Here is a 57,671-nt window from a genome sequence, read left to right as displayed (position 1 = left end):
CTTTTTGGCAATTGCATTTTCAATCTATACCATTCGATTTTACCATTCGGTTTTACCAATCGAATTAGCGCTAACGCTTGGCGGTGTAGTTTTATTTGCAATAGCATATTTTTCAATTAGAAAATTAAAGGAAAAAGAAAGCGGACTGACTTTTAAACCAGATAGAATAAACCATTCAGATAGTTTATTAAATGCAGAAGCTTTAGTTGTAGCTTCAACTTTCGGAATGAAACCAGAAGTTAAGACAGCTTCTCCAATGGAATTTGGAGGAGGAGGTTTCAGCGGTGGAGGGTCAGACGGAAGTTTTTAAATTATTTGGCCACAGATTAAAAGGATTAGAAAGATTTTTTTTCGCCACGACCAGAGCGATAGCGAACAGGCGAAGCAATTTCACGAATTTCCACTAATTAATTTTTATTTTAATTATTTGTACTCAAAGTGCATATATAAAGACTTTAAATCTTTTTAATCCTTTTAATCTGTGGCAAGAAAAAACTATACCTTACTCTTCAATGCTTCTGCATCAATATCGCTATGCGAAACATCGTAAACTGCTTTTCCGTTTTTGATCAATATCAATTGAGGAGATTCATGATAAACTCCAAATTTGCTAGCAATTTCATTTGAGATATCTCTGTGTGCTATTAAGTCTAAAAAATAAGCGTCAACAACACCTTCAAGATCATATTCTCTTTCAAATTGCTTTAAAGCCATTCGGCTGATGCTGCATCTTGTGCTATGCTTAAAAATGACAACTGGTTTTTCATTTGAGATCGCTTCTATTTCCATTAATTGAAGCATATCTATTAATTCAGTCCAGTTTACTTTACTTTTTGCTGCTTCTGAGTTCTCTGAACTTCCGAAGATTGAATTAAAAAAACTCATATTTGGCTTGTTTTATGACTTTTTGACGTGTTAAAAGCGTGAAAAATCGATTTTAACTGTCTTTTTGTCTGTTTTTTTACTGTGGAATATAATTTGTCTATTCGAATACAAAGTTAAATTATTTGAGCGAACTATTTACCTCAATAAATCGTAACTTTAATCCTATATATTTTAAACAGTTAAATCAATCAAATCAAAAGATATGAATATAAATAAATTTACAATCAAATCGCAGGAAGCCATTCAGTTGTCGCAGCAATTAGCGCAACGAAATGGTCAGCAACAAATTGAAAATGAGCATATTTTTAAAGCTATTTTTGAAGTTGACGAAAACGTAGCGCCATTTATTTTAAAAAAATTGAATGTAAATGTGCCGTTGTTTTTACAAATTTTAGATAGCACAATTCAAAGTTTTCCAAAAGTTTCTGGAGGAGATGTTATGCTTTCTAGAGACGCAAACAAAGCTTTGAATGAAGCAGAAATCATTGCACAAAAAATGAACGACGAATACGTTTCGATTGAGCATTTAATTTTAGCCATTTTTGACTCAAAAAGTAAAGTCTCTCAGATTTTAAAAGATCAGGGAGTTACAGGAAAAGGTCTGAAAGCGGCTATTGAAGAATTGCGTAAAGGTGAAAGAGTAACTTCGGCTTCGGCAGAAGAAACCTATAATTCGCTAAATAAATTTGCTAAAAACTTAAACGAATTAGCCCGTACAGGAAAATTAGATCCGGTTATTGGGCGTGATGAAGAAATTCGTCGTGTATTGCAGATTCTAACTCGTAGAACCAAAAATAACCCAATGCTTATTGGTGAGCCTGGAGTTGGTAAAACCGCTATTGCAGAAGGTTTAGCACATAGAATTGTGGACGGAGACGTTCCAGAAAACTTAAAAGATAAAATCGTTTTCTCTCTTGATATGGGAGCTTTGATTGCCGGAGCGAAGTATAAAGGAGAATTTGAAGAACGTTTAAAATCGGTTGTGAAAGAAGTTACAGCTGCAGACGGAGATATTGTTTTGTTTATTGATGAAATTCATACGCTTGTAGGAGCAGGTGGAGGTGAGGGCGCAATGGATGCGGCGAATATCTTGAAACCAGCTTTGGCTCGTGGAGAATTGAGAGCAATTGGTGCTACTACTTTAGATGAATATCAAAAATATTTTGAAAAAGATAAAGCACTTGAAAGACGTTTCCAAAAAGTTCTTATTGATGAACCAGATACAGAAAGTGCGGTTTCGATTCTTCGTGGAATTAAAGAAAAATATGAAACGCATCATAAAGTTCAAATTAAAGATGAGGCAATTATTGCAGCAGTTGAACTTTCACAACGTTACATTACCAATCGTTTCTTACCAGATAAAGCGATTGACTTAATGGACGAAGCGGCTTCTAAATTGCGTATGGAGATCAATTCAAAACCTGAAGAATTAGATGTTTTGGATCGTAAAATCATGCAGTTAGAAATTGAGATTGAAGCTATTAAACGTGAAAAAGAAGAAAGCAAGCTGAAAATTTTGGGTATGGAATTGGCCAACCTGAAAGAAGAACGAAACGAAATCTATGCGAAATGGAAACAGGAAAAAGATATCGTTGACGGAATTCAGGCTGTAAAACATGAAATAGAAGACTTTAAATACGAAGCAGAACGTGCAGAACGTGATGGTGATTACGGAAAAGTAGCTGAGATACGTTACGGAAAAATAAAAGAAGCGCAGGAACGTCAAGAAACACTGCAAAAACAATTGCAGGAATTCCAATCTGGAAATTCTTTAATTAAAGAAGAAGTTACCAGAGAAGACATTGCAGAAGTTGTAGCAAAATGGACTGGAATTCCAGTAACCAAAATGCTTCAGACAGAAAGGGAAAAACTATTGCATTTAGAAGACGAATTGCACAAACGTGTAGTAGGGCAGGAAGAAGCGATAGAAGCCGTGAGTGATGCTGTTCGTCGAAGCCGTGCCGGTTTACAGGATATGAAAAAACCTGTTGGATCATTCTTATTCTTAGGAACAACCGGAGTTGGTAAAACCGAATTGGCAAAAGCTCTGGCCGAATATCTTTTTGATGATGAAAATGCCATGACGCGTATTGATATGAGTGAGTATCAAGAACGTCACAGCGTGAGCCGTTTAGTTGGTGCGCCTCCAGGATATGTAGGTTATGATGAAGGAGGTCAATTGACAGAAGCTGTTCGTAGAAAACCGTATTCTGTTGTGTTGTTAGACGAGATTGAAAAAGCGCATCCTGATACGTTCAATATTTTGCTTCAGGTTCTAGACGAAGGGCGTTTGACAGACAACAAAGGACGTTTGGCCGATTTTAGAAATACGATTATTATTATGACCTCAAATATGGGAAGTAATATTATTCAGGAGAAATTTGAAAACCTAAAAGGAAGCGTTGAAGCAGCAACAGAAGCTGCTAAAAACGAAGTTTTAGGGTTGTTAAAACAAACAGTTCGCCCTGAGTTTATCAACCGTATCGACGAAATTGTAATGTTTACACCGCTTACAGTAGAGAACATCTCAAGAATCGTAAACTTACAGTTGAAGAGTGTTACAAAAATGCTGGCTCTGCAAGGTATTACAATGGATGCAACCCCAGAAGCTATTGCTTACTTGGCTGACAAAGGTTACGATCCTCACTTTGGGGCAAGACCTGTAAAACGTGTCGTGCAGCGAGAAGTTTTAAATCAACTGTCAAAAGAAATTCTGGCAGGAAACATAACAACAGACAGCATCATTTTGTTAGATGCTTTCGATGGACAATTGGTTTTTAGAAACCAGACCGCTAATTAATTTTTTTTATGTTAATCTTAAAAAAGCATCAGTTTTTTAGCTGATGCTTTTTTTTTGCCTGAAATTTTGAAACTTTTCATCTAATTCATATAACAATATATTTCTAAAAAAGGATGAATTTTAAATAAATAAAAATCAGCAAATTATTAATTAAAATTAGAAATTATGAACAATATATTTAGAGGATTATTGGCAGGTTACGGAGCTAAAAAGCTTGGTGGAGGATGTTTTGGAACAATTATCGTTTTTATTATTTTGTGGGTTCTTTTAGGACAATGTAACTAAAACCACAATACAGAAAATTACGAATAAAAACACAAATTTTAGTGTAAGATTATTGGGCAGATTAAGTCAAATTGTCTAGATTCGCATCACTAAAAATAAAAATAAATTTAAAAATGGCTTCAGGTTTTTTTGTTCTATTAGATGATATCGCAGCAATTATGGATGATGTTGCAGTAATGAGTAAAGTTGCTGCAAAAAAAACAGCTGGAATTCTAGGAGATGATTTAGCAGTAAATGCCGAAAAAGCTTCTGGATTTGCTTCATCAAGAGAATTACCGGTTTTATGGGCAATAAGTAAAGGTTCTTTATTGAATAAAATTATTATTCTTCCAATTGCATTTTTATTAAGTGCTTTTTTACCAATTGCAATTATAATAATTTTGGTACTTGGAGGATTGTTTTTAGCTTACGAAGGAGCCGAAAAAATTTACGAATTTGTCTTTCCTCACAAGCACGATGAATCAGAAGGAATTACCCATGAGGATTTAACAGAAGAACAAATTCTAGTAATTGAAAAAGGAAAAATAAAATCAGCAATCATTACCGATTTTATATTATCTGTAGAAATAGTAATTATAGCATTGGGAACTGTAATAGAAGAACCGCTGACACAGCAGATAATTGTAACTTCGATAATCGCGCTAGTGGCAACAATCGGAGTTTACGGAATTGTGGCGCTTATCGTTAGGATGGATGAAGCAGGCTTTAAGCTAATAAAACATAGCAAAAGCGAAAAAAGCCTTTCAAGATTTATTGGGAATTTATTGGTAAAAGCTCTTCCGTTAGTAATAAAAGGTTTAACGGTAATTGGTACAATTGCATTACTTTTAGTGGCTGGAGGAATCTTTGTTCACTATATTCCTTATTTCCATCATTTATCAGAAGAAATTAAAATCCCAGCTATTATCAAAGAATTTACAACCGGCTTAATTCTAGGATTTATAGTTTTACTTTTTGTAAATATCTTCAAAAAGATTTTTAAAAAGAAAGATGCTTAATTAGCAACTAAATATATATCAGAAACACCAGTTTAACACTGGTGTTTTTTTGTTTTATATATTAATCAAAAATTTTTTTTTGTTTGTGAAAATTACCAGGAGTACTGCAATAAATAATACGCTTTTAATCTGGGATAAATGAGAAAATTTTGTTCCAATCACAAAAAAGTATCATTAATTCGATAGTTTTTTTGTTTTAATAAGGATTTGATTTTTAGGTATTTAATGTTTTAGTGAAATTTTTAACATTTTATTTTAAGCAACCATTGCAACTAACTTACATCTTCATAGTAATTAACAATTAATTATTATTTTATATGAAAAGTTTTAGATTAAAATCAGTTTTAGTAGTATTATTTTTATCAATTGGATTTGTGTCATGCAGTAACGACGATGATAACAATACACCAGCTCCAACAACAAAAGCAGCTTTGGTAACCGAAATTAAGGGGCCAGCAACAGGAAAAGTAAACGACGAATTAAGCTATGATGTAACGTATGTAGTAGATAACGCTTGTGCTGAATTTGATAAGATCTCAGAAGTAACTATCGGATCTGAAAAAGGTCTTCAAGTAATTGCAAAATACCCATCAGAAGTTTGCACGCAGCAAGTTCCAGATCCTAAGAAAACAGTTTACAAATTTTCATCTAAAGTAAAAGGAACTTTCGAAATCAAATTTAAAAAATCAGAAACAGAATTCCTTACTCAAAAAGTAGTGATTGAATAACAACAAGCTTAGTTGAATTTTTGAGGTTGATAGACCATTTTGCAGAAGTTTATTTTAAATGGATGTGAAATGGTTTTTTTGTATTGATGAAATTGTAAGAATTATTAAAGGCTATAAGATTTTTAATTCCATTAAATTAGATGAATACAAGTTTTTTTCTTACATTTGCAATGCAATTCAAAAACACTTATGGAAAAAACGATAATCATAAAACCAAATGAGAAGACAGTTTCTGTTCTAAAAAAAATGGTTGATTTAAAAGAACAACATCGAAAAGAAGTTTTAGGAAGATTAAAGAAAAAATAATATTTCTTTATGTATCAATATATTTCAGAAGAGGGTTTGTACCCTCTTTTTTATTTTACAACAAAGCATGGTTTGCAATATTTTGTCAGTTTTCAGAAAATGAATTTTGAAAATGCCTTCTTTAATAAACTTTATAGCATCGACTTTTACGAAGCAAATAATCAAAAATTTTTTAATGATCCATCAATAGAAATTACAATCACCAGCATCATAAATCAATATTTTAAAGATAATCCAGATATTATTTTAAATTATGTTTGTGATAGTGTAGATTTTAAACAAGATTTTAGACAAAAATTATTTGACAGATGGTATCATAACATTAAAAGCGATGAATTTTCAAAAGTGAACTTTCAATATCATATTCCAAATGAAAAAATGATTTATCATTTAAGCTTTATATTTAAAACGGATTTTTATAAAATGGATAATATTATTGACGAGGTAAATTTGCAATTAGAAGCATTTACAAGTTACAAATAATCTTAAAGTAAGGATCAATTACCAACACTTTGCTATTCCTTTAAAAAGTATTATTTTTGCACTCTAAATTTTATGTCATGGCGAAAAGAAAGTATAAAATATCGGTTATTCAGTTAAATCTGAATGATGTTGCCGAAAACAATCTTAAAAAATGTATCAGCTGGGTAAGAGATGCTGCAAGTCAAGGTGCTGAGGTAATCTTACTTCCTGAATTATATAGCAGTCATTATTTCTGCCAAAGCGAAGATGTAGATAATTTTGCATTAGCAGAACCACTTTACAGCACTTCATTTATTGCATTCAGCGAATTGGCAAAAGAATTAGGAGTAGTAATTATTGTTCCTTTCTTTGAGAAAAGAATGGCAGGAATCTATCATAACAGTGCTTACATCATTGATGCTGATGGAACAGAAGCTGGTTTGTATCGTAAAATGCATATTCCAGACGATCCTCATTTTTATGAAAAATTCTATTTTACTCCAGGTGATTTAGGCTTCCAAGCAATCGAAACTAAAAAAGGAACTGTTGGAACTTTAATCTGTTGGGATCAATGGTATCCAGAAGCAGCTCGTATTACAGCGCTTAAAGGAGCTGAGGTTTTATTTTATCCAACAGCAATTGGGTGGCATCCTAAAGAAAAAGAACAATATGGAGAAAATCAATATGGTGCTTGGATGAACGTTATGAAAGGACATGCAGTAGCAAATGGTGTTTTCGTAGCAGCAGCTAACCGAATTGGTTTAGAAAAATATCTTGAAGGAACAGAAGGAATTCAGTTCTGGGGAGCTTCTTTCATTGCAGGACCACAAGGAGAAATTTTAGCTCAAGCGTCTCATGATAAAGAAGAAATTTTAATTGCTGAAGTTGATTTGGACTTGCAAGAAAACGTTCGTCAAAACTGGCCATTCTTTAGAGACAGAAGAATTGATGCTTTTGGAGATATTACAAAAAGAGCAATTGATAAATAATTAGATTAAAATTATATGAAAAAAGAGCTGTCTCAAAAAGACAGCTCTTTTTTGTAAGCTTCGGAGAAGCGAAATATTTATAGAACTTTAATAGTGCAAATGGAAAAAGCTCCAGCAGAGCGAAATCTTATGTTCTAAATATGTCGCTCTGCTGGAGCTTTATATTGTAAACATTTCTTATTTTCTATAAATATTTCGCTTCTCCGAAGCTCTATGTGTATTTTTATAATAAAAAGGAGCTATTTCGTATGAAATAGCTCCTTTTCTGTTTTTAGCTTTATATGTAAATTACTTCACTTGGAAAGTAACTCTTCTCACGATCTGACGTGCCTCTTTAGAATTTTTGTTAACAGAAGTATCTTCTCCGTTAGCAATTACATTCAATCTTGAAGCATCAATTCCTGCATTAACCGCTACTTTTTTCACAGCCTCAGCTCTTTTTCTAGATAATTCAGTGTTGTAGTTTGAATTTCCAATTTCATCAGCATAACCAATAATATCGGCTGATTTTCCTGGATTGTTTTTCAAGTATTTCACTAAGAAATCTACGCCTGATAAAGATGCATTTGTAGGTTTAGACGAATTGAAATCGAAGTAAACGTTTACATAACCACCGTTAATTAATTCTTCAACAGTATTGTTTGTAGCCGTTCCAGCGCCTTTCTTTTCGTAAGTTTTGTCTAAATAGCTTTCTAACTCATCTGGCACACCATTTTGATTCGTATCAATAGATTGTCCTTTTGTGTTAACAGCAACTCCTGCAATGCTATTTGGTTCTAAATCGTATAAATCAGCAACTCCATCTTTGTCTGAATCGATAAGACCAGTTTCGATTAAGTCCACTCTTTTTTCCAATTCACCAATTCTATCTTCTTCACCAATCCAGTCAGCATGTTTCTGATTTTTTCCTAAGTAGAACGTCAAACCAACAGAAGCATTCAATAAAACACCATCAAAAGAACCACTTGTTGTGTTGCCCATTCCGTCAAAGTTCCAATTTTGTCTTCCGTTTACAATTCCAGTAAGGTCTCCTGTTAAAGCTACACGATCACTTAATCTAATTTGTCCAGTTAAACCAGCAATTCCGTGAGCCATGTAATCTTGTCCTCCAAATCCTGTTTCGGTACTAATTTGAGAAACTCCAAAACCACCATGCGCCAAAAGACCGATTGTATTTGTCCAAGTTTCAAAATTTAAAGCACGTCCAACGTTAACAACCCCTTGTAAACTTGCTCTAACATAACGGCTTTCAAAGTCTGGTGTGTCTTTTTTCTCTTTAAATTGGTCGTAACCCACATCTAATTTTAAACCAAATTTTGGATTAAACATATATCTCACACCTAAATCTCCGTGAAAAAAGTTCAATGATTCAGTAGTATATCCTGGAGTCATTGTTCTGGTTGGTTTGTTAACACCACCATTTAGTTCGATCGACCATTTGTTGTATTCTTGATCTACGCTAGGTTTGGTAGAAGTGGTAGCCATATTTTGAGCGCCTGCAGCAAATGATAGTAATAATAAGGATGCTGATACTAATTTCTTTTTCATGATATCAAAAATTAAATTGTTTTTATTTTAAACTCATGAACAAAATTAGATGTCGAATCTTAGAATGCGTTGTATATGCCCTTACATAATTCCCATCTTTTGGCTTTTAATTATGTAAATACGTTAAAATAAGTACAATACAAAGCATGAAAAAAGGACAAAATTCACATTTTGTCCTTTTGCTCTCCTGAAAAAGTATTAATTATTTCAAATCTGGCTGATAAATTTTAACAGATCCATCTCCTTCACTGCTTACTATTAATAAGCTTCTTTTTGTAGGACTTTTTGAAGCCGGAATGAATAATAAACCTTCTGGTGCGTCACCTGTTTTTACTGTTTGTAAATATTGTGGAGAAGTTGGGTTTGTTGCATCATAAACCATAAAAGCATCAGATCTTTCTAAACCAACAAATAAAATATTTTGAGTTCCCATTTTTGCTACAACTACGGCTTCTGGCTCAGAGCCTTTGTCATCACTTCTTTTATCGTCGTATGTGCCAATTTCATTCGTCTTTTTGTCAACATCATTTTTACTGTCAAAAACGATTTTTCCAGTGTTTCCATTCCAAATAGAGAATGATCTTCCTCCAAAACTTACCATTTGATCCAGATCTCCATCTCCATCAGTATCTCCCATGTCTGTAACAAGGTTTAATCTGCCTAAATTAGTATCTAATTTTAAAGTAGCGGCATCTGGAAAAGCAGTTGCGTCAAGTGTCATGCTTTTCATACGCTTCACATCAGAGTAGGCAGCGTATTCTCTTGCATCACCTTCGTTAGCAGTAACAAAATATGGAATATTATTTACCGTATAATGGCTGATGGCATCTGGCATATATAGACCTTTTACTTTCCATGGGTTAAAAGCGATTTTATTATCACTATCGCTTACATCAATTGCATTCTCAGCAGTATTGTAATCTTTTAAGTCTAAAGGATAAATGGCTGTAATAGTTTTAGAAGTTAAATCTACTTTTGCAACACCATTATTTTCTTGTAGTGTCACCCAAGCAGTTTTAGAATCGTCCGAAATAGTAATATATTCTGGTTCGATATCTTGAGCGAAACTCTTAGCAAATTTCGAAACTCTGAATCCGTCTTTTTTTAATGCTTCTGCTTGACCCGCAAAAGAGCTAAAATCTAAAGTCGTGACATTGTAAGTGCTAGTTTCAATAATAGAAATTGTTCCGTTTGGGTCTTGAGAATAATCGGTATTTGGCTCGCCTTCGTTAGCTGTCATGATATATTTTCCATCTGGCGAAAAAGTAATCATATCTGGCAATGCACCAACTGTAACTTGTTTGATTAAACTATAATCAGAAGTATTAAAAACTACTACTTTTCCATTACCTTGCTTGTTAGCAGTAGATTCTAAAGCAACAGCTAATTTTCCGTCAAAAACAGAAACACTATTTGCAGCGCCTTCATAAGCAACTAAATCAATTTTTCCGACTTTAAGAGGTTTTGTTGGGTCAGCAATATCAATAACGTCAATTTGGTTTACACCGCTGTTGTTTACCGTAAAAAGTCTTTTTGTTTTCTCGCAGTAAGCAGAGATTTCTGCAGCAGCTTCTCCGCCAATTGTAATAGAGCCAATTTCTTTAAAAGTTCCAGGGTTTTCGTTTACAACAACTTCTGGTTCGTTGTTCGAATTTTCATCATTGTTACAGCTTGCTAATATAAAAAGAACAGCTAATAATGAGATTGATAAATTTTTCATGCGTTAGTTTTTAGTTTTTGCAAAAGTAATTCTGGCCTCTCTGTTAAATATTAAGGATGTATTATTTAATCTTTAACTTAATTTTTACAGGATATTTTTTGTGAAATAACATACGATTTTGGTTCAGATGTTTTAAAATCCTAACGAATGCTTATCTTTGCACTTTCTAAATTAGAACGTATTTATGTCAACAGATAATAGAAGATTTCCAGCAGAATGGGAAAAACAACAAGGAATTGTATTGTGTTTTCCGCACAATGGTAACGATTGGCCAGGAAAATACGAAGCTGTTCAATGGGCTTTTGTAGAGTTTATTAAAAAAGTAGCGACTTTTGAAACTGTTTTTTTAGTGGTTGCCGATGAAAAGCTAAAAGAAAAAGTAGCCGATATGCTTGAAAGAGCTCGTGTAAACCTTAACAACGTTTCTTATATTATTCATAAAACCAATAGAAGCTGGATGCGTGACTCAGGACCAATTATCGTGAAAAATGGTTCGAAAAGAGAAGCATTGAATTTTAATTTCAACGGCTGGGCAAAATATAAAAACTATCAGTTGGATAAATTTGTTCCGGGTAAAGTAGCAGATTTTATTGATGTTCCTTTAACTCAGGTGATGTACAAAGGAAAACCCGTAATTGTTGAAGGAGGAGCCATTGATGTAAACGGAAAAGGAACTTTACTAACTTCTGAAGAGTGTTTGATGCATCCAACAATTCAGGTGAGAAATCCTGGTTTTACCAAAGAAGATTATGAAGCCGTTTTTAAAGAATATCTTGGAGTTACCAATGTAATTTGGTTAGGAGATGGAATTGAAGGCGATGATACGCATGGTCATATTGACGATTTATGCCGATTTGTAAATGATGACACCATCGTTACAATTGTAGAAACAGATAAAAACGATTCAAACTACAAACCTTTGCAGGATAATTTGAAACGTTTGCAAAATGCAAAATTAGAAAACGGAAAAGCGCCAGTAATTGTAGCGTTACCAATGCCAAAACGTGTTGATTTTGAAGATTTACGTTTACCAGCAAGTTATGCAAACTTCTTGATTTTGAATAATTGTGTTTTAGTGCCTACATTCAATGACAGTAATGATCGCGTAGCTTTAAATATATTGTCAGAATGTTTCCCTGATCGCGAAGTAATCGGTATAAGTTGTATTGATTTTATTTGGGGATTCGGAACTTTGCATTGTTTAAGTCAGCAGATTCCTGCATAAAAATAGTAGTGTTAGATTAAAAAAAATCACTTTGATCTTTTTTAATCTGTGATAAAATTATCAGATATACAGAGACTTTCTTATATTATTTGAGCTGTCACCAAAAGTGGCAGCTTTTTTTTGTTGTATATTTAACAGACAGATTTGCCGTGTGTCCACGTATCCTTCTTATATTCGTATGTTCAATAATGCAGAAATGCAGATTTAATTTTATATGAAGAAAATATTTTTTATCCTTTCCGTGCTTTCTTCCGGAGTTCTTTTTTCGCAGTCTGAGTCGCAGGAAAAACCAGAATTTACATTTGCGACCTACAATGTAAGTATGGAATCTGATAATTATTCTCCGAAAGGCGCAATGGGAAAATCGGAGCAGATATTGATTTATCAGCTTAATTCAGGACATAATACTCAAATCAGAAATATCGCCAAAATTATTCAAACCGTTAGGCCAGACGTTATTCTGCTAAACGAATTTGATTATATTAAAGACCCTGAACTTGGTGTAAAGGCTTTTATTAAAAATTACTTGAATGTGAGCCAAGGCGGAGCAACAGCTATTGATTATCCTTATTACTATTATTCGACAGTGAATACGGGTCAGCCAAGTCCTTACGATTTAAACAATGATGGAAAGTTGGATAGTTTTGGAAATGATGCATGGGCATTTGGTATGTATCCCGGGCAATATGGGATGATGCTTTTGTCTAAATATCCTATTGATGTTAAGGCAGTTCGTACTTTTCAACATTTTAAGTGGAAAGATATGCCGGGAGCATTGCTTACTAAAAAAGCAGATGGATCGGATTGGTACAGTAAGAAAGCATGGAAGGAATTTCCATTATCTTCAAAATCTCACTGGGATGTACCTGTACAGATAGGCAATGAAACGGTTCATGTTTTAGTCAGTCATCCAACTCCTCCTACTTTTGACGGTGCTGAAGATCGCAATGGGAAAAGAAATCATGATGAAATTCGATTCTGGAAAGACTATATTTCAGATAATTCGGCCTCGTATATTTATGATGATAAAGGGGTAAAAGGCGGTTTGTCTCCGAATTCTCGATTTGTCATAATGGGTGATCAAAACGCTTCACCGGTTGAGGGGGATGCTATTAGAGAAGGAATAAAGTCTTTAGTTGAGAGTCCGAAAATTAATAGCGACTTTACGCCAGCTAGTAAAGGTGCTGCTGAATTTAGTCCTGAAAATCCTTTTGGAGTTAATCATACAGCATTTTGGAGAATGCGTGCAGATTATGTATTGCCATCCAGACTTGGATTTAAGGTTCTCAACAGCGGTGTATTCTGGCCTGCCAAAGGCCAACCAATGTCGGAATTGGTTGAAAAACGCGAATCAAGTTCAGATCATCGTTTGGTTTGGGTAAAGGTAGTTTTGGAATAAATAAAACTTTGCCTTTTAATTTACGAGATTAAATAAAGCATAAAAAAAACCTTGGGATAACCAAGGTTTTTTGTTTTATATCTCTTCAGTTTTATCTGCTCTTCATTGTTTAATGAAAGGAGGTAGCAATTGGCTAGAAACTTCTCCAAAACCAATTCTTACTTCCGTATTTTCACAGAATCCACGAATAATTACAGTGTCATTATCTTCGATAAATTTACGTTCGCTTCCGTCTTTTAACTTCAACGGATTTTTCCCTCCCCAAGTTAATTCTAGCATAGAACCAAAACTATCAGGAGTTGGACCAGAAATTGTTCCAGAACCCATCATGTCGCCAGAGTTTACGCGGCATCCATTAGAAGTGTGATGCGCTAACTGCTGACTCATTGACCAGTATAAATATTTGAAGTTAGATCTTGAAACAATAGTTTCTTCTTCTTGATTTTCAGGTTTTAAGGAAACTTCCAAATGAATATCAAAAGCTTTTTTTCCTTTGGTCTGCAAATACGGAAGTGGTGTTGGATCTTGTTTAGGACCCTTTGTTCTAAAAGGTTCCAAAGCATCCATAGTCACAATCCAAGGTGAAATAGAAGTCGCAAAGTTCTTAGCTAAGAATGGCCCAAGTGGCACATATTCCCATTTCTGAATGTCGCGAGCACTCCAGTCATTTAGTAAAACCATTCCGAAAATATAATCTTCAGCTTCATAAGTTGAAATATTTTCGCCCATTACATTTACATCTGTTGTAATAAAAGCAGTCTCTAATTCAAAATCTACTAAACGTGAAGCACCGAAAACAGGCGTGTCGTGTCCAGCTGGCAAAGTTTGTCCCATCGGTCTGTGAACTGGAATCCCAGATGGTACAATGGTAGAACTTCTTCCATGATATCCAACCGGAATATGAAGCCAGTTGGGCAACAAAGCATTGTCTGGATCTCGGAACATTTTACCCACGTTTGTAGCGTGCTCTCTACTAGAATAAAAGTCGGTGTAATCACCAATTAAAACAGGAAGTTGCATCTCTACATCTTCAATTTTAAATATAACAATATCTCTATGTTTTGTTGAATCTCTTAATTGTGGATTAGTTTCGTCGAATATATCTGCAATACGATTTCGAACTAAACGCCATGTTTTTTTTCCGTCAGAAATAAAATCATTTAGCGTATCCTGCATAAACATATCATCGGTTAATTCTATTCCTTCAAAATAGTTTAATTGCTGTAAAGCCCCTAAATCTATGGCGTAATCGCCAATTCGCGTTCCTACGGTAACGACATTTTCTTTAGTAAGAAATACACCGAAAGGAATATTCTGAATGGGGAAGTCGCTATTTTCTGGCACTTCTAACCATGATTTTCTACTGGTATCGTTGGCAGTTATTGGCATGTTTAATGTTAATTATTTGTTGAAAAATTACTTGTCAAATATATCATAATCTAGCAGTTTGACAAACGTTTTTTTGTATTTTTGCGTGAAATTAACGAAAAACAAAAAAATGCAACGCGACGAACAAATTTTTGATCTTATCCAAGAGGAGAAAGAAAGACAAATTCACGGACTAGAGCTTATTGCTTCTGAGAATTTTGTAAGTGATGAAGTAATGGCAGCAGCAGGGTCTGTTTTAACTAATAAATATGCTGAAGGTTATCCTGGCAAAAGATACTACGGCGGTTGTGAAGTAGTTGACGTTATTGAGCAAATTGCTATTGACAGAGCTAAAGAATTATTTGGCGCTGAATATGCAAACGTACAGCCTCACTCAGGTTCTCAAGCAAACACAGCTGTTTATCACGCTTGTTTAAATCCTGGTGATACTATTTTAGGTTTTGACTTATCTCACGGAGGTCACTTAACTCATGGTTCTCCAGTAAACTTCTCAGGACGTTTATACCGTCCAGTTTTCTACGGTGTAGATGCTGAAACTGGTCGTTTAGATTATGATAAAATTCAAGAAATTGCAACTAAAGAACAGCCAAAATTAATCATCGCGGGAGCTTCGGCTTATTCTCGTGATATGGATTTTGCTCGTTTCAGACAAATTGCTGACAGCGTAGGAGCGATCTTATTTGCTGATATTTCTCACCCAGCTGGTCTTATCGCAAAAGGATTATTAAACGATCCAATTCCACATTGTCATATTGTTTCTACAACAACTCACAAAACATTAAGAGGACCACGTGGAGGTCTTATTTTAATGGGGAAAGATTTCCCAAATCCACAAGGATTAACAACTCCAAAAGGAGAAATCAGAATGATGTCTTCATTATTAGACTTAGCTGTTTTCCCAGGAAATCAAGGTGGACCTTTAATGCATATTATCGCTGCTAAAGCGGTTGCTTTTGGTGAAGCTCTTAAAGATGAGTTCTTTACTTATGCAATGCAATTACAAAAAAATGCAAATGCAATGGCTGACGCTTTCGTAAAAAGAGGTTACAACATTATCTCTGGCGGAACAGATAACCATATGATGCTAATTGACTTAAGAAATAAAAATATTTCTGGTAAAGAAGCTGAAAACGCATTAGTAAAAGCTGAAATTACAGTAAACAAAAACATGGTTCCTTTTGACGATAAATCTCCATTTATCACGTCTGGAATTCGTGTTGGAACAGCTGCAATCACAACTCGTGGTTTAGTTGAAAAAGATATGGAAACTATCGTAGCTTTAATTGATAAAGTTCTTACTGATCATACAAATGAGGATGTTATCGAAGAAGTTGCTGAAGAAGTAAACGAATTAATGAGCGAAAGACCAATTTTTGCGTATTAATTAGTTTAAAGTTTAAGGTTTCAAGTTTAAAGTTTTGTAATGCGTAAATAAACGTATTACGAAACTTTAAACTTTTTTTCGTTTAGAAAAGAAACTTGAAACATGAAACAAAATAAACCTGAAACAAATTAAAAGACATGGGCGTATTAAGATTACAATTGCCAACCGACCCAAGATGGGTAAATATTGTTGAGAAAAACATTGAAGAAATCTTGACAGATCACGCTTGGTGCGAACAGAAAGCGGCAACAAACGCGATTACGATTATTACGAATAATTCGGAGCATCAAGATTTAGTAAAAGATTTATTGGCTTTGGCCAAAGAAGAAATAGATCATTTTGAACAGGTTCATAATATCATCATCAAAAGAGGACTAAAATTAGGACGTGAGCGTAAAGATGATTACGTAAACGAACTATATCAATACATGAAAAGAAGCGGTGACGGAAGTCGTGTTTCTGGACTTGTAGAAAGATTATTGTTCTCTGCAATGATCGAAGCTAGAAGCTGTGAACGCTTTAAAGTGCTTTCTGAAAATATTAAAGACGAAGAATTAGCCGTTTTCTACAGAGAATTAATGGAAAGCGAAGCAGGACATTATACAACATTCATTACCTACGCACGTAAATACGGAACTGGAATAGATGTTGAAAAGCGTTGGAGAGAATGGTTGGCTTTCGAAGAATCGATAATTACGAATTACGGAAAAGGAGAGACGATACACGGATAATTTTTTAAGTTTTCAGTCGCAGTTTTCAGTTTTCACGTTTGTCAGGCTGAGCGAAGTCGAAGCCCACGCAAAGTAAATCAATTGTTCAAAAGTTCAAGTTTTTGTTAATCTAAAATCTAAAGTCTACAATCTAAAATTCCTTACATTTGAGAGTAACCAAAATCTCGAACTATGAGAATAGAAATGGACCTGAAATTAGGATTTAAAGATGTAATGTTTAGACCTAAGAGATCAACGCTCAAAAGCAGATCTGAAGTTTCACTAGAACAAAATTTCAAATTTTTGCACAGTACAGCAAGCTGGACAGGAATTCCAATAATGGCTGCCAATATGGATACGGTTGGAACTTTTGAAATAGCGAAAGTTTTAGCAAAAGAAAAACTCTTTACAGCCATTCATAAACATTACACTTTAGAAGAATGGAATGCATTTCTAAAGAACGTAACTCTTGATTTTTACGATTATATTGCTGTAAGCACAGGAACAGGAAAAGAAGATTTTGATAGAATAGGTGCAATAATTACTGCAAATCCGTTGCTGAAATTTATCTGCATTGATGTTGCCAACGGTTATTCGGAGCATTTTGTACAGTTTTTAAAGAAAACCCGTAAACAATATCCCGATAAAATTATTATTGCAGGAAATGTAGTTACAGGCGAAATGACCGAAGAGCTTCTATTAGCGGGTGCTGATATTGTAAAAGTGGGAATTGGTCCAGGTTCTGTTTGTACAACTCGCGTTAAAACAGGCGTTGGTTATCCGCAATTATCTGCAATTATTGAATGTGCCGATGCAGCGCACGGTTTAGGTGGCCATATTATCAGCGATGGCGGCTGTTCAACTCCGGGTGATGTTGCCAAAGCTTTTGGTGCTGGAGCAGACTTTGTAATGTTGGGAGGAATGCTCGCAGGACACACAGAAAGCGGCGGTGAATTAATAGAAGTAAAAGGAGAAAAATTCAAACAATTTTACGGAATGAGTTCTAAAACTGCCATGGATAAACATTCTGGAGGCGTTGCAGAATACAGAGCAAGCGAAGGAAAAACAGTTCAAGTTCCGTTTAAAGGAGATGTGATTCACACTGTTTTAGATATATTGGGCGGAATAAGAAGCACATGTACTTATGTAGGAGCTTCAAGATTAAAAGAATTGACTAAGAGAACGACTTTCATCCGCGTAAGCGAGCAAGAAAATCAAGTTTTTACAAAATAAATATGATTAAAATTACCGAAGCATCAATTAAAGATATTGCTAAAATTCAAGAAATTGCAAATATAACTTGGCCAATAACTTATGGCGAAATTCTAACAGCAGAACAATTAGATTATATGTTAGATTTGATTTATTCTGATGAAGCTTTAACTAGACAAATTCACAATAAAGAACAATTGTTTTATTTGGTTTCGGATCCTGAATCTGTAATTGGTTTTATCGGAATTGAGCATCATTATAAAAATGAAGCCATTACAAAAATCCATAAAATATATCTTTTGCCTGAAACACAAGGAAAAGGTTACGGAAAAATAGTTTTTGAATCGATTGAAAAACTGGCCTCAGAGAATAACTCAAACGAACTTTTATTAAATGTTAACCGATTTAATACAGCTTTGAATTTCTACAAAAAACTAGGTTTCGAAATCAAAGAAACTTTGGATATAGAAATTGGAAATGGATATTTGATGGAGGATTATGTAATGGGAAAATCAGTCTCAAAGTAATTTTTTAGCATTATTGTCATTTCGACGAAGGAGAAATCTTCGCAAGGAACTCTACAAAGATTGGCAACTTTTCTGTGCGGAGCTACTTGTGAAGATTTCTCCTTCGTCGAAATGACAACTGTGCGTTAATTCACAATCACATCATGCTTAAACAATAATCCTTTCACTTCCTTCAAAGAAAAAACAGCTTTTTTCAATTTCGTTTTAGAAGGATCGATAGTATAATTATAACTTGTTTTAAAATCGGCTTTATTGGCGATAGCTTTGTTGAATTCGGAACGGTATAAATCGCAATTATCGAAAATTACGTTGGTTAAATCAGCGGCCATAAAATCTACCGCTATTAAACTGCAATTGGTAAACGGAGTTCCTTTTAATTTTAAAGTATAAAACTTAGAAAAGTCAAGGATGCAATCATTAAAGCGAACTTCAAAAATAAGCTTGTCACACATGGCAAAATTCACTTCTTTAATTTCGCATCGATTAAATGTTACGGTTCTAAAAGCGACATAATTAATTTTTGCTTCACTAAAAATACAGTCATTAAAAACACAATCGATAAAAGTAACGGCCAAAAAAGTGCAGGCAGAAAAGTTACAATTGTTAAAAACACAGCATTCGAAGTCTTTAAAATTTAAGTCATCTTTGGCGTAAACAATCGTATTGTATTCTTTGTCAAGAAAATATTCGCTTTCTTTTTTCAACCTTTTTCGATAATTATTTGAAGGTGAAAAGGTAATAATTTACCATAGAAAAATGCGAACAAATTATAAATGATTTTGATTCCATTCTCATTTTTAATCCATAAAATGCTGTAGCTTTACACTTATTTTTTAAGTTAAAACATATCAATTTTTATTATATGGAACCAACAAGAAAGGAACATGATTTTTTAGGAGAATTAGAAATTCCGAATCATTTATACTACGGAATCCAGACTTTTAGAGCTGTAGAGAATTTTAATATTACAGCAATTCCGATTTCAAAAGAACCTTTATTTATCAAAGCTTTAGGATATGTAAAAAAGGCTGCAGCTTTAGCCAACAAAGATTGTGGCGCTATTGATGCAAAAATAGCAGAAGCAATCTGTTACGGAAGCGATCAGGTTATTGGTGGTAAATTTGATCAAGAATTTGTGAGTGATTTAATTCAGGGCGGTGCAGGAACTTCTGTAAACATGAATGCAAACGAAGTTATTGCCAATATCGGACTTGAATATTTAGGTCATAAAAAAGGAGAATACAATTTCCTTCATCCCAATAATCATGTAAACTGTTCTCAGTCTACTAACGATGCATATCCATCGGCATTTAGAATTGCATTGTACTTGAAAATGGAAACTTTTATTAAAACTTTAGCTGGTCTAGAAGTTGCTTTCGCTAAAAAAGGCGAGGAGTTTAAAGAAGTTTTAAAAATGGGAAGAACACAATTGCAAGATGCAGTTCCTATGACTTTAGGACAAGAGTTTAAAGCTTACGCGACAACAATTGGCGAAGATATTCAGCGTTTGAAAAATGCTCAGGAATTATTGTTGGAAATTAATATGGGCGCAACAGCGATTGGAACAAAAGTAAATGCTCCAGAAGGTTATCCAGAAATCTGCGTAAAATATTTGGCAGATGAGGTTGGAATTCCTTTAACGCTTTCGCCAGATTTGATTGAAGCAACGGTAGATACAGGCGCTTACGTTCAGATTATGGGAACCTTAAAGCGTTCTGCGGTTAAGATTTCTAAAATCTGCAATGATTTACGTTTATTGAGTTCTGGACCAAGAACGGGTTTAAATGAGATTAATCTTCCTGCACGCCAACCCGGTTCGTCTATTATGCCAGGAAAAGTAAATCCGGTAATTCCAGAAGTCGTCAATCAGACTTGTTTTTATGTGATTGGGCAAGATTTAACGGTTACAATGGCAGCAGAAGCAGGACAATTGCAATTGAATGTAATGGAGCCTGTTATTGCTTTTGCGATGTTTACTTCGTTAGATTATCTTTCAAATGCGATTCAGACTTTAATTGATAAATGTATCAACGGAATCACTGCAAACGTTGACCATTGCTATAATATGGTTATGAATAGTATCGGAATCGTAACGCAATTGAATCCGATTATTGGTTACGAAGAAAGTGCAAGTATTGCTGGAGAAGCATTAAAAACGGGTAAAAGCGTGCATCAAATTGCTGTTTTAGAACGAAAACTAATTACACAGGAAAAATGGGATGAGATTTATTCTTTAGAAAATCTAATTCATCCAAAATTTATCACTAAATAAAAATAGCAATACTATAAATTAAAGCTGTCAATTTTTTGACGGCTTTTTTTGTTAAAATATTTTTAAATTATTTTGTTTTAGTGCTTAAGATGTTGAAAATAAGACTTATATTTACAATGAGCTTGATTTTATTTCTAAAACAAAACTTTGTAAATGGTACTTTTTTTTCAAAATAATGCCGTTAAGTACAAGTCTAAAATCTTAGGATTATTACTTCTTATTTCTTTTAATTTATCTGCTCAAGAGGAAATTAAAAATCCTGAAATTGAAACTCCAACAATCTGTCCTCCTAAAACATTATTTGATCTTTTTAAGAAAGATGACGATGCTTTGGTTGTTAAACCCACAAAGAACAATTTCTTTTTATTAATTCCCGCAATTGGTTCACAGCCTGCAACAGGTTTCTTTTTTGGTGCTGTGGCTCAGTATACCTTTAAAGGAAAAGAAGAAAAAGACAAATATTCAATTGCCAACGTAGGAATTACTTATACGGTAAAAAACCAGTGGCTGGTTAACATTAAAAACAATATTCTGCTGAAGAATAATAAAATCTTTCTGAGTGGAGATTATCGATTGTACTTATTTTCGCAGCCTAATTATGGTTTAGGAACCGATATTATTCCGCCCAGACGTGACCGCCCTTCAGGCTTTGGTGTAGATTCTCTTGCTCAGGCAATGGATTATAATTATTTGAAGTTTCATCAAACGGTTTCTTTTGAGGTCAAAGAGAACTACTATATCGGAGGTGGTATAAATATTGACTGGTATTCAAGGATACAAGATGAGGAATTGGATGTTGCAAACGGAAAATATACCTATCATTACGATTACAGCCAAAAATACGGATTTGATAATTCTGAATATTTTTTAAATGGAGTTAGCCTGAATCTGGTTCACGATTCTCGTGATAATCAGGTAAATGCGTCAAAAGGTTGGTTTGCCAACATAAATTATAGATTTAATCCTGTTCTATTTAATAATCAGGATTATAGCAATGTTTTATTTGCAGAATACCGTCATTTTATTCCTGTTTCTCATAAAAATCCGCATTATATTTTAGCTATTTGGACGTACGGGCAATTTGTGACTAGAGGAAAAGTTCCGTATTTAAATCTTCCTGCAATTGGCTGGGATCAACGGAGCAGGAGCGGAGAAGGGTATACACAGGGATTATTTAGAGGAAATGGGTTGGTTTATTTGTCTACAGAATTTAGGTTTCCCATTACATGCAATCAATTGTTAAGCGGTACGGTTTTTACCAATTTTGTAACCGCCAGTAATTCTGATAATGATTTAAAATTATTCAAATCAATACAACCAGCCGTTGGTGTTGGTTTGAGAATCTTAATTGATAAAGCTTCCAAAACAAATCTGATTTTGGATTATGCTTGGGGGAACAATTCTAAAGGATTCTATTTGAATGCTGGAGAGACTTTTTAATCTCAAAAATTAGGAATCAGAAACTTTAAGTGCAAAATAATATCAAAAAGCAGGCTATTGTGTCTGCTTTTTTGATTCTTCATAATTAAATCATAATTTGTTTTGATGTGCCAAATTATGTTAAATTGTATTCTTATTTTTGTTGTATATACAAACTTCTTAAGATGAAATTACTTATAGTTGAAGACGAACCAAATCTATTATCAATATTAAGAAAAGGATTTGCAGAAAATAATAATGAAGTAAGCGTTGCAATGGATGGTAAAACGGCTATGGAGATGATTCATAATTATACCTTCGATGTAGTGATTTTGGATGTTATGCTTCCTGATGTTAATGGAATTGAAATTTGCAGAAGACTTCGCGCAGCAAAAAACTTTGTGCCGATTTTACTTTTAACAGCTTTAGGAACTTCAGAAAACATTGTAACAGGATTAAATGCTGGTGCCGACGATTATTTGGTTAAGCCTTTTAAATTTGGCGAATTAGATGCCAGAATAAATGCGCTGTACAGAAGATCGCAACAGGAAACAGAAAAAATTGATACGATCACAATTGCTGATTTAGAAATAAACGGACGCGCCAAAACGGTTAAAAGAGATGGAGAAAACATCATTTTAACTGCCAAAGAATTCAAACTGTTATATTATTTGGCTAAAAATACAGGCAGAATCGTATCGCGCGATCAGATTTTGGATAATGTTTGGGATATTAATTTTGATATGAATACCAACGTTGTTGATGTCTATATTACATACTTAAGAAGAAAGATAGATAAGCCTTATTCGTCTAAACTTATTCATACCATGAAAGGTTTGGGGTATGTTATAAAACCATAATATGGATATTAGAAAAAAAATTACTTTTAATTATGTTGCCCTTTCTACCTTTAGTACTTCTCTATTGTGTATCATCGTGTTTTTCTTGTTTAGAGAAAACAATCGATATCATTTTTTGAAGCGTCTGGACGATAGAGCAAAAATTGTTTCTTCTATTCATTTTCAAAAAGACCCGGAAAAGATCAAATATTACAAGAACCTTAAAAAGAATGGTCTTGAAGAATTGATCGAGGAAGAGGAATATGTATTGAAAATCAACAGCCACAACAGTTTTGATTACAATACCAATCTAAATCTCCCAAACTCTTTTTATACCAATATTTTAAGAACAGGAAAAGATTCTTTTGAAAGAGATAACAAATATTATTTGGGACAGATTTTTCAAGAAAACAATCAAAAATATATTGTAATTGTTGGCGCGAGAGATCGAAAAGGAAAAGATACAACCGTTTACATTGTTAAAATTATGCTTTTTGGCGGAATCGGTTTTGTGATTCTGGCTTTTCTTTTAGGACGATTTTTAGCAAAACGCGTTGTCGATCCGGTGGCAAGGATTACGAAAGAAGTAAAAAGAATTAGTGCTTCTAATCTTCATAATCGTTTGCCTGAAGTTAAAAATTCTGATGAAATTTCAGATTTGACTAATACTTTTAATAACATGCTGGATCGTTTGGAAACTTCTTTCGAGATTCAAGCCAACTTTATTAATAATGCCTCTCACGAATTAAAAACGCCAATTACAACTATTATTGCCGAAGCAGAAATTATGCTGCTGAAAGAAAGAGAGCAACAAGAATATATAGAATCGCTACAAAACATCTACAGTCAGGCTTCAAGATTAGGAAACTTAACAGAAAGTTTGCTGAAATTGACTCAAACGGGTTATGACGGACAAAAACAAGTGTCTGATATTGCCCGAATGGACGAATTGTTATTGGATGTAAAATCAGATTTAGATAAAATTTATCCAGACAATCGCGTAAGCATTAGACTTAATTTTGCTCCAGAAGATTCTAATCTATTATTGCTGCCATGCAATAAACCGCTTTTAGAATTGGCAATTAATAATATTATTACCAATGGTGTAAAGTATTCTGATAATAATGAAGTGTTTGTGAGTCTTTCTGCTAATAAAGAAATGATTAAAATATCGATTAATGATATCGGAATCGGAATCCCGCCTGAGGATATTCCGCATTTGTACGAGCCTTTCTTTAGAGGTAAAATCGCTGCCAAGTATATAGGATATGGTTTGGGACTTCCGTTAGCATCTAAAATCATTAGAATGCATGATGGCGAACTTCAAGTGCAGTCGGAGCAAAATAAAGGAACAATCGTTACCATTATCTTTAAAAAAGGCAACATTAAAAAATCTAATGTTTAATTTTAGAAAATTCTAATTTTAGATTAATTAAGGTCTAATTTGCGGACAGTTATTTTGTAAGTATAAACTAAAAGATGTACTTATGAAAAACTTTCTTATACCTACGACTTTAAAAGATGATACAATCTCTGCTGTTAAATCTGCGGTGAATCAGTCCAAAAATACGGAATCAGAAATTATTTTAGTATTAGTTTCAGAAGCGCCCGATACGTTTTCTTCTTCTGGTTTTTTAAGAGAAATGAAATCTGGAATTACTAGAAGTCAGGAAGAAGTTCTAGAAACCTGTCGATATATTGTTGAACACACTTCAAACATAAAATTAAAAGTTCACAACCAATACGGACTTTCAGCACCAATTTTTAAAAGGCTAATTGAAGCTTTTTCAATCAAATTGGTCATTCTTACCCATTCTTATAAACAAGAAACCAAAAGAATTCATCAGTATTTGGTGCAATTGGCAGGAAATCAGAAATGCCCAATTCTACATTTAAGCACAGAGATTAATAAAGAAGTTTTCCATAAAGCACTTTACGTAGAAAATTCTAGTATGAACATTCATGTAAAAGATGTTCAAGATTTCTTGAGTGCCAATTTCTCTTTTGAGATTGTAAGTCAAACTGCCAGTTTTGAAGACGACTACGAAAAAGTCGCTCCGTTCTTATCAGAAGCCATTTCTAAACATAATATTGATATGTTGGTAGAAACCAGAAAAGGCGAAAAAATCAAATTTAAAAAATCGAAAAAAGAGAATGTCAATGAAAAACTAGGTCTTCCTGTTCTTTCATTATACGAAGAGATGGTTTGATTTCTGAGATTCTAAGTTCCTAAGACACTAAGTCTCTAAGCTTTTTAATTCTTAGCATCTTAGAAACTTAGCATCTTAGCCTCTTAAAAAATATTAATTTAATTTAAAACCGAAAATATGTTATTAAAGAAAAGAATACCAATGAAGTACGTTCTCGGGAAAATTAAAGTAGAAATTGTATTGGTATTAGCGTATACCATACTATTTGAGATTTTTCATCATTATTTCATCAATCTTCCTGTAGATATCCCGATTGCCATTCCGACCATGATCGGAACCATAATTTCCTTACTGTTAGCTTTTAAATCAAATCAGGCTTATGACAGATGGTGGGAGGCACGAATTGTTTGGGGCGCTGTTGTAAACGACTCCAGAACTTTGATTCGTCAGGTTTTAACGTTTTACGAAGATCCAGATTTCTCTGTTGAAGCAAGCGAATTCAAAGAAAATTTTGCTAAAAGGCAAATTGCTTGGTGTTACAGTTTAGGTCAGTCGCTTCGAAATAGAGATGCGATAAAACCGATTGAAGGCTTAATTAGCGAAGAAGAAATCAGATACATCAAAAATCATCAAAACGTTCCGAATGCAATTTTGATGCTACATGCAAGAGATTTACGAACTGCTAAAAACGAAAAGAAAATCAACATGTATCAGCAGGTTGAAATCGATAATACTCTGTCTAGATTATGTGATGAAATGGGGAAATGTGAGCGAATTAAAAATACGATTTTCCCAACAACATACAGTATGTACATTAGATTGACTTTGTGTTTGTTTATTTTTCTATTGCCTTTCGGACTAACGAGCGTTTTAAGCTGGTTTGCAATTCCGTTGATTACTGCTATTGGAGCTGCTTTCTTTTTGATCGAAAGAATGGCGATTCATTTGCAAGATCCGTTTGAAAACAGACCAACAGATACTCCAGTTACTGCAATTGCAAATACAATTGAAAAAAATATTAAACAAATGCTAAACGAATATCAAAGCGAATTTGATATCCTGAAAGAATTTGATTTAAAAGACGAGCCTAAGAAAGTCGAAAAAGACGCTTATTTTGTCTTATAACTATTTAATTTTGGTCTGCTTTTAATTGTTGGCTGGACAGTGTGTAGTTGCGCTGTCCAGTTTTTTTATTGTTATTTTGAAGCAATAAGGCACAAAAATATTTTAAATATAGCCAGCGGTTTCAACCGCTGGAACGCAAAGAATGGTAAAACCCACTATGTGTTCCCGTGGTTGAAACCACGAGCTATGTTAATTTGATGGTGTTAATCTTGGGTGTTTTTATTTTACAGATTCAATTTTATCATTTCGAATGAAATGAGAAATCACGAAAGTATATAGGCAATAATTATAACACAAACATCTTAAATATAGCCAGCGGTTTCAACCGCTGGAAAATAAAGAATGGCAAAAAACTACTATGTGTCCCCGTGGTTGAAACCACGGGCTATGTTAATTTGATGAGGTTCTAAATATTCACAACTGCTTCGCCAATTTCCCCAATGTCTGAATAGCAGTTCTCAACTCATTAGACCAAGGCAATCCAAAACTCAATCGCATGCAATTTGAAAATTGATTCTGAAAGGAAAAAATCCTCCCTGGCGCAATACTAATATTATGTTTAAGCGCTAAATGATAAAAAGCTGCGGTATCGATTTTTTTATCCAATTCTACCCAAAGAAAGAATCCCCCTTGAGGCTGGCTTACTTTTGTTCCCGCTGGAAAAGATTCCAAAACGGTATTGATGTAATTGGTACAATTTCGATTTAAAATCTGTCGAATTTTTCTCAGATGATTCTCATAACGGCCATTTTTCAAGAAATCTCCAACCACTTCATGTGTAATAGTGGTGTTAGAAATAGTATGATATAATTTCGTTCTTAAAACTTCTTTTTTAAATTTTCCTGGCGAAACCCAACCCACTCGATAACCTGGCGCTAAAGTTTTAGAAACAGAACTGCAGCACAAAACAATGCCGCTTTCATCATAAGTTTTGCAATTAGTTGGCCGACTTGTGCCAAAGTATAGATCGCCATGGATATCGTCTTCAATTAGTGGAACATTGTAGAAATCCATCAAACGAACAATTTCTTTTTTATGTTCATTTGGCAGCATGCTTCCCGACGGATTACTAAAATTACTCATCAAAACGCAAGCTTTTACCTTATTGGTAGAAAGTGTTTTTTTGACCGCTTCCAATTCGATTCCCGTAGTCATATTGGTAGGAAGTTCCATTACGTATAAGCCTAGAGATCGAGCCAATTGCAGTATTCCAAAATAAACTGGACTTTCTGTAATAATCGTATCTCCCGGTTTAGACAGTGTTAATAAGCAATCTGAAATAGCAGAAATACAGCCTGGAGTCGTTATAATATCCTCTTCCGTTAGAGAGCCGCCCCATGTAAAAGACCATCGCGCAATTTCTTTTCTTAAATTGCTATTTCCTTGAATTTCCTCATAACTCGTTCCGCTGTTCGGTAATTGTCGTATTGCCTGAACCATTCCTTTATTCAGTTTAGCAATCGGAAGTAATTCATTGGACGGAAAACCAAGCGAAAGCATGGTAACATCTTTAGTTCGCATATCGCCGTAAACCAAATCGATTAAATCTTCGCGTTCAATGTTTTCTAGGCTTAATTGCGGTTTGCTTGCCGAAGGTTCAGCAATTACTCGAGCAGAAATATTACTCACATAATAGCCAGATTGCGGTCTAGATTCGATAAGAGAACGGCTTTCAATTTCATAATAAGCCTTACTTACAGTACTCATGCTGTAACCCGTTTCGGCGCAGACTTCGCGTATAGAAGGCAGTTTATCGCCAACGTTTAAAACGCCCGATTTGATCTGTTTCTCGATTCGGTCAGCAAATTGAAGATATAAGTAATTCGAATTTTTCATAAAATAAAAACTGTTATGCTGCAATTTACAAAAACTGTATCTGTATTGCTGTTTTATTTTTAAGAAATTTGCCAAATAAAAACAGAACAATTTCAAAAAGCAAGTTTGTGAAGACAACAAAATATTATATCGCGGCGATTTCAGCCTTTATTATATGGGGACTTTTTAGTTTGGTCTTAAAGCCAATACATGAATATCCGTCATTAGATATTTTGTTTTTTCGTGTTTTTAGTTGTGCTGGTTTAATGCTTTTAATTGCTTTTTTATTTAAAAGAAAACAAATAAGAGAAACCGTTGAGATTTTTAAAGCTATGCCAAAATCAGAAAAAAGAAAATCGATTCTTCTGAATATTGGCGGAAGCGCATTTTTAATGGCCAATTGGTTTACATTTATCTATGTAGTAAATCATGTAAGCGTAAAAGCGGCTTCTCTAGCTTATTTGGTTTGTCCAATTTTAACGACTTTATTGGCTTATTTTATACTGAAAGAAAAACTGCTTAAAACACAATGGCTTTCTGTAGGATTAAGTATTTCAGGATGTATATTGCTTTCTTACAGTGATATAATGGATATGCTGTTCAGTATTATTATTGGTTTAACCTATGCGGCTTATTTGGTAAGTCAGCGTGCCAACAGAGGGTTTGATAAGTTTATTGTTTTAACTTTTCATATAACCTTATCAGCATTATGTTTATTGCCATTTTATCCAAGTTACGGAGGTCCAGTTCCAACAGAGTTTAAATTCTATTTCTGTATCGAGACAATTGCAATTTTGTTTACAATTATTCCGCTTTTCCTGAATTTGTATGCGCTTTCTGGAATCAACTCTTCAACAGTTGGAATGTTATTAAACATCAATCCGATGATTGCATTTGGTTTGGCGGCCTTCTTTTTCAGAGAAAACATTACACCTTTACAAATTACAGCATATGGTATCATTTTTACCGCAGTGTTAGTTTTTAATTCACATCATATTTTTGCAATTAAGCAAAAAATGACTTCAATATCCAAAGGTTCATAAGGGTTAGTTTTCATATTTTTTATTGGTTTAAAATCGAAAATTATAAGAACCTTAACAGGATGTTTAAACAGGAATGAGTATTTTTCATTCCTGTTTTTTTATGCAATAACGCGTAAATAAAAGATAGCCACGAATTCACGAATTATTTTAAAAAAAACTAGATTAAAAAAATCGTGAATTCGTGGCTAAAAAAAACTATTTCTAAACCGAATACTATTGATATGAAAAATACCAAACTTCAAGCCTTTACTCCGTTGTTTTATTTAGTGTGGTCAGATGATTTATTGACTCAGAAAGAATTTGCAACTTTAAAAGAGTTTATAAATTCGTTAAATGTTTTATCTGAAGAAGAAAAAGAATATCTGCTTTCTAAACTAGATATTTCGAATCCGCCTTCGCGAAATGAACTCACACAATGGAAATTGGATATTGAAATAAGTATTCAGGATAAATCTTCGATCAAGTCGATTTTTGATATTGCGAAAGCACTTTCAGGAAACGATTTGGATTTAACACCAATCGAATCAGATTTCAAAAAACTAGAAAATGATTTAGGAATTTTAGGAGAAGAAGCACTTCAAAACTTCAAAACCAAAGCAGGTTCTTTTACGGCCAATTCTCATACCGACGCAAGTTTTGATATTCAGAAAATCACTCAAATTTTAGATGGAAAAGAAGCGGCCATAATCAAAAGAGTAAAATCGGTGATTTCAAGACCTGAATTTGCTTATGAAACTTCGACCGATATTAATGTTTTCAGACAAACCGTTTACAAATGGTGCAAAATTCTAGCTGATGAAAACCTGGGAAATATGGCGTACCCAAAACAATATGGAGGAGGAGAAAACATAGCCGATTATTTTGCGATTATGGAAACGTTGAGCTATCATGATTTGAGTTTGGTAATCAAATTTGGTGTTCAGTTTGGACTTTGGGGAATGAGCGTCCAATCGTTAGGAACAGAAAAACATTATGCTAAATATTTAAAAGATATTGGTTCGCTGAAACTTCCAGGTTGTTTTGCCATGACTGAAACACATCACGGATCGAACGTAAAAGGTTTGGAAACTACAGCAACTTACAATCATAACGATCAGACTTTTACCATTCATACACCCAATAAAAACGCTCAAAAAGAATATATTGGAAACGCAGCTGTTCATGGACAAATGGCAACTGTTTTTGCTAAATTAATTATAGACGATCATGATTATGGTGTAAATGCTTTTGTGGTGCCGTTGCGAGATCCAAATGGAAATGTGGTAAATGGAGTAACAATTGGCGATTGTGGTCATAAAATGGGATTAAACGGTGTTGATAATGGAACTATTAGTTTTAATAACGTTGTGATTCCGAAAGACAATATGCTAGATCGTTTTGCTTCTGTAAATGATAAAGGCGAATTTGAAAGTCCGATTCCGAGTGATAACAGACGATTTTTCACCATGTTAGGAACTTTGGTTGGAGGAAGAATTGGGATTCCGCGTTCGGCTTTAGCCGCTGCAAAATCGGGACTAACAATTGCCATTCGCTACAGCGACCAAAGAAGACAATTTGGACCAGAAGGTGGATCTGAGGTTCCAATTTTAAATTACAGAATGCACCAGCGCAGATTGTTGCCACATTTGGCTAAAACTTATGCAGTTCATTTTGCATTGCAATACTTAACCAACAGATTTTTAAACAAAACTGAAGCCGAAATGCAAGAAATTGAAGCTTTAGCAGCCGGAATGAAATCGTATTCTACTTGGAGCACGAGAGATATTCTGCAAGAATGCAGAGAAGCGTGCGGAGGAAAAGGTTATTTGTCTGAAAACAGAATTGATGCGCTTAAAAACGATACCGAAATTTACACAACTTTTGAAGGAGATAATACAGTTTTGATGCAATTGGTTGCTAAAAACCGTTTGGCAGAATTCAGAAAATCATTTGGAGAAATGGGGTCGTTAGGAATTATCAATTATGTGTATGAAAACGCAAAAACGGCTATTTCAGAGAAAAACCCAATAGCTACACGAAGAACAGACGAGGAGCATTTGTTAGATAGTGAATTTCATCTTCAGGCATTCGTTCACAGAGAAAAAACAATTTTGGCTTCGGCAGCACGACGCATCAAGAAATTAATCGATGGTGGATTAGAACCTTACGATGCGTTTAATGTCGTTCAGCACCAAATGATTGATGTAGCTCAGGCCTATTTAGAAAGAATAGTTTTAGAGCAGTTTCAACTTGCCATAAAAGCAGTTGAAGATGAATCTTCAAAAGCCATTTTGACGAAATTGAATCAATTGTATGCCCTTTCGCAAATCGAGAAAAATAAAGCTTGGTATCTGGAAGACGGTTATATGGAAGCAGTTAAAACCAAAGCAGTTCGCAAAATTGTAAATCAGCTTTGTTGGGATATTCGTCCCGATGCTGTGGCTCTTGTAAATGCTTTTGATATTCCAGAAAGCTGTTTAGCGGCGCCGATTGCGCTTTAGATTTTATATAATTTTAGAGGAGCTTTGTCAAAGTTTATATCTTTGATAAAGCTCTTCTTTTATAAATTTATTTATAGGATTAATATTCTGTTTGCTAAATTATTTATATCATAAAGATTGTAATTCTATTTTTGGTTAATTATAACCACTCTTGAAATAATTCATTTTTTATATTTTCGCTTTGTTATATTTGTAATTCCTTTATATTAAAATCGCTTTGAAAAAATATTACTTATTTTTATTTCTTATCCTAAACTCTCCTCTTTTTGCATCGGAAAGTACAGATAGTATTTTAAAAGAATTAAACGAAGCGATTAAAAACAAACAGCATTACGTAAAGATTAAAGAAGAAAGAATTGCCAACTTCAAGAAAATAAAATCTGATAATCTTACGAAAGAGCAGGAGTACAATTATAATAAAACACTGTATTTAGAATATCAGAAATTAAATTCTGATTCGGCTATTCAATATGTAAAAAAGAACCTCAAGATTGCCGAAGAACTTAAGAATAAAGAGCTTTTTAATTTAGCGCAATTGCAATTAGTAACGCTTTATTCTTCTTCTGGAAAATACCGTGAATCTGAAGCAATTTTAAAAAGTATCAACAAGAAGAATCTAGCGCCTTCTTTGATTCCAATTTATTATTTTTCCTATCGCGAGTTTTTCGAGCATTATGCCGCAAACAGTTATAGCCCGGAATACAGAAATCAGATTGGCAAATATCGAGATTCGTTAGTGGGTGTTTTAAATCCGAATACTTTAGAATATCAGATTAACAGAATCCAGCAGGATATTTTCAATAAAAAATTTGATGAGCCTAGAAAACAATTATTAGCTTTATTAGGAAAAACAAAAGAAGAAAGTCCACAATATGCAATGATTACTTATTTATTAGGTAAAATTGCAGAAGCTACACATGATTTAGAATCGAGAAAAAAGTATTACGCGCTTTCTGCCACTTCAGACATTAAAAATGCCAATAAAGACAATGCTTCATTGCAAGAATTGGCATTGGTTTTTTACGAAATTGGCGATGTCGATATGGCTTATAAACTCACACAATCTGCTATTGAAGATGCATTGTACTGCAATGTACAGTTTAGAACTTTATTGATGTCAGAAGTGTATTCTATCATCAATACCGTTTATCAGGAGCGCGAAGCGCAGAGAAAAAGCGAATTGCAGATTTATTTACTCTGCATCAGTTTACTTTCTCTGTTTTTGATCGTTGCGGTTATTTATGTGTATGTACAGATGAAAAAGGTTTCCAGAATTAAATCGGAACTTTTTGAAACCAGTCAGAAATTGGCAGAATTAAACAAAGATATTACCGAAACCAATAGTCAACTTCAGGAAAGCAACCTGCAATTGTCTGAATCTAATTTGGTAAAAGAAGAATATATTGCGCATTTCTTCAACCTTTGTTCGACTTACATCAATAAATTGGAAAATTATCGCATTATTCTAAATAAAAAAGCAACGGCAAAACAATTCGATGAAATTTATAAAATTCTAAAGTCAACTACTTTAGTTGATAATGAGTTAGAAGAATTGTACAAGAATTTTGATATTATCTTTCTGAATTTATATCCAACATTCGTTAAAGATTTTAATGCTTTATTGATTCCAGAAGAACAGATTGTTTTAAAACAAAATGAATTGCTAAATACAGAACTTCGAATTTTTGCTTTAATCAGACTTGGAATTACTGACAGTGTTAAAATTGCAGCATTTTTACGTTATTCTTTAAGCACAATTTACAACTACCGCACACGAGCTCGAAATAAGGCTGCCGTTTCGCGAAATGATTTCGAAGAAATGGTCATGAAAATTGGTTCGATGGCTTTGAAAGCGTAAATATTTATTTTAAAACTACTACTTTTTTCACTATAGTTTTTCTTTTAAATATTTGTAAATCAGTTTTTTAATTTTTTAAACCACTACTTTTTTCTATCTAAAAATGTAACTTGTACGATAACGTTTTAGTTTTACAATATGATAGAGAAAGTTTTTATAATAGACTTTATAATATTATCTAACTAATGCTTAATTATTACTGTTATGTTAAAAAACGTTAAAACAATTGTTGTTTTACTTTTACTGAGTTCTGCGGGAATGAATGCTCAGAACAAAGTTCCAGTTTATCTAGACGATAAAAAACCGATTGAAGAGCGTGTAGAAGATGCGCTTAAACGAATGACTACCGAAGAGAAAATTGCCATGATTCATGCGCAATCTAAATTTAGTTCTCCAGGTGTAAAACGTCTTGGAATTCCAGAAAACTGGATGACCGATGGCCCACACGGAATTCGTACTGAGGTAAAATGGGACGAATGGGATCAGGCAGGATGGACAAACGACTCTTGTATTGCTTTTCCTGCACTTACGGCACTTTCGTCAACTTGGAACAAAGAATTGGCTTCTTTATATGGTAAATCTATTGGAGAAGAAGCACGTTACCGTAACAAAAACGTATTATTAGGGCCAGGTGTAAACATTTATAGAAGTCCATTAAACGGACGTAACTTCGAATACATGGGCGAAGATCCGTTTTTAGCTTCAAAAATGGTTGTTCCTTATATTAAAGGAGTTCAGTCCAATGGAGTTGCTGCCTGCGTAAAGCATTTCGCTTTAAACAATCAAGAAACCAATCGTAACTCGGTTGATGTAATTGTTGACGATCGTGCATTGTACGAAATTTATCTTCCGGCTTTTAAAGCTGCAGTTCAAGAAGGAGATGTTTGGTCGATTATGGGAGCTTACAATAAATACAAAGGTCAGCAATGCTGCCATAACGAATATTTGTTAAACGATATTCTTCGTGGAGAGTGGGGCTTCAAAGGTGTTGTGGTTTCAGATTGGGGTGGAGTTAATGACACTAAACAAGCTATCCACAATGGTTTGGATATGGAATTTGGTTCATGGACAAACGGACTTTCTTGGGGAACAAGTAATGCTTATGACAATTATTACTTAGCAAAACCATATTCTGAAATGATCAGAAAAGGAGAAATTGGAACAAAAGAATTAGACGAAAAAGTACGTCGTGTTCTACGTTTGTCTTTCTTGACGACAATGGATAGAAATCGTCCTTTTGGTTCTTTTGGAACAGAAGAACACGCTATTGCTGGGCGTAAAATTGCTGAAGAAGGAATTGTTTTATTGCAAAACAACAATAACATTCTTCCAATCAATCTTTCTAAAACCAAAAAGATTGCTGTAATTGGAGAAAATGCTATCAAAATGATGACTGTGGGTGGAGGAAGTTCTTCGCTTAAAGCTAGATATGAAATAACTCCGCTAGAAGGTTTAAAGAAAAGAATCGGAAATCAAGCTGAAATTGTTTATGCAAGAGGTTATGTTGGAGATCCTACAAGCAACTACAATGGCGTTGTAGCTAAAGTAAGTTTAGAAGAAAAACGTCCACAGGCTGAATTAACGGCAGAAGCTTTAAAAGTTGCTAAAGATGCAGATATTGTTCTTTTTATTGGAGGATTAAATAAAAGTCCAAATCAAGATGATGAAGGACATGATCGTAAAGAATTGAATTTATCTTATGGTCAGGATAAATTAATTAGCGAATTAGCGAAAGTAAACAAAAACATTGTTTTCGTAAATATTTCTGGAAATGCAGTGGCAATGCCTTGGATTAAAGAAGTTCCAGGAATTGTTCAAGGATGGTTTTTAGGAACTGAGGCAGGAAATGCTTTAGCAAATGTTTTGGTGGGAGATGTGAATCCGTCAGGAAAATTATCTTTTACTTTCCCAGTAAAATTAGCGGATAACGGAGCTCACGCTTTAGGCGAATTTCCAGGAGGCGATTCAGTAAAATACAATGAAGGAATTTTTGTAGGTTACCGTTGGGCAGATAAAAACAAAATCAAACCTTTATTCTCTTTTGGACACGGTTTAAGTTACACGACTTTTGCTTACGGAAAAGTAACAGCAGATAAAAAACAAATGAACGCTGGAGATAAAATTATATTCTCAGTTAATGTAAAAAACACAGGAAGCAGAGAAGGTTCTGAAGTAGTACAATTGTATATCACAGATGTGAAATCTTCATTGCCACGTCCCGTAAAAGAATTAAAAGGTTTTGAGAAAGTAGCTCTTAAAGCTGGAGAAGAAAAAACAGTAACGTTTACAATTGACAAAACGGCTTTAAGTTTCTTCGACGATAAAAAACATGACTGGGTTGCAGAACCTGGTGATTTTGAAGCGATTATTGGCGCTTCATCTACAGATATAAAATCTAAAGTGAATTTCTCACTTAAATAAGTTTTTTTATTTCTAAAAATTGGTTGGTTTGTAAAGCTGCAAGTGTAAAAATTTGCAGCTTTGCTTTTGGTTAAAAAATTCACCATTAAGACATTAAGAAACATAAAGAGAAGCTTTATTTTCTTAATATTTAAGCATTAAGATTAGATTCATTAAGTCAAACTTAATTTTCTTAATATCTTAATGGTAAAAAAAAGAAACAATATGAAAAAAATTACGATTGCAATATTGACTTTATTTTTTGCGAAAAATATTTCAGCACAGACACTGAATAAAATGCAATGGTTTAATGAACCTGAAAAATGGGAAATTAAAAACAATGCTTTAATTATGAATGTAACAGCAAACAGCGATTATTGGAGAATTTCACACTACGGATTTACAGTTGATGATGCACCTTTTTACTATGCTAATTATGGGGGCGAATTTGAAGCAAAAGTAAAATTGACTGGAAACTACATTGCGCGTTTTGACCAAATGGGGTTAATGATTCGCATTGACGAAAAAAATTATATTAAAACAGGAGTAGAGTTTGTTGATGGAAAATTTAATATAAGCACCGTTGTAACACACGAGAAAAGTGATTGGAGCGTAACAACTTTAGAAAAAGTGCCTCCTTTTATTTGGATTAAGGCCGTGCGACGATTAGATGCTGTCGAAATATTCTATTCTTTTGATGATAAAAATTATATCATGACTAGAAATGCACCTTTGCAAGACAACACGCCAGTGATGGTTGGTTTAATGGCTGCTTCTCCAGACGGAAAAGGTTTTGAAGCCAAATTTGAGAACTTTACGGTAAAACATTTACCAGATCAAAGAAGAGCGGAATGGCTGAAAAACCACCAGTAGATTAAATTTCAATTTAAAAATTTCAAATTCCAAACTTAATTTTTGAATTTTAAGATTGCAGAAAATCTAAAATCTACAATTAAAACCTAACCTAACTTAAACCAAAAACAAATGAGTTCAATTTCATCTGATATTAAACCAAAAAAACATTACGAAATTCTTGACGGACTGCGTGGCGTTGCGGCTATTTTGGTAGTTGCTTTTCATATTTTTGAAGCTTTCGCAGGCGGAAATCGTTTTGTACAAATTATAAATCACGGATATCTTGCTGTTGATTTCTTTTTCCTTTTGTCTGGATTTGTTGTCGCATATGCGTATGATGATCGTTGGGGGAAAATGGGACAATGGGAGTTTTACAAACGCCGATTGATCCGTTTACAGCCAATGGTAATCATGGGGATGATTATTGGGGCCATATTTTACTACTTTCAAGCTTCAGATATATTGTTTCCCATGATTGGAGGTATGGAAGTTTGGAAAGTTATTTTGACGATGGTAATCGGTTTTACTTTATTGCCAATTCCGCCTTCATTAGAAATTAGAGGCTGGGGAGAAATGCATCCTTTAAATGGTCCGGCATGGTCGCTTTTTTTCGAATATATTGCAAACATCTTGTACGCCTTAATCTTTCGTAAATTTTCGAATAAAGTAATGTCAGTTTTTGTATTGATATTTGCCGGACTGTTAATTAATTATACTGTTTTTGGACCAAAAGGAGATGTAATCGGCGGCTGGTCATTGAATTGGGAACAAATGAATGTTGGTTTCACAAGATTACTTTATCCATTTTTTGCTGGAGTTTTATTATGCCGTTTAGGAAAATTAATTCATGTAAAAAATGCTTTTTGGATTTGCAGTATTTTAATCACAATTGTTTTAGCCTTGCCAAGATTTGGGGACGAAAACAGTCTTTGGATCAATGGATTATACGAATCAATCTGTATTATTTTTATTTTCCCAATTATTGTGGCAATTGGAGCAGGAGGAGAAATTAAAAATGAGTTTTCACTTAAGATTTGCAAACTTCTCGGAGATATTTCATACCCAATTTATATTACACATTATCCCTTAATTTATTGGTTTACAGCATGGGTTGTAGATAATAAAGTTTCGATGGAAAATGGCTATTTGGAAGGAATCGGCGTATTAATCGTAAGTATCATTCTAGCTTTTGTATGTTTAAAATTATACGATGAGCCGGTTAGAAATTGGCTTATAAATAAGTTTAAAAAGAAAAAGCCAATAGAGGCATAATGAGTTTTTTAGAGTTTGTAATTTTTGTTAGTTGCAAATGTAGAAAGGGATAAACTTTAATGGTTTGTCCCTTTCTTTTTTAGATTATAAAAGAAAATTTATTAAGTTTAGAATAAAGAATAGTCACAGATTAAATGATTAAAATGATTTTGAAATGTCAAGATTAGATGAAACGCACAAAATGCCCATTTTTCAAAAGGCAGAGCAGATTTTGAAGTTAACGGAAGGTTTAGTTCATATTATCCCAGCTGAGAATGAATTCCTGCAAGAAACAATCGTTCGATTTATGTTGGAGAATGCTATGATTATTCCCGCTAAAATCGCTGGAGCAGAAGCTGGTGATTTGTATGATCTTAGAATGGAAAATGCTGCAATTATTAGAAAAGCGGCAAGAGAATTATATGTGCAAGCAGGAAGTCTTCGTTACGAGGATGGAATTACAGATACTGATTATATTTATCTGTTACGAAATACAATTGAAGAATTTCGCTTTTTATTTATTGATTGGGTGGCGAGTTTTGATGTTTGGAATTATATAAAAGACAGTTGGGGATTATTTAATCCGCCCGGTGTAAATGCACATGATAAAGATCCAGATGAGGATATTCCATTTAATCCAAATGATTTTTTTAATTCGGATGATGATGATAAATAATATATTTGTTTCAAAAGCAAGACTTTTTGTAAGCTTCGGAGAAGCGAAATATTTATAGTAAAGTATAAAATTTTACAATAGAAAGCTCCGGAGGAGTGACATATTTTTTACAATTTATAATGATATGTCGCTCCGTTGGAGCTTTTTTTATTTGTCTTATTGAATCTCTATAAATAGTATATCTGATAAAAAGAGATTGTCTTTTTTTAGTCAAACCATTTTATTTTTCAGATATAAATAAAGACAATAAAAGAAAAACCTTTGCCAATTTGGATTTCTATCTCTTTATAGCTTAACCTAAATTAACTCATAAAAATTTCGTTTTCCAATCTTAATTTTGGTCTCTTTTTTTAATGAAATCAATTCATACGGATCGATAATTTTTTCATTATTAATCTGAACCGCACCACTTTCAATCAATCTTCTGTTTGCTGATTTTGTAATATCGTTTTTTATAAATGCACAAAGGTCAATTAATGCAATTTCATTGGTTTTGCTTTCTAAAGAAGAAATTGAAATAGGAACAAACGATTTGGTTTCGGCATTTTTACTTTGAAATTGATTAATAAAAAATTGTTCTGCTTGTTCCGCTTCAGTTTGATTATGGTATTGGCAAATGATATTTTTGGCAATCAGTTTTTTAATATTCATCGGATTTTCATTCTCTAATCTTTTCTTGATTTCTTCTTTTTCTTCAAATGAAAAATCGGTTGTCAATTCTAAAAACTCAAGAATAAGAGCGTCAGGAATCGACATGGTTTTGCCAAACATTTCATTCGGTTCATCAATCAATCCGATTGTATTATGAAGCGATTTACTCATTTTTTCTTTTCCATCCAATCCTTTCAGTAAAGGCATACACATCACAATTTGTCCTGAAAGTTTAAAACTCTCCTGCAATTGCCTTCCCATTGTACAGTTGAACAATTGATCTGTTCCGCCCATTTCGATATCAGCATTAATTTTAACCGAATCAAAACCTTGTAAAATTGGGTAAACCAGTTCGTGCATGGCAATTGGGGTATTTTCTGTAAATCGTTTATTAAAATCATTTCTATGCATCAATTGAGCGACCGTCACATTGGACATAATCTGAATCACTTCAGAAAAAGAAAGTTCATCGAGCCATTCTGAATTAAAAACAATTTTAGCTTTTTCAATATCAATAATTTTAGATAATTGCGAAATGTAGGTTTCTGCATTATGCTTAACTTCTTCAATGCTAAGAGGTTTTCGGCTTTTATTTTTTCCCGTCGGATCACCAATTCTTGCGGTAAAACTTCCCACAACGATTACGATTTGATGCCCTAAATCTTGAAATTGTTTCAACTTTTTCAAGACAACTGCATGTCCCAAATGCAAATCTGGAGCAGTTGGGTCAAAACCTAGTTTGATAATTAGTTTTCTGTTTTCTTTTTCAGCCTGATTGATTTTTTCTTCTAAGCCATTTTCGGGAAGAAAGATGGCGGCATTTTGTTTTAATTTTTCAATTGTTTCCATTTTTTTTGAAAATAAAAAAGCCCGGACGTAATGCCCGGGCTTTAAGGTTTATATAATTTATCTATTTAATTTATAGTCGTGAATACGTTGAATTATATGCATAGCCTATCCGAGCAGATATTATTGCATAATAATAAGTGCTGAAAAAAGGAAGGCGTAATATGCTGTTCAAGAATTTCATATCGACTGCAAAGATAAATTTTATGTATTAAAATGGCATCATATTTTAATCATTTTAAACAAAATATCATTAAATGCTTGAAAAGGATAAACCTTAGCAGAGAAAGAAAAGATAAATATTCTATTTATCCCTTAATATTTTAGAAAATAAAAAAGGTTCAAAGGAAAAACTTTGTCCCTTTGAACCTTTGTAACTTAAAAAAATTATTCTAAAACCAATTGGCTTAGAGCTTCTTTAGTAAATCCTTTTAATTCTTCAGTTTTTCCTGCTTTGATTTTAGCAACCCAATTTGGATCTGATAAAAGAGGTCTTCCAACGGCAACCAAATCAAAATCACCTCTGTCGAAACGTCTGTTTAATTCTTCTAAAGAAGTCGGTTGCGAACTTTCTCCTGCAAATGCACCAAAGAAATCACCAGAAAGTCCAACAGAACCTACTGTGATAGTTGGCGCTCCCGTTACTTTTTTAGCCCATCCAGCAAAGTTTAAATCAGAACCTTCAAATTCTGGTTCCCAGAAACGACGTTGCGAAGCGTGAATAATATCAACACCAGCATCAACAAGAGGAGTAAGCCAAGCTTCTAATTCCTGTGGATTCTTAGCCAGTTTATAATTATAATCAGAAGGTTTAAATTGAGAAAAACGCATAATCACAGCAAAGTCATTTCCAACTTGCTTTCTCACTTCTTTAATTACTTCAATAGCAAAACGATTACGCTCAGGAAGTGTTTTTCCTCCATAAATATCTTCACGCAAATTGGTTTCAGCTCTAAAGAATTGGTCAATTAAATAACCGTGTGCTCCGTGAATTTCAATAGTGTCAAAGCCTAATCTTTTTGCATCAGCAGCAGCTTTTCCAAAAGCAAGAATAGTATCTTCAATATCTTTTTCAGTCATGGCAACACCATTTCTAAAATCAGGACGGTTTAATCCAGACGGACCTTCAAATGGAACTGGCGGAACCCATCCAGAATGGTGGTTGTCCATAATTCCCATGTGCCAAATCTGCGGACCCATTTTTCCACCCGCAGCATGAACTTCGTCAATCACTTTTTTCCATCCGTTTAAAGCTAAATCGCCATAAAAGTGAGGAACATTGGCATCATTAGAAGAAGATTTTCTGTCAATAACAGTTCCTTCAGATAAAATTAAACCAACTTCGCCTTCAGCTCTTTTTTGGTAGTAAGCTGCGACTTCGTCAGTTGGAACTCCATTAGGAGAAAAAGAGCGCGTCATTGGCGCCATTACGATTCGGTTTTTCAGATTTAATGATTTTAGATTAAATTCTGAAAATAGGTTGTTTGTACTCATAGTAATTTTACAAATTAGATTGAATTAATTTACTGAGTGCTTCAAAGGCACCTTCGTTACGTTTATAATAAGTCCATTGTCCAACACGTTTGGCCTCGATAAAACCAGCGCGCTGTAAAATAGACAGGTATTCGGATACTGTGGATTGTGTCAAACCAGCTTTGGCCTGAATCTGCCCAACGCAGACACCATGCTCAAATCCGGCATGCTCAAGCTGTCCCGGAAAATTAATTTCGGGCTCTTTTAACCATTCCAGCATTTGTAGTCTGGATTTGTTCGATAATGCTTTAAAAATTTCTATCGTTTCCATGGTGCAAATATATCGACTTTTCCCGATATATGGATTTAAAGAAAAATATTTAGGATAATTTTATGACTGGGGAGTACAAATGAAGAAGATTTTAATAAAGAAAATTTATATTTGCTAATGTATTAATCTCGCAAAGTCACAGAGTCGCAAAGGTATTTTTTGAATTGCCTCCAGCTTTAGCTGGAGGTAATAAGGAGGTTATAAAAAAGGCTTTAGCCAAAAATATAGATTTGGCTAAAGCCTTGTGAGTTTGTATTTATGAACCTCCAGCTAAAGCTGGAGGCAATTCAATTGTTATAACTAAAAACTTTGCGACTCTGCGACTTTGCGAGATTAAAACGATCCCGGAATAAATAAAACTTAATCATTATGAAAAAAACTTTACTTATCGTAGCGTTCTTGTGTTGTGTAATTACCAGTTCTAAAGCTCAAGTTGTAGGTGTAGATGTTGGAGACATTGCTCCAGAAATTGATCTTCCGAATACAAAAGGAGAGAAAGTTGCACTTTCTTCTTTAAGAGGAACTTTAGTTTTAGTAGACTTTTGGGCTTCTTGGTGCGGACCTTGCATTAAAGAGCAGCCTCTATTAATAAAACTGCACAATACGTATCCAGACAAACTATCAATTTACGGAGTTTCTATGGATACCAAAAAGCCATTATGGACAGGAGCAATCGCAAAGGCAAAACTGCCTTGGACAAATGTGAGTGATTTAAAATACTGGCAATCTCCAGTTATTGGAGATTATATGCTGCAATCTATTCCATTGAATTTTTTAATTGATAAAAACGGAATTATTTTAGCAAAAAACATTCACGGACCAGCTTTAGAGGCTAAAATTAAAGAGCTTTTAGAGGTTCAATAGATTTTCTTTAACCGCAAAGAGCGCTAAGGTTTACGCAAGGTTCGCAAAGTTTTTAAATTTTTAGCGTGCTTAGCGTAAACCTTAGCGCTCTTTGCGGTTAAAAAACAAAAAAGCCCAATCGATAATATTGGGCTTTTAATTTTTAAGACTCTTTAATCACTTTTTTTACACCTCCAAAACTCGTTTTCAGCATTTCTCTTATTTGAAACTGCGTTTTGTTTCCCGATGCGCTTTTCCAATCTTTGAGATCAAAAATATGAATTTGATCTGCGTAAGGATTTGTTAAGAATGAAATTCTTGAAATGGTATATTTATAGTATTTCAGTTCGTGAGAAACATGTCGATTGGGAACCACAATTAATATGTTTTCCCAGTTCAAAAAGTCTTTCGGAACGTCTTTTCTTTCTAATAATCCTAAAGATTCAAAAAAAGCTACAATCTTTTGATCATTAAGTTTATTAATCTTATGATCAAGGTTTTTGAAAGTCGTTTGGAGTCTATTTTCATTCATAATAGTACTCATAGTAGAATTGCTTTTTAAGATTTCAATATAAAATTACATTAAAAGAAAATAATTTTTGAATCTGAAGCCATTAGATTCATTCTAAATTTTGAAAGTCTATTCTAGAAACATTTGTTATGAATGAGTTATCATATTTTGATAAAATACTATTAATGTTTCTTCTCTAAAAACTTTATTTTTATCGCTATCTGATTTTACTAACAAACCAAACTTATGAAAACCACTTTCGTCCAAAAGACAATTTTCTGTTTTTTTCTTCTATGTTCATTCCATTTACTAGCACAAAATAGATCAGGGAGAGCGCTTGTTTTAATCGATAAAGATTGGAGCTTTTCATTTGGTCATCAATACGATACCAAAAGAGATTTCGGTCATGCAGAAGGTTATTTTTCGTATTTAACCAAAACAGGATTTGGTGATGGGCCAGCAGCTTCTGGATTTGACGATCGTGCTTGGAGAAGATTGGATTTGCCGCATGACTGGGCAGTTGAACAGCCTTTTAGCGAAAATGCAAGTTTCAGCCACGGATTCAAATCAGCAGGCAAAAATTTCCCAGAGAAAAGTATTGGCTGGTACCGAAAAAAAATAAATATTCCGAATGAAGATTTAGGGAAAATTATTTCTCTGAAATTTGATGGCGTTTTTAGAAATTCAAAAGTCTTTTTTAACGGATTTTATTTAGGAACCGAAGAAAGCGGTTATAATGGTTTTGAATATGATGTGTCGGCTTATGTTAATTATGGAGGAGAAAATACAATTGTAGTGCGTGTAGATGCTTCGATGGAAGAAGGCTGGTTTTATGAAGGTGCCGGAATTTATAGACATGTTTATCTTCAGAAAACAAATCCACTGCATGTGAAGCAAAACGGAACTTATGTTACATCAGAAATTTCAAAGGATAATGCTTTAATTACTGCAGAAGTTAAATTGGAAAACAAAGGTCATTTTAAAGGAAATGTAGAAATAAATCAAATTATTTTGGACGCTTCTGGAAAACAGGTTGCTACAAATTCTGAAAATGTTACAGCTCCAGAGTTTTATAAAACAAATGCTTATTCATCAAAATTGAATGTCAAAAATCCGCTTTTGTGGGATATTGATTCGCCTAATTTATATCAGTTAATTACTGAAATAAAAAAGGATGGAGAAGTAATTGACAGCTATAAAACCTCTTTTGGAATTAGAACGATTGAATTTAATCCAGAAAATGGTTTTTTGCTTAACGGAAAACACATAAAACTGAAAGGAACAAACAATCATCAGGATCACGCAGGAATCGGAACAGCACTTCCAGATGAAATTCAGTATTATAGAATTGCAAAATTGAAAGAAATGGGAGCGAATGCCTATCGCTGTTCACATCATCCGCCAACGCCTGAATTGCTGGATGCTTGCGATAAATTAGGAATGCTGGTTATTGACGAAACCCGTCTAATGGGAATCAATGAGTATCATTTGAATGATTTACAGCGAATGATGGAACGAGATCGCAATCATCCGAGTATTTTCTGCTGGTCAGTTGGAAATGAAGAATGGCAGATTGAGGGTGGGATTACGGGTGAAAGAATTACCAATATCATGCAGGATTTCAGTAAAAGTATCGATCCGACACGACCTGTAACAGTAGGAATCAGCAGCGGATTTAAAAGTGGAATTTCTTCTGTTGTAGAAATTATGGGATATAATTATCTCGGAAATGGAGATATTGATGCGCATAGAAATCAGTTTAAGCAACAGCCAGGAATGGGAACAGAGGAAGGTTCGACTTTTGCAACGCGTGGAATTTATTTTACAGACGATGCCAAACATTATAAAAGTGCATATGATAAAAAGCCTCGACCAACTTTTTATAGTATAGAAGAAGGCTGGAAGTTTTATGCTGAACGACCTTATCTGGCAGGAATGTTTATCTGGACGGGCTTTGATTATCGTGGAGAACCAACTCCTTATGGCTGGCCTTCTGTAACTTCTTATTTCGGAATGATGGACGTTTGCGGTTTTCCGAAAGACAATGTTTTCTATTTGAAATCTTGGTGGGGAAAAGAACCCATTTTGCATTTACTGCCACATTGGAATTGGAGTGGAATGGAAGGCAAAGAAATTGATGTCTGGGCGTATTCGAACTGTGATGAAGTAGAGCTTTTTCTGAACAAAAAAAGCCTCGGAAAAAAGAAAATGGAACAAAACGGGCATTTGGAATGGAAAGTAAATTACGCGCCTGGAACTCTAGAAGCTGTTGGATATAAAAACGGTAAAAAAGTACTTTCTGATGTTCAAAAAACGACTGGAAAATCAGAAAACATCAAATTATCTTTGGATAAAGAAAACGTTTTGAAAGGAAATGTTTCTGTTTTAACGGTTGAAACTACAGATAAAAATGGCTTGCACGTTCCGACAGCAAACGATGAAATTATGTTTTCGATCAAAGGCGGTAGAATTTTAGGAGTAGGAAATGGAGATCCAACTTCATTAGAAAGCGATCAATTTATTGATGATATCGCTTTAATTGCTATAAGTAATTTTATGGAGCAAAAAGCAACAACTGCCTCTCTGCCTCAGGAATTGTCTAATTATTCAGAAAAGGAATGGATAGAAGCATTTAAAGATCGTGATTATAAAAAGCAAGCTCCGTCTTATATTTATAAAGGAGAATTTGATTTGAAGAACAACTCCGCTTCAAATGTTGTGAGTTTCTTTTACAAAAAAATAGGAGTTGAAAAAGTGGTTTTCGTGAACGGAAATAAAGTTGAGCCAAGTAAAGATGATTCTCAAAAATATGTTTTGAATTCGGCTATTTTAAAAGAAGGAAAAAACACCATTCACATTGCAGCAACGCCTTTACAAAAAGTAAAAGACTGGGATGTTATGAATACCGATCCCGGAATTATTCAAGTAATTACACCAGCAGAATCTTGGAAGAGAAAGCTTTTTAATGGCTATGCTCAAATTATCATTCAAAAAGAAGAAAACGCCAAAGAAGTGGTTTTATCTGCTTCTGGGAAAGGATTAAAGAATGGTGTGATTGTGGTGAAGTAGTTTTTTTAACTGCAAGGCACGCTAAGATTTACGCAAAGGACGCTAAAAAAAATAAAATCTCGCAAAGACGCTAAGGCGCAAAGTTTTCCTTTTTAATTTGAATGTATGAATTGCATCTAGCTTTAGCTGGATGTAAAAATAATATAGTTAAAAAAGGCTTTAGCCAAACTATTCGCAGTTTGGCTAAAGCCTTTTTCGACTTAACTCTTTAAACCTCCAGCTAAAGCTGGAGGCAATTAAAAGAAAACTTTGCGCCTTAGCGTCTTTGCGAGCATTTCTATCTCAAAAAAAAACTTAGCGAACCTTGCGTAATTCTTCGCGCTCTTCGCGTTTAATTCCAAAAACCTGAAACCTGAAACAAAAAATTAACAAAAGAATAATGTTTGATTTTCATAACTTTGCAAAATGAATAATCAAACAGAAATACAGAATTGCGATTTCACTTCAGATTTGAAGATGAAAGGTTTTAAAGTTTATCCTATAAATGGAGATTTCAGTAAAGTTCCCGTTTACAGCCGAAGAGATTTTTATAAAATCTGTATTAATACTAGTAAAAGTATCATACAATACGCCGACCGCGGAATAGAAACCGACGGAACGATTCTGTTTTTCGGGAATCCGATTATTCCATATTCTTGGGAAACTATTTCTGAGAAATTCGAAGGTTATGCCTGCGTTTTTACCGAAGAATTTTTTAAAACCAAAGACCGTTCTGAAACACTTCAGGAATCGCCTTTGTTTAAAATAGGAGGAACTCCAATTTTTACTTTAACTCCTGAACAAAAGGTATTTATTGATTCGTTATTCCAAAAAATGATCGAAGAATACGAAACCGATTATGCTTTCAAAGACGATTTAATGCGCAGTTATGTCAATTTGATTATTCATGAATCGATGAAAATGCAGCCTTCAGAGAACTTCTTTAAACATAAAAATGCTTCTTCGAGAATTACTTCTTTGTTTTTAGAATTATTAGAAAGACAATTTCCAATAGAAACCAAAGATCAGCCGTTAGCTTTAAAAACTCCTCAAGATTACGCACAGAGCCTTTCTGTTCATGTAAATCATTTAAACCGTTCAGTAAAAGAAGTTACAGGAAAACCAACTACGGCACATATTACAGAGAGAGTTGTTAATGAAGCAAAAGCTTTATTGCAGCACACAGATTGGAGTATTTCTGATATTGGTTATTCGCTTGGATTTGAATACCCGAGTTATTTCAATAATTATTTTAAAAGACTTACGGGAACGGTTCCGAAATCACTTCGAATGTAAATTGTTTCAATTTCTTAATTTTTTGTTTGAATATTGTTATTTCGGCATTATAGTATTGCACTACATTTGCCCTGAAATAAACAACGAATCTTTGTATCAGTTTTTTTAATGACTAAATAACACTTCACAAAAGCATGCTCCGCTTTACATTTAGTTTTAAATTTTGATAATAGAAAAATATAAATTTTTTTAAAGTATTAATTAAAATCAAAATCTCCTTCTATCAAGAGATTCGATGTACTGATTATTTCATTCAAATAAGCTTATAAGAATTTAAAAATTAATTATTAACCTAAAAACAACGAAATTATGTCGACACATTTCACTGCCGTAACCGAAGAAGGTAAAATTCCAAATACTTATATGACAGGCGAAGTGTCATATAAAAAGCAGACAAGCGAAATTCATCCTGAAAATACTGTTATCAAAGATATTTCTTTTGAACCCGGAGCAAGAAGTAATTGGCACAGTAACGCTAGTCTGCAGTTGATTATTGTAACAGATGGAGTTGGCTATTATCAAGAAAGAGGCGGACAAATTAATCTTATCGAAAAAGGCAAAGTAATCACGGTTTTACCTGGAATTGAGCATTGGTACGGAGCAACACCAACGACAAAATATTCTCATATTACCATTGTAACAGAAATAGATAAAGGTCATGGAACTTGGCTGGAAAGCGTTACCGATGAAGAATATTATTCTTTTGAAAGATGCTAGATTCTAAGATGCTTAGGTTCTAAGATTCTAAGATTCTGAGATTCTGAGATTCTAAGTTTTTTTTACGCAGATTTTACTGATTTATAACAGATTATATTTTTTGATTAGGTAAAAATAATCGAAATTTATATAACTATTTGTAAATCAATATGATTTGGTAGATTCTCTATGCCTTTTTTCAACAGTTTTAAAACTTGAAACTTGAAACAAAAAAACAACAAATAAATTATGGAAACAAAAAACATTAAAGCCTTTGGTACCGAAGCTGCCGAAGCACCGTTAAAGACCCTAGATATTCAAAGAAGAGCAGTACAGGCACACGATGTAGAAATCGAAATTTTGTATTGCGGAATCTGTCATTCAGATTTACACTCAGCTAGAAATGAATGGCATGGCACAATTTATCCAATTGTTCCTGGACATGAAATTGTAGGTCGTGTAACAAAAGTTGGAGATCACGTAAAAGGTTTTAAAGTTGGCGATTTGGCAGGAGTGGGATGTTTGGTTGATTCTTGTAGAGAATGTGAACACTGTAAAAATGATTTAGAGCAATTTTGTGATGAAGGAAATATTCAAACATTTAATTCGCCTGACAAACATTTAGGAGGACAAACTTATGGAGGTTACTCTCAAAGTATTGTAGTTGATGAGAGCTTTGTACTCCATATTTCAGATAAACTAGAACTTTCTGCTGTTGCACCATTATTGTGTGCAGGAATTACAAGTTATTCACCATTAAAACATTGGAAAGTTGGTCCTGGTCAAAAAGTTGGAATTGTAGGTATTGGCGGTCTTGGCCATATGGGAATAAAAATAGCAAAAGCTATGGGTGCTCATGTAGTGGTTTTTACTACATCTTTATCTAAAACAGAAGACGCAAAACGTCTTGGAGCAGATGAGGTTGTATTGTCTACAGATGAAGCGCAGATGGCAGCACATGCTAGAAGTTTAAACTTCATTTTAGACTGCGTTTCTGCAGAACACAGTATTGATTCGTATTTAAATTTATTGAAAGTAGACGGAACATTAACTTTAGTTGGAGCGCCAATGGATCCGCTTCCTGTAACTTCTTTCAGTCTTATTTTAGGGAGAAGAAGTTTCTCAGGATCTCTAATAGGAGGAATCGCTGAAACTCAGGAAATGCTAGATTTCTGTGCCGAACATAATATCACATCAGATGTAGAAGTAATCGGTGTAAATGATGTTAATGATGCCTACGAAAGATTACTAAAAGGAGATGTTAAATACCGTTTTGTAATTGATATGGAGTCGCTTAAATAAGATGCTAAGTTGCTAAGATTCTAAGATACTAAGTTTTCTCCTTAGTGCTTAGAATCTTGGCTAATTTAGAAATTATGTAAAAAAACAAGGAGTAGAGATTAAAAGGATTAAAGAGAAAAAAACTTAGAACCTTAGCGTCTCAGCATCTTAGAAACTTTAAAAAAAAACATGCAAACAAGAAAACTAGGAAATAGCAGCTTAGAAGTCTCCGCGTTGGGACTGGGTTGCATGGGAATGAGTTTTGGCTACGGGCCAGCCCATGATAAAAAAGAAATGATAAGTTTGTTGCGTTCTGCTTACGAAAAAGGAATTACTTTTTTTGATACGGCAGAATGTTACGGACCATTTTTGAACGAAGAGTTATTGGGAGAGGCATTATCGCCTTTTCGCGATAAAGTTGTAATTGCGACAAAATTTGGTTTTTTGGAAGGTGATTCTAAAAAAGGGTTAGACAGCCGTCCAGAATGGATTAGAAAAAGCATTGAAGGTTCCTTAAAAAGATTAAGCACAGATGTAATCGACTTATATTACCAACATCGTGTTGATCCAAATGTTCCTATGGAAGACGTTGCAGGAACTATAAAGGATTTAATTCAGGAAGGAAAAGTAAAACATTTTGGACTTTCAGAAGCAGGCGTAGAAAGTATTCGACGTGCACATGCGGTTCATCCTGTAACAGCACTTCAGAGTGAGTATTCTCTTTGGTGGAGAACTCCAGAAGAAGAAATTTTTCCGCTATTAGAAGAATTAGGAATTGGTTTCGTGCCATTTAGTCCGCTAGGAAGAGGTTTTCTAACGGCTAAAATTGATGAAAACACGCAATTTGACAGTACAGATTTTAGAAATACACTTCCGCGTTTCACACCAGAAGCCCGAAAAGTGAATCAAGCTTTGGTAGATTTATTATCTAAAATTGCTTCTGATAAAGGAGCAACAAACGCACAAGTAGCGCTTGCATGGATTTTGGCTCAAAAACCTTGGATAGCACCAATTCCAGGAACAACCAAACTGCATCGTTTGGAAGAAAACCTTGGAGCAACAGATTTAGTGCTTTCTGCAAAAGATCTAGCAGAAATCGAAAATGCAGCTTCAAAAATAACAATTGAAGGATCAAGATACCCAGAACATCTGCAGAAGATAGCTGGAAAGTAAGTTTCTGAGATGCTAAGATTCTAAGTTTCTGAGATTCTAAGATGCTAAGTTACTAAGCAACTAACAGAAAACTTAGAATCTCAGAAACTTAGCATCTTAGAATCTAAAAAAAAAAACAAACCCCTCAAGCAATTCAACTCTTGAGGGGTTTTTTTAGCAAAGATTTGAGGTTCTTAGATAATTTAACTTAGAATCTCAGGACCTTAGAATCTTAGCGTCTTAACTCATTTTTACTTTTTGTCTAGGTTTTGTTTTAGCAATTTAGCGTGCTCTAAATGCGCTGTTAAACCTGCAATATTGTTAGAAGCCCAAGTTTTTACATCTTGGTCAACGGCATCTTTTGTTGCATCTTGAAGTTTTTTGATCGCTTTTTCGTGACCATCAATCATCATGTCTGCAAATTTTTTATCGAAATCAACTCCCGTTTTTTCGTTTAGTTTATTGTATTCCTCTTGACCTTCTTCAGTTAGAGAAGTTGGTAGAGTAAAGTTTTTCGCCTTTGCTAAAGCACTCACTTCAGAAGCCGATTTAGTGTGCTCATCAACAAGCATTTTACCAAATTTTTTCACTTCAGGGTTTGTACTTTTTGTTTGTGCCAGTTTACCGATTTCGATTTCAGCTAAATTAATTTCAGCTTGATCTACTAAAAATTCAGAATCATCTTCTTTGCTGTCAATAGAATCAAATTTCGCTTCATTTGCATCTTCTGCAACTTCTTTTGGATCTTCTTGTTTAGTTTCGTTTTTGCAAGATTGAAGGAATAATATAATAAGTCCTGCTCCTAAAATGGCTTTTCCGGCTAATAATAACTTTTTCATGATTTTAATAGTTTAAATGTTATGATGTAAAATTATTAAGAACATACAGGAATGTCTTACAGGATTTTGAGAGATTGTTATAGGATTTGGATGCTTTTATATAATTAGAAAATGTATGTTTGTATATTAAGAAGTAAAAAGATTATTCATGAAACAAAAAATTACAATTCTATTTCTTTTAGCTACAGCTTTTGTATCAGCTCAAATCAGTTATAAAGGTTTTATTGATAAATACCCAATCGAGTTTGTAACTGATATCTATTCTGATGGACAAGGAACGGCAATTTATGCTTATTCCAATTATGACACTCCAATTGTCTTAAATGCTAAATTAAATGGCAAAACTTTAGTATTTACAGAAAAAGATAAAAATGATAAAGAAACCGCGAAATTGAGTTTTGAAAATTATAGTTCTGAAAGTGATCAATTAAATGGAATTTGGAAAGATTTAAATTCCGGAAAAGAACTTAAAATCAGTCTGATAAAAGAGTTTGACCTTAATTATAATAATGGAGAAGAATGGACAGAAAGAGAAATTCTACAACCCGTTTGTTTAAAAGACAAATATTTTAAATTGGTTATTTTGAAAGAAAAAGGTTCATCTACGGTTTCTGGAATAAAAATTATTGAAAAAAAGACCGATAAATTAATTCAGAAGGTTGATATAGAATGCCAACTTTGGGGATTGCATAATATAAATGTAGGCGATTATAATTTTGATGGATTTGAAGAGTTTTCTGTTTTCGAATCTAGTTATGCAGGTCCAAATACTTCAAGAATATATTTTCTTTATAATCCAAAAACAGGAAAATATTTTGAAAGCGGTTTTAGCGGAACTTCTTTAGAATTTGACAACAAAACAAAAAGAATTTACGAGCATAATCAGTGTTGCGCTGGAAGAAGCGTAGAAAGAACTGAATATAAAGTGGTCAATAATAAAATGGTTTTGATTAAAAAGACCTGTATGGAATATGACGATAAAACACAGGATTACAAAAAGATTAAATGTGATTAATTATTTTATAATATTATAAAAATGAAGTTATTAAGAACATATAATGGGGGCTTACAGGATTTTTAGAGATTGTTGTAGGATTAAGGTTTACTTAAAAAATCATAATTTTAAATAATTATAAGAAGGAGATTGATTTATTAAAAATTATATATTTGAACCTAAAAAAAAATAATATCAAAAACTTTAAAATCAACTATTTTATGATTCGAAATTTATTCTTGTCAATATTTACTTTTTTATGTGTTGTAACATTTTCAAAACTAACGGCTCAGCAATTAACTTTTATTCCAAATAAAACAGATAAAGGACTAATCTTCGGATCAATTACATTTCCAAAAGAAAAAGCACATTTTAATGAGTATTTTATTCAGATTAGTTATAAAGCTGCAGATGAAAAAACTGCAAGAAAAAATTTTAAAGAAGTTCATATTAGTCCAGCTCAAATTTTTAAAATGAGACACAAGGGAGAGTTAGATAATGGACTTACTTATCTTTTTGCAATTGAAAGACCAGAAGGAGAAAATGAAATAACTGGAATTCGACTTTTTTCTAATAGTGGTTTTGCAATACTTCAAAAAAATAGTGGATTGGGAGGTTTTTCTATTCCCTTTAAAGTAAATAAAGGTGAGATTTTATATATTGGGAATATATTATTTAATGAATATGCTGAAAAAGGTGAGGTGGCTGTTAGCTATCAAAATAACTTTGAAAAAGATTTGGCAGGTATAAAAAATGTGCAAAAATATGTCTATTGGGATGGAGCAAAAGAAGATCAGTCAATAAAAATATCTTATAAAAAAGAAGATTAATATCCTTAAATTTTTAAAATAATCAAAATCCCAACTCCAAAAGAGTTGGGATTTTTTTTTCATTTCACATTCCACATTTCACATTTCATAAAAAAAAAAGAAAATTTACATTTCCACTTTCACAATTCCCATCCTACAAAAATGAAATTTCCTGCAAAAATTGTATAACAGAATGATCTTACTTTTTGAAGAACTTTGACTTATCAGATTTTTAGAAATAATATTAAAAATTACAGTCATGCCAAATCCAAGAATTAAGAATGAAGAGCAATATGAAGCATTGGTGAAAAAAGGATACAGCAAAGAAAAATCGGCTCGTATTGCCAATACTCCAGATGCGGGGAAGAAAGGTGGAAAAGCAAAACCTTATGACGAATGGACAAAAGAGGAACTTCTGAAACAAGCCAGTAAAGTTGGCATAAAAGGAAGATCTTATATGAATAAAAAAGCCTTGATTGAGTCTTTAAGAAATAACTAAAATTTAAAACAAAACATTAATGCGATAAAAATAGCAATATCATGAACGCCACAGCCAAAAAAGAAATCTTAATGAATCAGCTGATAAAAGCACCACATTTAGTAATTGAAAAACTAGATTTGGAATACATCAATGATTATCAATTGACAATTGTACGCTGTCGCGAAGGAGAAAATTTCGTTTATAAAAAGAACGGAAAGAATGTAAAAAGCAAACATGAAATTAAACGCATTAATAGTCTGGTACTTCCGCCAGCTTGGGAAAATGTTCGTATTACCGATATTACAAATGGACATTTACAAGCCGTAGGAACTGATCTTAAAAATAGAAAACAATATCGTTATCATCCAAAATGGAATTTGATTCGAAATCAGACCAAGTTTTATAAAATTGCTGAATTTGGATCTAAACTTCCAGCAATTAGAAAGCAAGTTGATCTAGATCTGGAACAGAAGGAATGGTCTAAAGAAAAAGTAACAGCTTTGGTTATTCGATTGATGGAAGAAACACATATTCGAATCGGAAATGAGAAATATGCCAAAGACAACAAATCGTACGGACTTTCAACTCTTAGAAAACGTCATATTAATATCAATAAAAATTCGCTCCGATTTGAATTTGTTGGCAAAAAAGGGAAACAGCATACTATTACGACCAGAAACAAACAATTAATCAAACTGGTGAGCCGTTGCGAAGAAATTCCAGGCTGGGAAGTTTTTAAATATTACGATAAAAACGGCGAGAAAAAAGTACTGGACAGTCATATGGTCAATGAATATTTGCACCAAATATCGGGCGAATATTTTAGCGCGAAAGATTTTAGAACTTGGGCAGCCTCTATTATTTTCTTTGAAAGCCTGATGGAAATAGGAGTGACTTCAGATGAAAAAGAAATCAAGCAGAATATCATAACTGCTTTTGATCTGACAGCCGAAGCGCTCGGAAACACCAGAAAAGTTTGCAAAGATTATTACGTTCATCCGCTTTTGATTTCGACTTATGAAGATGGTTCTATTCAGGAGTATTTTGATAAAGTTAAAAAAAGCAGAAGCACGAAAAAATATTTTACAAAAACAGAAAGTGCATTCTCGGAATTGATTCAAAATTATGAGATTAATCTAGAAGCATCATGTCAATAAAAAGAGTTGGAGCATCTCTCCCAAAAGTTTCAAAAGTTTGTAATACAAACAAAATCATTATTAACTAAAAAACTATTATTATGTTACGTTGGACAGTCACTTTTATTATTCTAGCCATAGTGGCGGGAATATTTGGTTTCGGTGGAATTGCCGCTGGAGCTGCTAGTATAGCAAAAATTTTATTCTTTATATTTTTAGTTCTTTTTGTTATTTCCTTAATAAGCGGAAGATCAACAAGAGTATAGAAGAAGTATCAGTAAATACAAACAAATCAAAAACGACACATTTCATTTAGTAAATGTGTCGTTTGTGGTTTCAATAAAAAAAGCCAAGTCATGGGAACAAAAAGCGGTGCTTACCAGGATGTTTATATTAAAAGAGAAGATGAAATGGTAAGCCTAAAGAATGATGTGACAGATTTTTGCGAAAAGTATATAAAACCTGTTCATCCTAAAGATTGGGATTGGTCAGTACGTGATTTTGAAAATCCTGAAAATGATCCGACAACTGCAGAAGCACGAGCTATTGCAAATGTGGTTTTTAAAGATTTAAATGCTAAGAATCACACCGATGTTGATCTTTCTACAATGAATAATGTTCATGCAATAAAAGCTTATCTGGATCCGAAAAGCAAACATGAAGCTTTTAATATGGAAGAATTCGCTTTTGCATTAAAAGTAGAGTTGGAACACGGTAGGGTAAAAGATGTAAATGTGACCAATAATCATCCGTTTTTGACCGCTATGATTGCGCTTGCACATATGACCGAAAGTCTGACTTATTATAAAAGGCTAAAAGTAATGGAGGCAGAGGGTGAGATTTATGAAATTATCAGAAAAATAGAGTCATCGCCAGTAGGTAAAGAAAAATGGTATATAGAATTAGGGAAAGCTGAGCAAGAGCTTAATGAAGCCAGAGCCGGATTAGCCGAGCGTTTAGCCCGAATGGACGATATTCCAGTATTGAAAATTATTGGAGATTAAGTAGTTAAGTTTTAGACTCAAAAAAAACCGTCTCGTTGTTCTTTAACGAGACGGTTTTTATTTTTGTAGAATGAACTATTACAATCTTCGCGGATCATTTTCTGGATACCTTTCATCATCCTTATCTTCCTGAACATCGTCTTCGATATAATCAGTATCATCTTCTTCATCAATATCCTCTTCGATGTACTCGTCTTCCTCGTCATCTTCATCGTCTTCCTCGTCAATGTCTTCCAAAACATCTTCGGTTTCGTTAAAGTCGTATTCGTCTTCTTTTAAATCGGAAGGATTATCAAATTCGTCATTTTCTTCGGCATAATTATCATCTTCTAGTTCAACTTCATAAACATCGTCGTTGTTATCTTCTAGATCTCTGTCAGTATGAAAATCATCGTTTAGATCGTCCAAATCATCATCACTTACAAAATCTTCTTGATCTGGATTTGGCCTGTTCGGATTGTAGCCGTTTCTTACCGTATAACCTCGCTCTGCAATCTCACGATTATCATTGTCGGGTTTTTTAACATCATCTAGATCTTCTGCCAAGTTTCTATCATTTGAAAAATGATTTTTGAAATCCTTATTCGTGCTGTTGTTTTTATCTATAGTATTCATGATCGCTGTTTTTTTAATGATTATATATACAAAGCTAGCATGAAGTTGACGGAATATATTATAAAATTATTTAGTGTAATTCTATAATTAACAGATGTTTAGAATGGAATTTTAACTTGTAATCATATAACCAGTCTCATAGTACAGGCAGTAATTTTACCAACATATTAATCATAAAAACTATTACCATGAAAACTACAGATAGTAAAAATGCAGCTACTGCAAAAGAAACTACACCGAGAGGAGTTACGAAGCCAAAGTCTAACGCCGCTTCAGGATTAACAGAATTATTTGAAGACGGATTAAAAGACATTTATTGGGCGGAGAAAGCACTACTAAAAGCCTTGCCTGTAATGGTTAAAAATGCTTCTTCTGTTGAATTGAAAGATGCAATTGATAATCATTTAACCGAAACCGAAGAACAAATTGTCCGTTTGGAAGAGGTATTTAAAATTATTGGCAAAAAAGCAACTGCAAAAAAATGCGATGCCATGGAAGGTTTAATTGAAGAAGCCAAAGGAATGCTGGAAGAAACAGAGCTTGGAGTAGTGCGTGACGCAGGAATTATTGCGGCAAGTCAGAAAATTGAACATTACGAAATTGCCACTTACGGCACTTTAAGACAATTTGCAGAAACGCTTGGTTTGCCAGAAGCAGCAACTTTATTGGAACAAACACTCGATGAAGAAAAAGGAGCCGATAAAACCCTTACAGAAGTCGCTGTAAATGCAGTGAATCTTGAAGCTGCCGAAATTGAATAGTAGTTTAAGAAATGAAATAAAAGTGCAGTTCTAAAACTGCACTTTTTTAGTTGAATAAAAAAATACAGTATATGCCCGAAGGTCCGTCTATAGTAATCTTAAAAGAAGAATTGCAGCAATTTACTGGACAGAAAATAATTTCTGTATCGGGAAA

General features: G+C 33.7%; 51 protein-coding genes (2 of these 51 cut by a window edge). 39 read left to right on the top strand and 12 right to left on the bottom strand.

Going from position 1 to position 57,671, the window contains the following annotated elements:
* Positions 1 to 310: the final stretch of a hypothetical protein gene (locus tag AC3Y25_RS03940; protein WP_489901814.1), read on the top strand. 854 nt of this gene lie to the left of the window's left edge; 310 of the gene's 1,164 nt are visible here — the last part of the coding sequence; the start codon falls outside the window, past its left edge; the stop codon is at positions 308 to 310.
* 185 nt (positions 311 to 495) lie between these two features.
* Here the strand turns inward: AC3Y25_RS03940 and ytxJ are convergent, their stop codons facing one another.
* Complete coding sequence (gene ytxJ / locus AC3Y25_RS03935) at positions 496 to 885, bottom strand: bacillithiol system redox-active protein YtxJ (protein WP_489901813.1); 390 nt, start codon at positions 883 to 885, stop codon at positions 496 to 498.
* 202 nt (positions 886 to 1,087) lie between these two features.
* On the opposite strand from ytxJ, the gene clpB reads away from it, so the two are divergent.
* The 5 genes from clpB (at position 1,088) to AC3Y25_RS03910 (ending at position 7,453) form a co-directional block, all read left to right on the top strand.
* On the top strand, positions 1,088 to 3,685 hold the full coding sequence (gene clpB / locus AC3Y25_RS03930) for an ATP-dependent chaperone ClpB (protein ID WP_489901812.1): 2,598 nt from the start codon (positions 1,088 to 1,090) through the stop codon (positions 3,683 to 3,685).
* Between the two features lie 398 nt (positions 3,686 to 4,083).
* A complete protein-coding gene (locus tag AC3Y25_RS03925) occupies positions 4,084 to 4,968 on the top strand; it encodes a DUF808 domain-containing protein (RefSeq protein ID WP_489901811.1) in 885 nt (294 codons plus the stop codon).
* A gap of 317 nt (positions 4,969 to 5,285) precedes the next feature.
* Positions 5,286 to 5,696, top strand: coding sequence for a hypothetical protein (locus AC3Y25_RS03920; RefSeq protein ID WP_489901810.1), 411 nt, complete (start codon positions 5,286 to 5,288; stop codon positions 5,694 to 5,696).
* A gap of 315 nt (positions 5,697 to 6,011) precedes the next feature.
* Positions 6,012 to 6,485: a DUF6169 family protein gene (locus tag AC3Y25_RS03915; RefSeq protein WP_489901809.1), complete on the top strand. Its 474-nt coding sequence runs from the start codon at positions 6,012 to 6,014 to the stop codon at positions 6,483 to 6,485.
* Positions 6,486 to 6,562: 77 nt separating this feature from the next.
* On the top strand, positions 6,563 to 7,453 hold the full coding sequence (locus AC3Y25_RS03910) for a carbon-nitrogen hydrolase (protein ID WP_482491317.1): 891 nt from the start codon (positions 6,563 to 6,565) through the stop codon (positions 7,451 to 7,453).
* Between the two features lie 288 nt (positions 7,454 to 7,741).
* Here AC3Y25_RS03910 and AC3Y25_RS03905 read toward each other — a convergent pair whose 3' ends face one another.
* Positions 7,742 to 9,001, bottom strand: coding sequence for an OmpA family protein (locus AC3Y25_RS03905; protein ID WP_489901808.1), 1,260 nt, complete (start codon positions 8,999 to 9,001; stop codon positions 7,742 to 7,744).
* 202 nt (positions 9,002 to 9,203) lie between these two features.
* Positions 9,204 to 10,721: a choice-of-anchor I family protein gene (locus tag AC3Y25_RS03900; RefSeq protein ID WP_489901807.1), complete on the bottom strand. Its 1,518-nt coding sequence runs from the start codon at positions 10,719 to 10,721 to the stop codon at positions 9,204 to 9,206.
* A gap of 184 nt (positions 10,722 to 10,905) precedes the next feature.
* On the opposite strand from AC3Y25_RS03900, the gene AC3Y25_RS03895 reads away from it, so the two are divergent.
* Both AC3Y25_RS03895 and AC3Y25_RS03890 read left to right on the top strand, forming a co-directional pair.
* Positions 10,906 to 11,946, top strand: a complete 1,041-nt coding sequence (locus AC3Y25_RS03895) for an agmatine deiminase family protein (RefSeq protein ID WP_489901806.1) — start codon at positions 10,906 to 10,908, stop codon at positions 11,944 to 11,946.
* Positions 11,947 to 12,160: 214 nt separating this feature from the next.
* Complete coding sequence (locus AC3Y25_RS03890) at positions 12,161 to 13,345, top strand: endonuclease/exonuclease/phosphatase family protein (protein ID WP_489901805.1); 1,185 nt, start codon at positions 12,161 to 12,163, stop codon at positions 13,343 to 13,345.
* Positions 13,346 to 13,447: 102 nt separating this feature from the next.
* Here the strand turns inward: AC3Y25_RS03890 and fahA are convergent, their stop codons facing one another.
* On the bottom strand, positions 13,448 to 14,734 hold the full coding sequence (gene fahA, locus AC3Y25_RS03885) for a fumarylacetoacetase (protein WP_379800225.1): 1,287 nt from the start codon (positions 14,732 to 14,734) through the stop codon (positions 13,448 to 13,450).
* A 109-nt stretch (positions 14,735 to 14,843) separates the two neighbouring features.
* Here fahA and glyA point away from each other — a divergent pair, with 109 nt between their 5' ends.
* The 4 genes from glyA to AC3Y25_RS03865 all read left to right on the top strand — a co-directional run bounded on the left by glyA (position 14,844) and on the right by AC3Y25_RS03865 (position 18,567).
* Positions 14,844 to 16,118, top strand: coding sequence for a serine hydroxymethyltransferase (gene glyA / locus AC3Y25_RS03880; protein WP_248726427.1), 1,275 nt, complete (start codon positions 14,844 to 14,846; stop codon positions 16,116 to 16,118).
* A gap of 137 nt (positions 16,119 to 16,255) precedes the next feature.
* A complete protein-coding gene (locus AC3Y25_RS03875; protein ID WP_012025392.1) occupies positions 16,256 to 16,849 on the top strand; it encodes a MiaE family protein in 594 nt (197 codons plus the stop codon).
* Between the two features lie 171 nt (positions 16,850 to 17,020).
* Positions 17,021 to 18,061, top strand: coding sequence for a GMP reductase (locus AC3Y25_RS03870; protein WP_489901804.1), 1,041 nt, complete (start codon positions 17,021 to 17,023; stop codon positions 18,059 to 18,061).
* Positions 18,062 to 18,063: 2 nt separating this feature from the next.
* On the top strand, positions 18,064 to 18,567 hold the full coding sequence (locus tag AC3Y25_RS03865; RefSeq protein WP_489901803.1) for a GNAT family N-acetyltransferase: 504 nt from the start codon (positions 18,064 to 18,066) through the stop codon (positions 18,565 to 18,567).
* A 125-nt stretch (positions 18,568 to 18,692) separates the two neighbouring features.
* Here the strand turns inward: AC3Y25_RS03865 and AC3Y25_RS03860 are convergent, their stop codons facing one another.
* Complete coding sequence (locus AC3Y25_RS03860; RefSeq protein WP_489901802.1) at positions 18,693 to 19,271, bottom strand: pentapeptide repeat-containing protein; 579 nt, start codon at positions 19,269 to 19,271, stop codon at positions 18,693 to 18,695.
* A 158-nt stretch (positions 19,272 to 19,429) separates the two neighbouring features.
* Here AC3Y25_RS03860 and aspA point away from each other — a divergent pair, with 158 nt between their 5' ends.
* The 6 genes from aspA (at position 19,430) to AC3Y25_RS03830 (ending at position 26,372) form a co-directional block, all read left to right on the top strand.
* The gene (aspA, locus tag AC3Y25_RS03855; protein WP_489901801.1) at positions 19,430 to 20,839 is read left to right on the top strand and encodes an aspartate ammonia-lyase; all 1,410 of its coding nucleotides are present in this window, start codon (positions 19,430 to 19,432) and stop codon (positions 20,837 to 20,839) included.
* A gap of 153 nt (positions 20,840 to 20,992) precedes the next feature.
* The gene (locus AC3Y25_RS03850; protein WP_489901800.1) at positions 20,993 to 22,279 is read left to right on the top strand and encodes a BamA/TamA family outer membrane protein; all 1,287 of its coding nucleotides are present in this window, start codon (positions 20,993 to 20,995) and stop codon (positions 22,277 to 22,279) included.
* A 164-nt stretch (positions 22,280 to 22,443) separates the two neighbouring features.
* Positions 22,444 to 23,118, top strand: coding sequence for a response regulator transcription factor (locus tag AC3Y25_RS03845; protein ID WP_095927634.1), 675 nt, complete (start codon positions 22,444 to 22,446; stop codon positions 23,116 to 23,118).
* 1 nt (position 23,119) lies between these two features.
* Positions 23,120 to 24,502 carry a HAMP domain-containing sensor histidine kinase gene (locus AC3Y25_RS03840; RefSeq protein ID WP_248726433.1) on the top strand — a complete coding sequence of 461 codons (1,383 nt, stop codon included), beginning with the start codon at positions 23,120 to 23,122 and terminating at the stop codon, positions 24,500 to 24,502.
* A gap of 82 nt (positions 24,503 to 24,584) precedes the next feature.
* On the top strand, positions 24,585 to 25,307 hold the full coding sequence (locus tag AC3Y25_RS03835) for a hypothetical protein (RefSeq protein WP_489901799.1): 723 nt from the start codon (positions 24,585 to 24,587) through the stop codon (positions 25,305 to 25,307).
* Between the two features lie 117 nt (positions 25,308 to 25,424).
* Positions 25,425 to 26,372, top strand: a complete 948-nt coding sequence (locus AC3Y25_RS03830) for a bestrophin family protein (protein ID WP_095927631.1) — start codon at positions 25,425 to 25,427, stop codon at positions 26,370 to 26,372.
* A 414-nt stretch (positions 26,373 to 26,786) separates the two neighbouring features.
* Here AC3Y25_RS03830 and AC3Y25_RS03825 read toward each other — a convergent pair whose 3' ends face one another.
* A complete protein-coding gene (locus tag AC3Y25_RS03825) occupies positions 26,787 to 28,208 on the bottom strand; it encodes an aminotransferase-like domain-containing protein (RefSeq protein ID WP_489901798.1) in 1,422 nt (473 codons plus the stop codon).
* Positions 28,209 to 28,315: 107 nt separating this feature from the next.
* Between AC3Y25_RS03825 and AC3Y25_RS03820 the strand changes: the two genes are divergently transcribed.
* From AC3Y25_RS03820 to AC3Y25_RS03790, 7 genes are all read left to right on the top strand, one after another.
* Positions 28,316 to 29,230: an EamA family transporter gene (locus AC3Y25_RS03820; protein ID WP_489901797.1), complete on the top strand. Its 915-nt coding sequence runs from the start codon at positions 28,316 to 28,318 to the stop codon at positions 29,228 to 29,230.
* 221 nt (positions 29,231 to 29,451) lie between these two features.
* Positions 29,452 to 31,710, top strand: coding sequence for an acyl-CoA dehydrogenase family protein (locus AC3Y25_RS03815; RefSeq protein WP_489901796.1), 2,259 nt, complete (start codon positions 29,452 to 29,454; stop codon positions 31,708 to 31,710).
* Positions 31,711 to 31,927: 217 nt separating this feature from the next.
* On the top strand, positions 31,928 to 33,568 hold the full coding sequence (gene susR / locus AC3Y25_RS03810; protein WP_489901795.1) for a SusR family glycan utilization regulator: 1,641 nt from the start codon (positions 31,928 to 31,930) through the stop codon (positions 33,566 to 33,568).
* A gap of 204 nt (positions 33,569 to 33,772) precedes the next feature.
* Positions 33,773 to 35,989, top strand: a complete 2,217-nt coding sequence (locus AC3Y25_RS03805) for a glycoside hydrolase family 3 C-terminal domain-containing protein (RefSeq protein ID WP_489901794.1) — start codon at positions 33,773 to 33,775, stop codon at positions 35,987 to 35,989.
* Between the two features lie 204 nt (positions 35,990 to 36,193).
* Positions 36,194 to 36,841 (top strand): DUF1349 domain-containing protein, encoded by a 648-nt coding sequence (locus tag AC3Y25_RS03800; RefSeq protein WP_250835748.1) that lies wholly within the window; start codon positions 36,194 to 36,196, stop codon positions 36,839 to 36,841.
* Between the two features lie 111 nt (positions 36,842 to 36,952).
* Positions 36,953 to 38,095 carry an acyltransferase family protein gene (locus AC3Y25_RS03795; protein WP_489901793.1) on the top strand — a complete coding sequence of 381 codons (1,143 nt, stop codon included), beginning with the start codon at positions 36,953 to 36,955 and terminating at the stop codon, positions 38,093 to 38,095.
* 154 nt (positions 38,096 to 38,249) lie between these two features.
* Positions 38,250 to 38,750 carry a hypothetical protein gene (locus AC3Y25_RS03790; RefSeq protein WP_489901792.1) on the top strand — a complete coding sequence of 167 codons (501 nt, stop codon included), beginning with the start codon at positions 38,250 to 38,252 and terminating at the stop codon, positions 38,748 to 38,750.
* Between the two features lie 297 nt (positions 38,751 to 39,047).
* Here AC3Y25_RS03790 and tyrS read toward each other — a convergent pair whose 3' ends face one another.
* From tyrS to AC3Y25_RS03775, 3 genes are all read right to left on the bottom strand, one after another.
* A complete protein-coding gene (tyrS, locus tag AC3Y25_RS03785) occupies positions 39,048 to 40,250 on the bottom strand; it encodes a tyrosine--tRNA ligase (protein WP_489901791.1) in 1,203 nt (400 codons plus the stop codon).
* Positions 40,251 to 40,634: 384 nt separating this feature from the next.
* Entirely contained in the window at positions 40,635 to 41,741 is a 1,107-nt protein-coding gene (locus tag AC3Y25_RS03780) for an NADH:flavin oxidoreductase (protein WP_489901790.1), read from the bottom strand.
* 7 nt (positions 41,742 to 41,748) lie between these two features.
* Positions 41,749 to 42,051 carry an ArsR/SmtB family transcription factor gene (locus tag AC3Y25_RS03775; protein WP_091496855.1) on the bottom strand — a complete coding sequence of 101 codons (303 nt, stop codon included), beginning with the start codon at positions 42,049 to 42,051 and terminating at the stop codon, positions 41,749 to 41,751.
* Between the two features lie 369 nt (positions 42,052 to 42,420).
* Between AC3Y25_RS03775 and AC3Y25_RS03770 the strand changes: the two genes are divergently transcribed.
* A complete protein-coding gene (locus AC3Y25_RS03770; RefSeq protein ID WP_489901789.1) occupies positions 42,421 to 42,915 on the top strand; it encodes a TlpA family protein disulfide reductase in 495 nt (164 codons plus the stop codon).
* Between the two features lie 142 nt (positions 42,916 to 43,057).
* Here AC3Y25_RS03770 and AC3Y25_RS03765 read toward each other — a convergent pair whose 3' ends face one another.
* A complete protein-coding gene (locus AC3Y25_RS03765; protein ID WP_095927623.1) occupies positions 43,058 to 43,438 on the bottom strand; it encodes a hypothetical protein in 381 nt (126 codons plus the stop codon).
* Positions 43,439 to 43,651: 213 nt separating this feature from the next.
* Here AC3Y25_RS03765 and galA point away from each other — a divergent pair, with 213 nt between their 5' ends.
* The 5 genes from galA (at position 43,652) to AC3Y25_RS03740 (ending at position 50,899) form a co-directional block, all read left to right on the top strand.
* Positions 43,652 to 46,474, top strand: a complete 2,823-nt coding sequence (galA, locus tag AC3Y25_RS03760) for a beta-galactosidase GalA (RefSeq protein ID WP_489901788.1) — start codon at positions 43,652 to 43,654, stop codon at positions 46,472 to 46,474.
* Between the two features lie 405 nt (positions 46,475 to 46,879).
* Entirely contained in the window at positions 46,880 to 47,749 is an 870-nt protein-coding gene (locus tag AC3Y25_RS03755) for a helix-turn-helix domain-containing protein (protein ID WP_489901787.1), read from the top strand.
* Positions 47,750 to 48,058: 309 nt separating this feature from the next.
* Positions 48,059 to 48,466: a cupin domain-containing protein gene (locus AC3Y25_RS03750; protein WP_095927619.1), complete on the top strand. Its 408-nt coding sequence runs from the start codon at positions 48,059 to 48,061 to the stop codon at positions 48,464 to 48,466.
* A gap of 228 nt (positions 48,467 to 48,694) precedes the next feature.
* Positions 48,695 to 49,747 (top strand): NAD(P)-dependent alcohol dehydrogenase, encoded by a 1,053-nt coding sequence (locus tag AC3Y25_RS03745; RefSeq protein WP_489901786.1) that lies wholly within the window; start codon positions 48,695 to 48,697, stop codon positions 49,745 to 49,747.
* Positions 49,748 to 49,915: 168 nt separating this feature from the next.
* Positions 49,916 to 50,899, top strand: a complete 984-nt coding sequence (locus AC3Y25_RS03740; protein ID WP_489901785.1) for an aldo/keto reductase — start codon at positions 49,916 to 49,918, stop codon at positions 50,897 to 50,899.
* A gap of 230 nt (positions 50,900 to 51,129) precedes the next feature.
* On the opposite strand, the gene AC3Y25_RS03735 is transcribed toward AC3Y25_RS03740, so the two are convergent.
* Complete coding sequence (locus AC3Y25_RS03735; RefSeq protein WP_250835757.1) at positions 51,130 to 51,717, bottom strand: DUF4142 domain-containing protein; 588 nt, start codon at positions 51,715 to 51,717, stop codon at positions 51,130 to 51,132.
* Between the two features lie 148 nt (positions 51,718 to 51,865).
* On the opposite strand from AC3Y25_RS03735, the gene AC3Y25_RS03730 reads away from it, so the two are divergent.
* From AC3Y25_RS03730 to AC3Y25_RS03705, 6 genes are all read left to right on the top strand, one after another.
* On the top strand, positions 51,866 to 52,732 hold the full coding sequence (locus AC3Y25_RS03730; RefSeq protein WP_489901784.1) for an XAC2610-related protein: 867 nt from the start codon (positions 51,866 to 51,868) through the stop codon (positions 52,730 to 52,732).
* A gap of 200 nt (positions 52,733 to 52,932) precedes the next feature.
* Positions 52,933 to 53,541 carry a hypothetical protein gene (locus tag AC3Y25_RS03725; RefSeq protein WP_250835759.1) on the top strand — a complete coding sequence of 203 codons (609 nt, stop codon included), beginning with the start codon at positions 52,933 to 52,935 and terminating at the stop codon, positions 53,539 to 53,541.
* Positions 53,542 to 53,779: 238 nt separating this feature from the next.
* The gene (locus AC3Y25_RS03720) at positions 53,780 to 54,019 is read left to right on the top strand and encodes a DUF7218 family protein (protein WP_095927614.1); all 240 of its coding nucleotides are present in this window, start codon (positions 53,780 to 53,782) and stop codon (positions 54,017 to 54,019) included.
* Between the two features lie 41 nt (positions 54,020 to 54,060).
* The gene (locus AC3Y25_RS03715; protein ID WP_489901783.1) at positions 54,061 to 55,158 is read left to right on the top strand and encodes a DNA topoisomerase IB; all 1,098 of its coding nucleotides are present in this window, start codon (positions 54,061 to 54,063) and stop codon (positions 55,156 to 55,158) included.
* A gap of 80 nt (positions 55,159 to 55,238) precedes the next feature.
* Positions 55,239 to 55,403, top strand: a complete 165-nt coding sequence (locus tag AC3Y25_RS03710) for a DUF1328 domain-containing protein (RefSeq protein ID WP_008463190.1) — start codon at positions 55,239 to 55,241, stop codon at positions 55,401 to 55,403.
* A 90-nt stretch (positions 55,404 to 55,493) separates the two neighbouring features.
* Positions 55,494 to 56,141, top strand: a complete 648-nt coding sequence (locus tag AC3Y25_RS03705) for a DUF5661 family protein (protein WP_489901782.1) — start codon at positions 55,494 to 55,496, stop codon at positions 56,139 to 56,141.
* Positions 56,142 to 56,219: 78 nt separating this feature from the next.
* Here the strand turns inward: AC3Y25_RS03705 and AC3Y25_RS03700 are convergent, their stop codons facing one another.
* A complete protein-coding gene (locus AC3Y25_RS03700) occupies positions 56,220 to 56,756 on the bottom strand; it encodes a hypothetical protein (protein ID WP_489901781.1) in 537 nt (178 codons plus the stop codon).
* A 188-nt stretch (positions 56,757 to 56,944) separates the two neighbouring features.
* Between AC3Y25_RS03700 and AC3Y25_RS03695 the strand changes: the two genes are divergently transcribed.
* Complete coding sequence (locus AC3Y25_RS03695) at positions 56,945 to 57,517, top strand: YciE/YciF ferroxidase family protein (RefSeq protein ID WP_489901780.1); 573 nt, start codon at positions 56,945 to 56,947, stop codon at positions 57,515 to 57,517.
* Positions 57,518 to 57,567: 50 nt separating this feature from the next.
* A protein-coding gene (locus tag AC3Y25_RS03690; RefSeq protein WP_489901779.1) for a DNA-formamidopyrimidine glycosylase family protein crosses the window boundary here: on the top strand, positions 57,568 to 57,671 show its 5' end (the start). The gene runs 649 nt beyond the window's last position; only the first 104 of its 753 coding nucleotides appear in the window; it begins with the start codon at positions 57,568 to 57,570; the stop codon falls past the right edge of the window.

Source organism: Flavobacterium sp. LK-23 (assembly GCF_058135255.1).
Note: the sequence above shows the minus strand (reverse complement) of the source record. Positions and strands in the feature narration are given on the sequence as shown.

What these genes read in the sequence shown, in the direction of transcription:
- ytxJ (WP_489901813.1), bottom strand. Translation starts at nt 885, where the DNA reads ATGAGTTTTTTTAATTCAATCTTCGGAAGTTCAGAGAACTCAGAAGCA.
- clpB (WP_489901812.1), top strand. Translation starts at nt 1,088, where the DNA reads ATGAATATAAATAAATTTACAATCAAATCGCAGGAAGCCATTCAGTTG.
- AC3Y25_RS03925 (WP_489901811.1), top strand. Translation starts at nt 4,084, where the DNA reads ATGGCTTCAGGTTTTTTTGTTCTATTAGATGATATCGCAGCAATTATG.
- AC3Y25_RS03920 (WP_489901810.1), top strand. Translation starts at nt 5,286, where the DNA reads ATGAAAAGTTTTAGATTAAAATCAGTTTTAGTAGTATTATTTTTATCA.
- AC3Y25_RS03915 (WP_489901809.1), top strand. Translation starts at nt 6,012, where the DNA reads ATGTATCAATATATTTCAGAAGAGGGTTTGTACCCTCTTTTTTATTTT.
- AC3Y25_RS03910 (WP_482491317.1), top strand. Translation starts at nt 6,563, where the DNA reads ATGGCGAAAAGAAAGTATAAAATATCGGTTATTCAGTTAAATCTGAAT.
- AC3Y25_RS03905 (WP_489901808.1), bottom strand. Translation starts at nt 9,001, where the DNA reads ATGAAAAAGAAATTAGTATCAGCATCCTTATTATTACTATCATTTGCT.
- AC3Y25_RS03900 (WP_489901807.1), bottom strand. Translation starts at nt 10,721, where the DNA reads ATGAAAAATTTATCAATCTCATTATTAGCTGTTCTTTTTATATTAGCA.
- AC3Y25_RS03895 (WP_489901806.1), top strand. Translation starts at nt 10,906, where the DNA reads ATGTCAACAGATAATAGAAGATTTCCAGCAGAATGGGAAAAACAACAA.
- AC3Y25_RS03890 (WP_489901805.1), top strand. Translation starts at nt 12,161, where the DNA reads ATGAAGAAAATATTTTTTATCCTTTCCGTGCTTTCTTCCGGAGTTCTT.
- fahA (WP_379800225.1), bottom strand. Translation starts at nt 14,734, where the DNA reads ATGCCAATAACTGCCAACGATACCAGTAGAAAATCATGGTTAGAAGTG.
- glyA (WP_248726427.1), top strand. Translation starts at nt 14,844, where the DNA reads ATGCAACGCGACGAACAAATTTTTGATCTTATCCAAGAGGAGAAAGAA.
- AC3Y25_RS03875 (WP_012025392.1), top strand. Translation starts at nt 16,256, where the DNA reads ATGGGCGTATTAAGATTACAATTGCCAACCGACCCAAGATGGGTAAAT.
- AC3Y25_RS03870 (WP_489901804.1), top strand. Translation starts at nt 17,021, where the DNA reads ATGAGAATAGAAATGGACCTGAAATTAGGATTTAAAGATGTAATGTTT.
- AC3Y25_RS03865 (WP_489901803.1), top strand. Translation starts at nt 18,064, where the DNA reads ATGATTAAAATTACCGAAGCATCAATTAAAGATATTGCTAAAATTCAA.
- aspA (WP_489901801.1), top strand. Translation starts at nt 19,430, where the DNA reads ATGGAACCAACAAGAAAGGAACATGATTTTTTAGGAGAATTAGAAATT.
- AC3Y25_RS03850 (WP_489901800.1), top strand. Translation starts at nt 20,993, where the DNA reads ATGGTACTTTTTTTTCAAAATAATGCCGTTAAGTACAAGTCTAAAATC.
- AC3Y25_RS03845 (WP_095927634.1), top strand. Translation starts at nt 22,444, where the DNA reads ATGAAATTACTTATAGTTGAAGACGAACCAAATCTATTATCAATATTA.
- AC3Y25_RS03840 (WP_248726433.1), top strand. Translation starts at nt 23,120, where the DNA reads ATGGATATTAGAAAAAAAATTACTTTTAATTATGTTGCCCTTTCTACC.
- AC3Y25_RS03835 (WP_489901799.1), top strand. Translation starts at nt 24,585, where the DNA reads ATGAAAAACTTTCTTATACCTACGACTTTAAAAGATGATACAATCTCT.
- AC3Y25_RS03830 (WP_095927631.1), top strand. Translation starts at nt 25,425, where the DNA reads ATGTTATTAAAGAAAAGAATACCAATGAAGTACGTTCTCGGGAAAATT.
- AC3Y25_RS03825 (WP_489901798.1), bottom strand. Translation starts at nt 28,208, where the DNA reads ATGAAAAATTCGAATTACTTATATCTTCAATTTGCTGACCGAATCGAG.
- AC3Y25_RS03815 (WP_489901796.1), top strand. Translation starts at nt 29,452, where the DNA reads ATGAAAAATACCAAACTTCAAGCCTTTACTCCGTTGTTTTATTTAGTG.
- AC3Y25_RS03805 (WP_489901794.1), top strand. Translation starts at nt 33,773, where the DNA reads ATGTTAAAAAACGTTAAAACAATTGTTGTTTTACTTTTACTGAGTTCT.
- AC3Y25_RS03800 (WP_250835748.1), top strand. Translation starts at nt 36,194, where the DNA reads ATGAAAAAAATTACGATTGCAATATTGACTTTATTTTTTGCGAAAAAT.
- AC3Y25_RS03795 (WP_489901793.1), top strand. Translation starts at nt 36,953, where the DNA reads ATGAGTTCAATTTCATCTGATATTAAACCAAAAAAACATTACGAAATT.
- AC3Y25_RS03790 (WP_489901792.1), top strand. Translation starts at nt 38,250, where the DNA reads ATGTCAAGATTAGATGAAACGCACAAAATGCCCATTTTTCAAAAGGCA.
- tyrS (WP_489901791.1), bottom strand. Translation starts at nt 40,250, where the DNA reads ATGGAAACAATTGAAAAATTAAAACAAAATGCCGCCATCTTTCTTCCC.
- AC3Y25_RS03780 (WP_489901790.1), bottom strand. Translation starts at nt 41,741, where the DNA reads ATGAGTACAAACAACCTATTTTCAGAATTTAATCTAAAATCATTAAAT.
- AC3Y25_RS03775 (WP_091496855.1), bottom strand. Translation starts at nt 42,051, where the DNA reads ATGGAAACGATAGAAATTTTTAAAGCATTATCGAACAAATCCAGACTA.
- AC3Y25_RS03770 (WP_489901789.1), top strand. Translation starts at nt 42,421, where the DNA reads ATGAAAAAAACTTTACTTATCGTAGCGTTCTTGTGTTGTGTAATTACC.
- AC3Y25_RS03765 (WP_095927623.1), bottom strand. Translation starts at nt 43,438, where the DNA reads ATGAGTACTATTATGAATGAAAATAGACTCCAAACGACTTTCAAAAAC.
- galA (WP_489901788.1), top strand. Translation starts at nt 43,652, where the DNA reads ATGAAAACCACTTTCGTCCAAAAGACAATTTTCTGTTTTTTTCTTCTA.
- AC3Y25_RS03755 (WP_489901787.1), top strand. Translation starts at nt 46,880, where the DNA reads ATGAATAATCAAACAGAAATACAGAATTGCGATTTCACTTCAGATTTG.
- AC3Y25_RS03750 (WP_095927619.1), top strand. Translation starts at nt 48,059, where the DNA reads ATGTCGACACATTTCACTGCCGTAACCGAAGAAGGTAAAATTCCAAAT.
- AC3Y25_RS03745 (WP_489901786.1), top strand. Translation starts at nt 48,695, where the DNA reads ATGGAAACAAAAAACATTAAAGCCTTTGGTACCGAAGCTGCCGAAGCA.
- AC3Y25_RS03740 (WP_489901785.1), top strand. Translation starts at nt 49,916, where the DNA reads ATGCAAACAAGAAAACTAGGAAATAGCAGCTTAGAAGTCTCCGCGTTG.
- AC3Y25_RS03735 (WP_250835757.1), bottom strand. Translation starts at nt 51,717, where the DNA reads ATGAAAAAGTTATTATTAGCCGGAAAAGCCATTTTAGGAGCAGGACTT.
- AC3Y25_RS03730 (WP_489901784.1), top strand. Translation starts at nt 51,866, where the DNA reads ATGAAACAAAAAATTACAATTCTATTTCTTTTAGCTACAGCTTTTGTA.
- AC3Y25_RS03725 (WP_250835759.1), top strand. Translation starts at nt 52,933, where the DNA reads ATGATTCGAAATTTATTCTTGTCAATATTTACTTTTTTATGTGTTGTA.
- AC3Y25_RS03720 (WP_095927614.1), top strand. Translation starts at nt 53,780, where the DNA reads ATGCCAAATCCAAGAATTAAGAATGAAGAGCAATATGAAGCATTGGTG.
- AC3Y25_RS03715 (WP_489901783.1), top strand. Translation starts at nt 54,061, where the DNA reads ATGAACGCCACAGCCAAAAAAGAAATCTTAATGAATCAGCTGATAAAA.
- AC3Y25_RS03710 (WP_008463190.1), top strand. Translation starts at nt 55,239, where the DNA reads ATGTTACGTTGGACAGTCACTTTTATTATTCTAGCCATAGTGGCGGGA.
- AC3Y25_RS03705 (WP_489901782.1), top strand. Translation starts at nt 55,494, where the DNA reads ATGGGAACAAAAAGCGGTGCTTACCAGGATGTTTATATTAAAAGAGAA.
- AC3Y25_RS03700 (WP_489901781.1), bottom strand. Translation starts at nt 56,756, where the DNA reads ATGAATACTATAGATAAAAACAACAGCACGAATAAGGATTTCAAAAAT.
- AC3Y25_RS03695 (WP_489901780.1), top strand. Translation starts at nt 56,945, where the DNA reads ATGAAAACTACAGATAGTAAAAATGCAGCTACTGCAAAAGAAACTACA.